This is a genomic window from Rhodococcus sp. NPDC056743 (genome assembly GCF_042790355.1).
GTDB lineage: Bacteria > Actinomycetota > Actinomycetes > Mycobacteriales > Mycobacteriaceae > Rhodococcus_F.
The window spans coordinates 550,906-598,225 of the sequence record NZ_JBHTZI010000003.1 but is presented as its reverse complement, the minus strand read 5'-3'; the positions used below and the strand labels follow the sequence as shown (position 1 = coordinate 598,225).

Below are 47,320 nucleotides of genomic sequence, written 5' to 3'. Positions count from 1 at the left end.
GTATGCAGGTGACTGGTACTAATAGGCCGAGGACTTACCACAAAGAAGCTACGCGTCCACTGTGCGGTATCTGAAACAACACACAGATACCTTGATTTCGATCATCCATCATTCACCAACAATTGTTGGTGGGTGTGTGGAGGATCTGGATCACAGGTAAAGTTACTGTGACAGTTTCATAGAGTTACGGCGGTCATAGCGAAGGGGAAACGCCCGGTCCCATTCCGAACCCGGAAGCTAAGCCCTTCAGCGCCGATGGTACTGCACTCGACAGGGTGTGGGAGAGTAGGACACCGCCGAACACCCGTTAACCGAAAGGGGACCCAACATACTGGGTCCCCTTTCGTGCGTTGTATGAAAGGAATGACTGTGTCGGAGAATGGCGACGAGCGTCGGTCCTTCCGTGGGGGAGGAGCGCCTCGTTCAGGTGGCCCCCGTCGTGACAACGACGGGCGTGGTCCCCGAAGCAGCGGTGGCGGCGATCGCCGCGGCGGCGGCGGAGGAGACAGAAGTGGCGGATCGCGTCGTGGCGGCGAGGGTGGATTTGCCCCTCGCGGACGCGACGGTGACCGCAATCAGCGTCAGGCAGCACGCCCTGACGAACCCGATCTACCCGACAACGTAGAACCGACAGAACTTGATCCTGCTGTTCGTCGTGATCTGCTGAGCTTGGACAAGGACAACGCCAACACAGTTGCGCGTCACCTCGTCATGGCCGGCAAGTTGGTCGACGACGATCCGGAGCTTGCACTGCTCCATGCCCGTGCTGCCCGTCAGCGCGCCGGCCGTATCGCGGTTGTTCGTGAAGCCGCCGGTATCACCGCGTATCACGCCGGCGAGTGGGCTGAGGCATTGTCGGAGCTGCGCGCAGCTCGTCGCATGGCCGGCGGTCCCGGACTCATTGCTGTGATGGCTGACTGCGAACGCGGATTGGGTCGCCCCGAGCGGGCGATCGAACTCGGTCGTAGCGACGAAGCGAAACTGCTGTCGGGTGATGAAGCGTCGGAGCTTCGCATGGTCGTGGCCGGCGCACGGATGGATCTCGGCCAGTTCGATCAGGCTGTTGTCACCTTGCAGACTGCTGATTTGGATGCAAAACGTACCGGTGCGTCCGCCGCCAGACTGTTCTACGCCTACGCCGACGCGCTTGTTGCGGCTGGTCGTGTCGAAGACGGTCTGAAGTGGTTCCTCAATGCTGCAGCAGCAGACCTCGAGGGTGACACGGATGCAGAAGAGCGGGTGGCGGAGCTGTCCGGAGAAGATCTGTGACGGTTCTTCGTAGCCAATACGACGTACTTCTGCTCGATCTCGACGGGACGCTTTACGCCGGGGCCCACGCGATTCCTGGTACCCAGAGTGCTCTGGGCCAGGGATCGCAAGAGCTCTATTACGTCACCAACAATGCGAGCCGGTCGCCGTCGGATGTGTCTGCGCATCTGACGGAACTCGGGTTCGATTCCGTCGACGATCGGGTTGTGACAAGTTCACAAACTGCTGCCCGTCTGCTTGCAGAGCGGGTAGCTCCCGGGTCGGCGGTCCTTGTGGTCGGAACGGAAGCACTTGCCGACGAGGTCACGCGCGTCGGACTGCGTCCGGTTCGAGAGTTCGCCGAATCACCGGTTGCCGTCGTACAGGGGCATTCGACCGCGACTGATTGGTCGATCCTTGCCGAGGCGTGCCTCGCAATTCGCGGAGGCGCACTGTGGGTGGCGGCCAATCTCGACACCACGCTGCCCTCCGAGCGTGGTTTGGTGCTCGGAAACGGCTCGATGGTGGCTGCGTTGCGTGCCGCTACCCGGGTAGAACCGTTGGTGGCCGGTAAGCCTGCAGCCCCGCTGATGAATGATGCATTGCTCCGTAGCGGTTGCACCAAGCCTCTTGTCGTCGGCGATCGTCTTGATACGGATATCGAAGGCGCACATGCCGTTTCGGTCGATTCTTTGCTCGTTCTGACCGGTGTCAGCACGCCCGCCGATGTTCTGCGGGCTCCGGCCGAGCAGCATCCCACCTACATTGCCGCCACGCTGGATTCGTTGAACCAGCCTGCCGCTTTGTCGCGGGTCGGCACAGACTCCAAGTGGACTATTTCCGTTTCCGGGTCGGCTTTGGTCGTAGACGGTCCGATGATGGGCGACGAGACGTCGCTGTTGCGCGCACTCGCTCCGGTGGCATGGGAGCATCCGTCGTTCGAAACCGTCGAGGCCTCGGACGCCGATGTGCAACGCGTCGTAGATTCGTGGCAGGTGTAAGTTCTCGCAAGAGTGTTCGACTCGCGGGGTGGGGATGTGTGCGCAACCAAAGGTCATGCACTAGCGTTGTGCGCGATGAGCACCCCGATATCGAACAATGAAAACACGAGTCCTGGCACCGGTGTGCCGGGGCCGTCGCGAGGTGTCGACCCGGATCGTATTCGCTCCGACGTCGACGCTTTGCTCGTGAGTCTCGGGCAACTCGATCAGGATCCGAACGATCAGCACGGAGCAGGCGTGATTCCACACAAGGCGCAATTACTGGAACAAGCACACGAGGTGCTGGTCCAAGCACTGGCGTCTGTGGACAGGGTCTGACATGGCACGTAGAGCACGAGTGGACGCCGAACTCGTCCGTCGTGGATTGGCACGTTCACGCGATCACGCACAAGAGTTGATCTCGGCCGGCCGGGTTCTCATCTCGGGAGCCGTTGCCACCAAACCGGCTACGGCTATCGAAGCAGGTACACCGCTGCGCGTGGTCGAGGTCGAGCAAGAGGTCTCCTGGGCCTCCCGCGGAGCACACAAACTGATCGGCGCTCTTGATGCTTTCGGCGAATCAGGGCTGAGCGTCGAGGGGCGTCGTTGCCTCGACGCCGGCGCGTCAACCGGTGGATTCACCGATGTCCTGTTGACCCGCGGCGCCAAGGAAGTAGTAGCCGTCGACGTCGGATACGGCCAGTTGGTGTGGCGATTGCAGTCCGACGAGCGGGTTCACGTCATCGACCGCACCAATGTCCGCGCCATCGACGCCGAGACCATCGGCGGGACCGTCGACATGGTTGTTGCCGACCTCTCGTTCATCTCCCTCAAACTTGTACTCCCGGCATTTGTCGCCTGCACCGCAGACGGCGCCGACCTGGTTCCGATGGTGAAGCCGCAGTTCGAGGTCGGCAAGGATCGCGTCGGCGCAGGTGGGGTTGTCCGTGATCCGGAGCTTCGGATCTCAGCTGTCCTCGAAGTGTCCGAAGCAGCAGCCAAGGTGGGATTGCGTACCGTTGGTGTTGTCGCGAGCCCGCTGCCCGGCCCGTCCGGAAACGTCGAGTACTTCTTGTGGCTTCGCAAGGAAAACGCGCCGCAGGAGCAGGCCGACGATGCGCCGTCCGTCGAGGATCTGATCCGTAGAGCTGTAGAGGAAGGTCCGCAGTGAATCCAACCGCCGGGGGTGAGTCACGCGAGATTCTTCTGGTGGCGCACCCGGGTCGCCGCGATATCACCGAAACCGCCAGACGCGTCGGAAAGATCTTCGAAAGCGCCGGCATCGGTTTGCGCGTGCTGGTCGATGAAGCTGACAGTTCCCGGATCGAGGCGATGACAGCGCCCGAGGGATTCTCGGCCCCGGATCTGGATGTGACAGTTGTTCATCCGGGCCCCGACGCGGCTGTCGGGTGCGAGATGGTTCTGGTTCTCGGCGGCGACGGAACATTTCTCCGTGCGGCGGAATTAGCTCAGGAAGCATCGATTCCGGTTCTCGGAATCAACCTCGGCCGCATCGGTTTCTTGGCGGAGACCGAAGCCGAGCATCTGGAAGAAGCACTGGCGCAGGTAGTCCGCAAGGAATACCGCGTCGAACACCGGATGACGTTGGACGTCGCGATCAGGGTTGACGACGAGATCATCGACCGGGGCTGGGCGCTCAACGAGGCCAGCATCGAAAATCGTTCTCGTCTGGGCGTTCTCGAAGTTGTTCTCGAAGTTGACGGACGGCCGGTGTCGGCGTTCGGCTGCGACGGTGTCCTGGTGTCCACGCCGACGGGGTCGACGGCCTATGCGTTTTCTGCCGGTGGTCCGGTGGTGTGGCCGGAACTCGAAGCGTTGCTTGTAGTTCCGAGCAACGCGCACGCACTGTTTGCGCGTCCACTCGTCACGAGTCCGGAATCGCTCATTGCAGTCGAGACCGTTGCCGGCAGTCATGACGGGTTGGTGTTCTGCGACGGACGCCGCACGCTGGAACTGCCCGCTGGCGGACGCGTCGAAGTTGTTCGGGGTGCGACGCCGGTCAAGTGGGTACGACTGGACTCGGCGCCGTTTGCCGATCGGATGGTTCGAAAGTTTGAATTGCCGGTGACCGGGTGGCGGGGAAGGAAGCCTTAAAACGTGCTCGCAGAGATCCGAATCGACAGCCTGGGTGTGATCTCCGAGGCGTCAGCGCAATTTCACGAGGGATTGACCGTACTCACCGGTGAGACCGGTGCCGGTAAGACGATGGTTGTCACCAGCCTGCACCTGCTCAGTGGTGCGCGGGCCGATGCCGGTCGGGTGCGTCTGGGCGCATCCCGCGCCGTTGTCGAGGGCAGGTTCGTCACGGATCTGTCGCCGACGTCGGAACGAGAGATCGCGCGGATCCTCGAGTCGTCCGGCGCCGAACGTGACGAGGACGGCAGCATCATCGCGGTCCGGACGGTGGGTAGTGACGGACGATCGCGTGCCCATCTGGGTGGTCGCAGCGTTCCGGCCGGTGTGCTCTCGGAGTTCACCGATCCGCTGTTGACTGTGCACGGGCAGAACGATCAGCTCCGCCTGCTCCGTCCCGACCAGCAGCGCAATGCTCTGGATCGCTTCGGCGACAAGACAATCGGAACGCTCCTGACGCGCTATCGGAAGCATCGCCGAGAGTGGCTTGATGCCCGTTCGGAACTGATCGAACGCACGTCGAAAGCTCGCGAGTTGGCGCAGGAAGCAGATCAGCTGACCTTTGCACTCAACGAAATCGACGGTGTTGCACCGGAACCGGGTGAGGACGCCACGATCGTTGCCGAGGTTCGGCGCCTGAGTGATTTGGATTCGCTGCGCTCGGCCGCGGAGGAAGCACATGCGGCGCTCGCCGGTAGTGACGACATGGCCAGCGCGGATGTCGGAGTGTCGCCGGCGTTGGATCTGATGTCGGAGGCCAGGGCGCGGATCGAGTCCGTCGTCGATGCCGATCTGGACGGTTTGGGTGCCAGGCTGGCCGATGCCATCGCCGTTGTCACCGATGTGGCCGGCGATCTCAATTCTTATCTTGCTGGTTTGCCGTCCGATCCGGGTGCGCTGAACACTTTGCTGTCGCGCCAATCCGAACTCAAGACACTGACGCGCAAGTACGCCGCGGACGTCGACGGAGTTCTGGAATGGGCGGACACCGCTCGAACTCGTCTTTCGAAACTCGACGTATCGTCCGATGCTCTCGGATTGTTGAGCAAGCAGGTCGAGGAAACCGCTGCACTGACGGCAGAGGCAGCCACCAAGCTCAGCGCGGCGCGGGTCAAGGCAGCGGCAAAACTGTCGAAGGCCGTCAGTGCGGAACTCGCCGGACTGGCAATGGGCCGGGCTGGTTTGGACGTGAGTGTGCGTCAGCAGGTTGCCAGCCCGCAGGATTCAGCTCCGCTGAGCGTCGGGGGAGTGGAAGTACATGCCGGTTCCGGTGGCGTGGACGAGGTGGAGTTCCGGTTGTCGGCGCACAGCGGCGCTCCGTCGTTGCCGATCAGTAAAAGTGCGTCCGGCGGTGAACTCTCTCGAGTGATGCTCGCGCTGGAAGTTGTTCTTGCTGGTAGCGACACCGGCGCGACAATGGTGTTCGACGAGGTCGACGCCGGAGTTGGTGGCCGCGCCGCTGTCGAGATCGGGCGCCGGTTGGCGAAACTCGCTCGGACACATCAGGTGATCGTGGTGACGCACCTTCCGCAGGTGGCGGCATTCGCTGATACGCACCTCGTGGTCGACAAGGTAGACGACAAGGGTGGCGTCGTCAGCAGTGGAGTTAGGACCCTCTCCGACAGCGATCGAGTCGTGGAATTGGCGCGGATGCTGGCCGGTTTGGACGATACTGAAACGGGTCGTGCACACGCCGAGGAACTGCTGGAAATTGCCAATGCGGCACGCGTCACAGATTGAACATTTCGTGGTGCAGTTGTGGTTGATGTGGTAGTTGGTTCGGCGCGCCTCCACCGATAGCGGCAGGTTCGGGTTCATCATCGAAGCCATGAAGATGCCCGCATTGCTCTCCCGTAACACCACGTCGTTGCCAGGGATCAGCGGCATCGCCAGGGTCGATCGGAATACGGCCAAGCTTTTACGCCGTGTCGGTCCCGGGGATATCGTCGTCCTGGACGAACTCGACATCGACAGGCGGACAGCCGACGCTCTGGTGAAAGCCGGAGTGCTCGCGGTTGTCAACGCGTCGCCGTCCATCTCCGGTAGATACCCGAACCTCGGCCCGGAGGTGATTGTCGCCAACGGGATCGTCCTGATCGATGCTCCGGACGGCGAGGTCTTCAAGTCCATCAAGGACGGCAGCAAGATTCGCCTGCACGAAGGCGAGATCTTCAACGGGACGAAGAGCCTCGTCACGGGTGAGGAACAGTCGGAGGCCGAGATCTCCGATCGGATGATCGAGGCAAAAACCGGACTGGTCGATCACCTCGAAGCGTTCTCCGGCAACACAATCGAGTTCATCCGAACCGAAAGTCCGCTCCTCATCGACGGCATCGGCGTGCCTGACATCGACATCAATCTCAAGGATCGCCATGTCGTGGTGGTGTCCGACGGGCCCGATCACGAAGCAGATCTGAAGAACCTGAAGCCGTTCATCAAGGAGTACTCGCCGATCATGATCGGCGTCGGCGCGGGTGCCGACGTGCTGAGCAAAGCCGGATACCGCCCCGACCTCATCGTGGGCGACCCGGAGGAAATCACCAGCGCCACTCTGAAGTCCGGTGCCGAGGTGGTTCTGCCCGCCGACCAGGACGGTCATGCTGCCGGCCTTTCGCGCATCCAGGATCTCGGAATCGGCGCCATGACCTTCCCGGCAACGGGTTCACCGACCGATCTGGCTTTGCTGCTCGCGGATCATCATGGTGCGTCGTTGATCGTCACCGTCGGCAACGTCGTCTCGCTCGACGAATTCTTCGATCGTGCTCGCCGCGAAAGTAATCCGTCGGCGTTCATGACCAGGCTCAAGGTCGGTCCGAAACTTGTCGACGCCAAAGCCGTCGCAACGCTGTATCGCAGTCGGGTATCCGGGGGAGCTATTGCCCTGCTGGTGCTCGCCGCACTGGTCGCGGTCATCGTCGCGCTGGTCGTATCCAATGCCGGTAGTGAAGTTCTCGACTGGGCAATCGCAACATGGAACAGCTTTGCGCTGTGGGTTCAGGGGCTCTTCAAGTGATTTCTATGCGTCAACACGCAATTTCGATTGCGGCTATTTTCTTGGCACTCGCCATTGGCGTTGTTCTCGGATCAGGAATGTTGTCGAGTGGGCTGCTCTCCGGTCTACGCGACGACAAGGCTGATCTGCAGAACGAGATCGAGAATCTCAACGAGCAGAGCAATCATCTCGAAGAGCAACTCAACTCCGCTGACGGTTTCGACTCGGCAGTGGGCGGACGCGTCGTGCGTGATTCCCTCGCCGGTCGCACCGTTGTGCTGGTGACAGCGCCGGACGCTGATCCGAGCGACCTGGACGGTGTCACGCGATTGATCGCGGCATCCGGCGGCGCCGTGACGGGTCGCGTGTCTCTGACGGATTCGTTTGTCGACGCCAGCGGTGGTGACCGTCTGCGGACGGTAGTGAACAACGTGATCCCCGCGGGCATCACGCTCAAGACCGGAGCGGTCGACCAGGGCAGCCTCGCCGGCGATCTGCTCGGATCGGTGCTTCTGCTCAACGGATCGACCAGTGAACCGCAGAGCACGTCGGACGAGTTGAATCTTGCTCTCGACACGTTGCGTAGTGCAGGTTTTGTCACGTACGACGGCGTCGTCAAGCCGGCTCAGCTCGCGGTGGTACTCACGGGCGACAACGCGTCGGACGACGGCGCTTCGGGTAACCGTGGCGCGGTGATCGCTCGCTTTGCCGGTGCGCTCGACGGGCGCGGTGCTGGAACAGTTCTGGCGGGTCGACCCGGCTCGGCCGATGGCAATGGTCCGATTGCGGTCGTGCGGGCCGATGCGGCGCTCTCAGCGGGGCTGACGACCATCGACAACGTCGATCGGGAGGCAGGCAAGATCACGACCCCGCTTGCTCTGCAAGAGCAGTTGAACGGCGGAGCGGGACGGTACGGAACCGGCCCGGGAGCCGAGGCGATCACCGTCGGTGCACCCGCGAGTTGATACCCCGGTCACATCATGGGGCGAAACTCGGCGCGTAGTAGGCGTCGGGGCCCCATTGGTGTTACCGTGAAATCCCGTGGGTCGGCAGGCCCCAGCATTGCTTCACCAGACCAAGCCCTGCACAGTCGTCACGGGAGCCCCTTTTGCCACAGTCACGCAACACCACGCGTACCGCCACCAAGCACATCTTCGTCAGCGGAGGTGTTGCTTCTTCGCTCGGTAAAGGTTTGACCGCCTCCAGTTTGGGACAGTTGCTTACCGCACGGGGCATGCGCGTGACCATGCAGAAACTCGATCCCTATCTCAATGTGGATCCGGGCACCATGAATCCGTTCCAGCACGGTGAAGTGTTTGTCACCGAAGACGGCGCGGAGACCGACCTCGACGTCGGACACTACGAACGCTTCCTCGATCGCGATCTGTCGGGTCAGGCCAATGTCACCACCGGCCAGGTGTATTCGACGGTTATCGCCAAGGAGCGTCGCGGCGAATACCTGGGCGACACCGTTCAGGTCATTCCGCACATCACCGACGAAATCAAGCGCCGCATCCTCGAGATGAGCGGCCCCGATCTGCAGGGTGTGCGTCCCGACGTCGTCATCACCGAAATCGGTGGAACCGTCGGCGACATCGAATCGCAGCCATTCCTCGAGGCTGCCCGCCAGGTCCGCCACGAAATCGGCCGCGACAACGTCTTCTTCCTCCACGTTTCCCTCGTGCCGTTCCTCGGCCCGTCCGGAGAACTCAAGACCAAGCCGACGCAGCACTCGGTCGCGTCGTTGCGCAGCATCGGTATTCAGCCGGACGCACTGATTCTCCGTTGCGATCGTGACGTCCCGATGGGCCTGAAGAACAAGATCGCCCTCATGTGCGACGTGGACGTCGACGCGTGCATCTCCACTCCCGACGCTCCGTCGATCTACGACATTCCGAAGGTTCTGCACCGCGAGGGCCTCGACGCGTACGTCGTGCGCCAGTTGGGTCTGCCCTTCCGTGACGTCGACTGGACGGTATGGGGCGATCTGCTCGATCGGGTTCACCAGCCGCGCGAGACCGTCCGAGTTGCGTTGGTCGGCAAGTACGTCGACCTGCCGGACGCATATCTTTCGGTGACCGAGGCACTGCGCGCCGGCGGCTTCGCCAACCGTTCCAAGGTCGAGATCTCGTGGGTCGCTTCCGACGAGTGCGAGACCGAAGCGGGCGCTCAGGCCGCACTCGGTGACGTCGACGCCATTCTGATTCCCGGTGGCTTCGGCATCCGCGGTATCGAAGGCAAGCTCGGCGCAATCCGGTACTCCCGCGCACGTAAGCTCCCGCTGCTCGGTATCTGCCTGGGTCTGCAGTGTGTTGTCATCGAAGCAGCACGCAGCGTCGGTCTGACGGACGCCAACTCGGCTGAGTTCGAACCCGACACCAAGTTCCCCGTCATCTCCACGATGGCCGATCAGGAAGACGTGATCGCCGGCGAGGCCGACCTCGGTGGCACGATGCGACTGGGTGCGTACCCGGCAGTGCTGACCAAGGGTTCGGTTGCGGCGCAGGCCTACGGAACCGAAAATGTTTCGGAGCGTCACCGTCACCGCTTCGAGGTCAACAACACCTACCGTGATCGTATTGCCAAGTCCGGCTTGAAGTTCAGCGGTACGTCTCCCGACGGTCATCTCGTCGAGTTCGTCGAGTACCCGCGCGAGCAGCACCCGTTCTTTGTCGCTACGCAGGCGCACCCGGAACTCAAGAGCCGCCCGACGCGTCCGCACCCGCTGTTCTCGGCGTTCATCGATGCGGCTCTGAAGTACAAGCTCGAAGAGCGTCTGCCCGTTGATGTTCACGCGGAGGAGACCATCGACACGGCAGCAACCGAGACCGAACTCGATGCCGTCACCGAATCGTCGGAAAAGGTCTGAGAAGCATATGAGCGACCCCGGTCGGCACGAATTCGACACCCTCGACTCCACCACGATCTACACCGGCGCGATCATCGCGTTGCGTAAGGATTCCGTGGTGATGCCAGGGGGTCAGCGTGCCGACCGGGAGGTCGTCGAACATCATGGCGCTGTTGCGGTGGTGGCGATCGACGCCGACGACAATGTTGTTCTGATTCACCAGTATCGGCATCCGCTCGGTCATCGGTTGTGGGAGATCCCGGCCGGTCTTCTCGACGCGCCTGGTGAGAGTCCGTTGGACGCCGCCGCGCGTGAGTTGGGCGAAGAAACCGGACTGGGCGCCGATCGTTGGTCGGTGCTTGTCGACGTTGCACTTTCGCCGGGATTCACCGACGAAGCTGTGCGCGTGTTCCTTGCCGAGGGACTGCACGACGTGGACCGCGAGGATCCCGAACACGAAGAGGCCGATCTACAGATTGCTCGGGTGCCGTTGGCTGAGGCTGTCGACATGGCGTTGCGCGGCGATCTGGTGAACGCCACTGCGGTGTCCGGCATCATGGCGCTGGCGGCAGCGCGTTCCGCGGGCACCGCGTTGCGGCCCGCCGACGCACCGTGGCCGGACCGTCCGACGGCTTTCGGAGAACGCAAGTCCAGGGTCTGAAATGCTTGCCCGACAGGTGGATTCGTTTCTCGACCACCTAGCAGTCGAGCGGGGATCGGCTCGCAACACCCTTCTCTCGTACCGGAGGGATCTGTACCGCTACGTCGAATATCTCAATGCCCGCGGCATCGACGACGTCTCGCGTGTAGCTGAAAACGACATCACGGAGTTCGTGACGAATCTGCGGCTGGGGGACAAGGACGCCGGAATCATCGCGTTGGCGCCGAGCTCTGCCGCGCGCACCCTGATCGCGGTCCGAGGTTTTCACAAGTTCTCCGCCGCCGAAGGGCTCACAACTGTCGACGTGGCCCGGGCGGTCAAACCGCCGACCCCCGGACGCAAACTCCCCAAAGCGCTCCCGCTCGATCAGATCATCGCGCTCCTCGAAGCATCCGGCGGTGGCGCTGCCGGCGACGGTCCACGGGATCTGAGGGATCGCGCACTCCTGGAACTGCTCTACTCCACCGGCGCGCGTATCTCGGAAGCCATCGACCTCGATGTCGACGACATCGACACGCAGTCGCGATCTGTCGTTCTCCAAGGCAAGGGCGGTAAGCAACGTGTGGTGCCGATCGGTCGGCCCGCGATCGAGGCCGTCGACGCATATCTTGTGCGCGGCCGGCCCGCACTGGCTACCCGGGGATTGCCTGCGCTGTTCCTGAACGCGCGCGGTGGCCGGTTGTCGCGGCAAAGTGCCTGGCAGATCCTTCAGGACTCGGCGGCATCGGCAGGGATCACCGCGGACGTCTCGCCCCACACACTGCGACATTCCTTTGCCACACACCTGCTCGACGGCGGTGCCGACGTTCGGGTTGTGCAAGAACTTCTGGGCCACGCGTCGGTCACGACAACCCAGATCTACACCTTGGTGACCGTCACAGCGCTGCGTGAAGTGTGGGCGCAAGCACACCCTCGGGCGCGCTAGCGGCTTGCGTGTAATGCGTGTTGCGTGAGAAATCGGAGAAATAAGCGGTAGCGTTCAAGACGCGCGAGCGACTCTTGTGAGTATTCGGCCTGTCGGAATTCGGTATTGCCGGGTATTCCACGGGTTGCCGGCGCCGAGAGCAACCGTCGAAAGAACAGGGGAGCATCGGACCGTGTCGACATCGCAGCGAGCAGCGGCGGAGTCAGCGCCGCCGTATGTCACAACCCAATATCTCGACCCTTCTACGGAACCTGCGCCAGCCGCCGAGTCCGAGGCGATCTTCGACCTACCGACAGCACCTGACACCGCATCTGCGGAAGAACTGGGACCAACCGGTAGACCGGTACGAGAAGTCCCGATGCCGACGCCGTTGCCCCACCACGGTCCCGCGATGATCATCGCAATGTGCAACCAGAAGGGTGGCGTCGGGAAGACGACGTCCACCATCAATCTGGGAGCGGCGCTGGCGGAATACGGCCGCCGCGTGTTGTTGGTCGATCTGGACCCGCAGGGCGCGCTGTCCGCAGGACTAGGTGTGCAGCACCACGATCTGGAACTGACCGTTCACAACCTGCTCGTCGAACCACGGGTGTCCATCGACGACGTGCTGATGCGCACCCGGATCGACGGACTGGATCTGCTGCCGAGCAATATCGATCTGTCGGCGGCCGAGATCCAGCTTGTCACCGAAGTGGGACGCGAACAGACATTGGGCCGCGTGCTGCATCCGGTTCTGGATCGATACGACTACGTCCTCATCGACTGCCAGCCGTCGCTGGGTCTGCTGACGGTCAACGCCTTGGCCTGCGCCGATTCCGTGATCATTCCGATGGAATGCGAGTACTTCAGCCTGCGCGGACTGGCTCTGCTCAACGACACCGTCGAGAAAGTCCACGACCGGCTCAATTCCAAACTCGAGCTGGCCGGTATCGTCGTCACGATGTTCGACTCGCGCACACTCCACGCCCGTGAGGTGATGGCGCGCGTCGTCGAGGTGTTCGGCGACGTCGTCTACGACACCGTCATCAACCGCACCGTTCGTTTCCCCGAAACCAGCGTGGCCGGCGAGCCGATAACCACGTGGGCACCCAAATCTGCGGGAGCCGAGGCGTATCGAGCGCTGGCCCGCGAAGTAATCCACCGGTCTGGTCGTTAGTGAAACTGATTCCACCGCAAGAAGATTCATCCTCGGCAGTTGCAGAGTTTCGCGTAACACTTCGAAATTTCGAAGGTCCGTTCGATCTGCTGCTTTCCCTGATCAACCAACGCCAACTCGATGTCACCGAGATAGCGCTGCACACCGTCACCGACGATTTCATCGCCTACACGAGGCAACTCGGCAGTGCGATGGGGCTCGATCAGACGACGGAGTTTCTTGTTGTCGCCGCGACACTTCTCGACCTGAAAGCAGCCAGGCTCCTGCCGGCGGGAGAGGTCGAGGACGCCGAAGATCTTGCTCTGCTCGAAGCGCGCGACCTACTTTTTGCCAGGCTCCTTCAATATCGCGCCTACAAACAAGTTGCCACGCTGTTCGGTGAACTCGAAGAGGCAGCGCTGCGGCGATACCCGCGTTCCGTTGCCGTCGAGGACCAGTTCGCCGGTCTCCTTCCGGAAGTGCTGCTCGGGGTGGATTCGTACAAGTTCGCGGAGATCGCGGCAACCGTCTTCGCTCCCCGGCCGGTGCCCACGGTGAGCATCGATCACCTGCATGTGTCCAATATCTCGATCCCCGAACAGGCAGATTTCATCCTCGAATTGCTGCGGGCTCGCGGCGCAGGCGAGTGGGTACCGTTTCCGGATCTGATCGAGGACTGCGACGAGGCCGCCCCGATTGTCGCGCGCTTCCTGGCGCTGCTCGAGCTGTACCGTCGGCGCACCATCGCCTTTGACCAACCCGAACCGCTCGGGCCACTGCTCGTTACCTGGACCGGCGAGGTATCAACCGCCGTCACCGAGGAGGACTACCGATGATGCTCGATCCGGCCGCGACGGAATCTGCGCAGGTAGAAGACTCTGGTGAGCGCGATTCCGCTCCGGACTTCGAGCTCGACGACCCGCAACTCGACGCCATTCTCGAGTCGCTGCTACTCGTCGTCGATTCACCAGCAGAGGTGGCTCAACTTGCCTCGGTGACCGGCACCGATCCAGCTCGCGTCGAGCAGCGACTGCAGGCGATGTCCGCCGCGCTCACCGCCCGCGCAAGTGGCATGGACCTGCGATACGCCGGAGACGGATGGCGTTTCTACACACGGCAAGAGTTCGCCCCCTACGTCGAACGGCTCTTGCTGGACGGCGCACGCACCAAACTGACCCGCGCAGCATTGGAAACTTTGGCGATAGTCGCATACCGTGGACCGTTGACTCGTGCGCGGATCAGTGCAGTACGAGGCGTCAACGTGGACGGGGTGGTACGCACACTCCTCGCCCGCGGACTGATCGCGGAAGCCGGGCCAGACCCGGACACCAACGCGACACGGTACTCCACAACCGAACTGTTCCTCGAACGGCTCGGATTGAGCTCGCTGAGCGATCTCCCGGAGTTGGCACCGCTTTTGCCTGATGTCGACCTCATCGAGGACATCAGCGAAAGCCTCGAATCCGATCCGCGATTTGCGAGAATGAACAAGGCCGACGTGCCCACCGCCGTGGTGGACACCGAAGTCGACGACGACTGACGGGTGCAATCCCGCCGTCGTCAGCAGAAAGAAAAGACCCGACCACAGTCGGGAAACAGCTGAAAACTGACAGGAAAAAAGTGAACAATCCCGCTCGCCGAGATGGCACACCGGACCGTAACAACTCCCGCGACACCCGCGGCGCACGCAACGATGCACCCCGTGGTGGTCGTAGCGACAGCCGCAGTGGTGGACGCAGTGACGCCCCCCGCGGCGCACGCAGCGAAGCACCCCGTGGTGGACGCAGCAACACTTCCCGCAGTACTTCCGGATACGACCGCAATGCCGGATCCGACCGCCCCCGCACGGACGACCGTCGCGGTGGATTCAATGACGATCGGCGCCCCCCGCGCAGTGACGACCGTCGTCCCCCGCGCAGCGACGACCGCCGTCCCGCTCGCACGGATGACCGTCGTGGTGGGTACAACGACGACCGTCGCCCCGCTCGCAGTGATGACCGTCGCGGTGGTTACAACGATGATCGGCGCGGCCCGCGCAGTGACGACCGCCGCGGCCCCCGCAGCGATGACCGTCGCACACCCCACGTTGATGCCCGTCGCGCACCGCGCGGTGGCGCAGACCGTCGCAGTGACGATCAGCGCGGCGCACGCCCCGAGGCTCCTCGCGGCACCGCCTGGGCAAACGCCCCGCGTGGATCCAAGTTCGACGGACCTCCGCGCAAGCGTCCGGCAGCCCCGACACCGCCGGCAACCAACAAGCGTGGCAAGCCGAAGACCGAGAAGCCGCAGCGCGTCGTCTCCCAGAACCCGTTGGTGTCCAACGCCAAGCCGGCGCGTCATCAGCACGCCGAGGTCACCAAGCACGACGGCCCGCCGAAGGGTGACGGCGTCCGCTTGCAGAAGGTGCTGGCTCAGGCCGGTGTTGCATCACGTCGTGCAGCAGAGGAACTGATCGAGCAAGGTCGCGTCGAGGTCGACGGCCGCATCGTGATCGAGCAGGGTCTGCGTGTCGACCCCGAGAACGCAGTGGTTCGCGTCGACGGCGTCCGCGTCGTCGTGCAGAAGGATCTCGTCTACCTCGCGATGAACAAGCCGCGTGGATGGCAGTGCACCATGTCCGACGACCTCGGTCGCCCGTGCGTCGGTGACATCGTCTCCGAGCGCGTTCAGTCCGGCCAGCGGCTCTTCCACGTCGGTCGTCTCGACGCCGACACCGAAGGCTTGCTCCTCTTCACCAACGACGGCGATCTGGCTCACCGTCTGATGCACCCGTCGTTCGAGGTTCCGAAGACGTACCTCGCAACGGTTCACGGCGTTGTCGAGCGCAGCACCGGCAAGCAACTGCGTGACGGTGTCACCCTCGACGACGGTCCGGCCAAGGTGGACGCGTTCACTGTGCTCGAGATCAACGAGGGCAAGACGCTCGTCAAGCTCGTTCTGCACGAAGGCCGTAAGCACATCGTGCGTCGCCTCCTCGATGCCGTCGGTCACCCCGTTGTCCGGCTGGTTCGCACCAACGTCGGCGTTGTTGCTCTCGGCGATCAGCGTCCGGGAACGCAGCGCGTCCTCGGTCGTAGCGAGGTCGGTGGACTGTACGAGGCGGTCGGCCTGTGACCGATTCGTCCATGCCGTTGGTAGTCGCGATGGACGGACCGTCCGGAACCGGCAAATCCAGCGTGTCCCGCGCGTTGGCGCAGCGTTTGGGCGCCCGCTACCTCGACACCGGAGCTATCTACCGGATCGCGACCCTGCACGTGCTGCGTCAGGGAATCGATCTGAATGACGCTGCGGCGATCACCGCTGCGGTTGCGGCATTGCCCTGGTCCATCGGTACCGACCCCGCCGGCGAGCAGGTTCAGCTCGACGGCGCGGACGTCAGCGAGGAGATTCGCGGCGACGCGGTCACCAAGGCTGTCTCCGCAGTGTCGGCCGTTCCCGAGGTCCGCGACCTGCTGGTCGCCACGCAGCGTGAGCTGGCGGCAGGCGCAGAGCGGATCGTCGTCGAAGGCCGCGATATCGGAACCGTCGTACTCCCTGATGCGGACGTCAAGATCTTCTTGACCGCGTCCGCGGAAACCCGTGCGGCACGGCGCAATACGCAGAACGTCGGCCAAGGCCGCGAAGACAATTACGAAGCGGTGCTGGCTGATGTGCAGCGCCGTGACCATCTCGATTCGACTCGGGCAGTGTCGCCGTTGCGCCCTGCCGAGGATTCCATCCTGGTGGATACGAGCGAATTGGGCATTGAAGATGTGATCGCCAAGCTGCTGTTGGTGGTCAGCGACAGAACTGGAGCAGTGCAGTGAGCGACGATCTGGTAACCGAATTTGCCGGCGACGGAACCTGGTCCGAGGAATCGGAGTGGGATTACGCCGATCTCGAAGCGGACGGCGAAGGCGAAGCGCACATTGCCGTCCCGACCTTGGCTGTTGTCGGTCGACCGAATGTCGGCAAGTCGACGCTCGTCAACCGCATCATCGGCCGTCGTGAAGCGGTGGTCGAGGACATCCCCGGTGTTACTCGCGACCGCGTCTCGTACGAGGCGAACTGGGCCGGCCGACGCTTCCTCGTCCAGGACACCGGCGGATGGGAGCCCGACGCAAAGGGCCTTCAGCAGGCCGTTGCTCGTCAGGCCGAGTTGGCCATGGGAACGGCTGACGCCATCCTCCTGGTCGTCGACGCTGTTGTCGGCGCGACCGCGACGGACGAAGCTGTGGCTCGCGTGCTGCGTCGTTCCAAGACTCCGGTCATCCTCGTTGCCAACAAGGTGGACGACGGACGCACCGAGTCCGAGGTCGCAGCACTGTGGTCCTTGGGCCTCGGTCAGCCGTACTCCGTGAGTGCGACGCACGGCCGCGGTACCGGCGACCTGCTCGACGAGGTTCTCGAGAAGCTGCCGGAAACACCGCGTGAAGGCATCCCCGGCGGCGGTCCGCGTCGTGTTGCGCTGGTCGGAAAGCCGAACGTCGGAAAGTCCAGCTTGCTCAACAAGCTGTCCGGTGACGAGCGCTCCGTCGTACACAACGTTGCCGGCACGACCGTGGACCCGGTCGACTCGATCGTCGAACTCGGCGGGCGCCCTTGGCGCTTCGTTGACACGGCTGGTCTGCGCAAGCGCGTCAGCCATGCCAGCGGCGCCGAGTTCTACGCGTCGCTGCGTACGAAGAGCGCGATCGAGGCCGCTGAGGTCGCGATCCTGCTGATCGACGCACACGAGCCGATCACCGAGCAGGACCTGCGTGTCCTGAGCATGGTGGCCGACACCGGCCGTGCACTGGTGATCGCTTTCAACAAGTGGGATCTCGTGGACGAGGACCGTCGACTCATGCTGGACAAGGAAGTGGACCGCGATCTGGTCCGCGTTCCGTGGGCTCAGCGGGTCAACATCTCCGCCCACACCGGTCGCGCCGTGCAGAAGCTCGTGCCGGCGCTCGACACGGCTCTGGAGTCCTGGGACAAGCGCATCCCCACGGGTCGCTTGAATACCTGGCTCAAGGAAGTTGTGGCAGCGACGCCGCCGCCGATGCGTGGTGGCCGTCTGCCTCGCATCATGTTCGCGACGCAGGCAAGCACACGTCCGCCGACGTTCGTTCTCTTCACCACAGGCTTCCTCGAGGCCGGCTACCGCCGCTTCATCGAGCGGCGTCTGCGTGAAGAGTTCAACTTCGACGGCAGCCCGGTCCGCGTTTCCGTGCGAGTGCGCGAGAAGCGCGACCGCAAGAGCCGCTAGTTACACCGCCAATTCGGTACTAAAACGGCTCTGACCAGCCGATTGGTACTTCAGCCCGTCTCTGATGTAATCTTTCCAAGCGCCCGAAACAAGGGCGCGGACGGGCTGTGGCGCAGCTTGGTAGCGCACTTGACTGGGGGTCAAGTGGTCGCAGGTTCAAATCCTGTCAGCCCGACCGAAGAAAAGCCTGGTGAGAGACATTCTCGCCAGGCTTTTCTTATGTTCTCGATAGACCCAATCGGTGGTCTAAAGTCGCAGGAAATTTGCGACAGAAGACAGCTGCTGGAGGCTGCTGGCGGGCAGCAGAAGTCCGGGCTCTGACATCTTCAATTCGGATGTCGAGCGGTCCAAAAACCCGACCGATGCTGCTGTTACGTCTGGTATATCTGGTTTGATACCCCCATGAAGAAGATATTTGTCGGGTATTGGGTGTTGAAGTGCTATTGCTGATGGGATGTAGCTCAGGCGAAGCCGATCCGATTCGTGCGGATTCAGCTACCGAAGCAGATCCCGATGACAGTTGCGCCGAAGCTGTTGCAGCCGGTGTCGCCCCACTGCGCGAAAGGGATCCCGGTTACCGATCAAGTTAACACCGCGACAACGACGGGGTTGCATGCGAAGTTGACACTTCGGTTGCGCCGTCGACGAGCAGTAAGGCACCGGAGTTCGACGCGGTGGAGTACTAGGCTCACTCGAGCAAGCACTCCTGGTTGGCGCGGGTCTCGAAATATTCACCACTGTATGCCCTGATATCTCGTGGCTGTTCACAATTAGTGATATTGAAGCGCGAAACTCGTCCATTATCGTCGTCACGCAACAGATGACAGAAGGTGACTAGGTGCTGGGCAGGTGGACGGCTATCGGCGTGAGAAGTTCATCAGCGAGCAGTTCCCCGAATTCGGATGGGTCCAGGTCAATAATGCGACGGGGACGGTCCTACCCGACGAGGACGGTCCTACCCGACGAGAGCATCTAGTGGTTAGCTTGGATCTGTAGAAATCCCAGGGCTACATTCGCGGTCACAATGTGATGCACTCGCTTGAGCGTCGGCAATTGTTGATCGATGCCAGGCCCGTCGGTGTGCGGCTCCCATCCCACTGGCGTGGCCTGCCAATCCTCCTAGGCACTACGCGACGGTCGACCGCCACGCCGGACAGTTCGCATTTCACAAATTGTATGTGTGGTTGAGTGTCCGCATGGATCTGAGCGAACCGCCCGCCTGGTCAAAAACCAAGATGAACAAGCTCGGCAAAGCACTATTGAGCGGTGGAGATGTCCCCGCAGGGTGTCCGACTTACGACGATGTCATGCTGTGGCATCACGAACTAGCTGCCGAGGTGGCTCGGATCATCCGAGGCACATCATGGGCGGAATACGCTCCGACGTTGCGAAACCTTGAGATCCGAGTGAGTTCCCGCGGTAAGACCGTCGACACACTCGTGCAGAAGCTTGAGCGCAGCGGGATTGGACTTGAAGCAATTCAGGACCTGGCCGGCGTTCGGGTTGACGGCAGGTTCACTCTCACGCAGCAGACCCAAATTGCAGACGCGATGGCGGAAGTATTTTCCGTCGACGAACGAGGTAAGCGAGATTTGCGAGAGAACCCACATAGCGGGTACCGCGCCTATCACCTATGGGTACGTTGCCCTGCTGGCCGCGTGGAGATTCAGATTCGGACAGAAGGGCAAAGCGAATGGGCCAATACCTATGAACGGCTTGGGGACATACTTGGTCGCGGCATCCGATACGACGAGCCTGCCGACAGCGAATTCGCACAGTCTGAAGAGGCCAAGGAGGTTGTCCAAACTGCCGTCGAGCAAATGCACAAGGTTTCGCACACTCTGCAAGTCTTCGAAAGTTACCTCGACTTCGCGGAGTCCACCGCGCATATGGGGCCTGACTATTTCGACTCACTGCTCGGAAAATCGAGTGATCCCAATGCAGATCATGAGCTCTACAGAATTCGGCAAAATGTGGCAACGGCCCAACGGAACCGCGACCAGATGACGCGCGCCTATCAGGAGTACATCGACGTCATGCGCGAGAACCGGCGTATGCTGGACAACTTGGAGGTGGTGTGACCATGCCGAATTTTGTCATTGAGTTCAACCGCAAGACGCGGGATCGACGAGTCACGCAGTTCGAAGGAACACGTGAAGCAATGTTGCATCGCCTGGAGTTGGAAGGCCAACGCACCGATGCAAACCTCGAAATTGTCGCACTGACCAGCGACTCACTTGAAGTGCTGATGCAGACACACTCGCGGTATTTCACCGGCAACGAACTCGTCGCCAGCTAGACAGAACGCGAACGCCCGCTGTGATCCAAGTATCGCAGCGGGGCGTTTTCCGTTACTGCTTGGTGTGCGCCGGTCGACCACTATGCCCGGCCGGTTCGCCTGCCACTCGTCGATCGGCTTCTCGGTCCACCCGGCGAGTGTTCCTCGGGGAAGTGACCCGCCCTCATGAACCGGACCGATCGTAACGTCTTTGTAGCAGGTTATGCCTGGTCAGCGTCGGATCCTTGGCGCCAATCCGCTCGGCGAACTGCTGCTTGATTGGAGGATTGACTTGGGTCAAGACCCCACCGTGGTGCGGATTTCGCTAGGTGTTCTGACTGTTGAAGCGCCGCTTGCTTGGCCGAAGTTCATATGGTTGTGGCTAACTCATCGCCGCGGCAGGATTCATGCGACTGATGCATTGCATGATGGGTTAGCGAAAGGCACATCAATGACACCTGAACTCGTCTCCCTAATTCTCAAACACTCTAGTCGCTACACCAAACGATTAACGGCGCGTTGATAGTGGTCTTGAGGTATGCCTGGGTTGAGGCCAAGAGATCGAGCTGCTGGGTGGACGCTCGCGTAGCTGATAGACCAGGCTGCACGATCACCATCTCCATCCGGCGGCTGACGGCGAGGGCTTTCTCCTGTATGGCACAGAGCGTCTTTAGATTACCTACTTCGAACGGGGTAACGCCGTCTCGGAGTTGTTTCTGACGGGCTCGGTTCTCCAGTGTCCGGAAGAAGGGAAGCAAGTCACTTCGACGCCACATGATAGATTTCTGAGTTTGACCGCACACTTCATACAAATCGGCTACACGTGCGCCGGGGGCGGCATTGTGCGAGTACTTGCAATGCACCAGACGGATGAGCAGGCCTTGGTCATCAAGGCGGATCGCGACAATGTCGGCGATCTCACCTGGGCCGTCGTCATCGAGAATGACGTCCCATGGATCTGTCGCGGCCATGAGGTCTGCGATGGCGCGAAATTGAATGGATTCCGGTAACTTGTTCTTTGTCTGGGATTCAACCGTGAGGGTGGTCCCAGTCCAGTCAAGGGGAATTAGTTGAGATTTGTCGAATGGCGGGCGATCCCAAGTTGGTTTATAAAGTAGGCTCCCTTCTATAATTCGGTCATTGTCGAGGATGAAAAGCAATTCGTTGTTGTTTAGCCATTCGCTGAGTAGATGTTCTGATCGGGGTCGAATGACCTTAATCTCTTCGCTCTCTGTGCACTGGTAATGAAGCCTGCCCTTTTCGAACGTTGCTTCGTAAGTGACTTCCCAGGCGCCACTCTTCACCGTGAAGCGAAGCGGCCCGGTTGTGGAGGAGGTGTCCGGTACGAGATCCGTGAACACCGCATCATGAATTTTATCTTTGTAGGAGAGGCGGATATTCCCCGTTTGTAAGATATGCAGTTGCCACGGCCACTCCACGGCCAGAAGAACACCATTTGGTCGTGCCGAGAGTTGTTCAGGAAGAATAAACTGGCCAATTACTTTGTCGATGCTGATGCTATCATCGAGAAGTTTTGTGCCGACGGAATCGCACCAGTCCCGCCAGTGCATCAGGCTAGTCGCTGCGGTGTGAGACCAGATCCGGCCTTTGAGCGACGCGCTGATGCTGACATGTTCGCCATTGCGATACCCGCCGCCGGAAATGTTAGTTTGCGATTTGGTTCCCGCTTCTGCTTGTGAAAAGCTGGCGGTGACATCTGAGCCGACATGCATCGAGAATCGCCTAAATTGGTCACGCGCGTCGATAACGCCGACGTTGGTCGGGACTAAGCGTTCGATGTCGGCCATGACGCGGTAGACAGTCGATCCGGTGCATCGTTCTGCTCCCGTTCCTAATACCGCGGTGGCAAGGTCTTCGAATACGCCGTCATTGGCCGAATTGTTGATGTAAAGCAGCTGATGGACGGGGTCGAAGTACAGTATGTAGAGCTGATAGGACACGTCCTCGATGGTCTTGAGATCGCCCCAGCGGACGTCAGTTCGGTGTTCTACGACGCACCATGCGACACCCGCGTCCGCGTTGAGGCCGATAGGGGCAGTCAGTAGGGTGTCCTCACCGAAGAAGTCGACAATGTTTTGGGGTTCCCACTCCGTTGAAGGCGCGCGGTAGACGACTGTGCTCATCTTTGGTAGGAGACTTCGAAGTGTGACTTCTTCCGGTAGACAGGTAAATCCCGCCTCGAAGTCGCTGACAGCTTGTTGTTCTTCGACGGCGGCTTCCGTTAGGTTTCGGAGAAGGAGGTTCCAGTCGGAGTCTTCTGAGTAAAGTTCACGTAGACGTTTGTCAGTCTCGACTTCCTTTCGCGCGACAAATATCGACGCTTCGCCGAATCCCCCTACTGACGAGGTGCGTGCGAATCGACCGATGAACTGAAGCGTAACGCCCAGGCTTTTGTGTGGTTCGTGTACTGCGGCGATCTTGAGAGCAGGTAAATCGAAACCTTCGCCTAGCATATTAACGCAGACAATGATTCTCGACCTGCGTTCACGTAAATCATCTAGGGATTTGCGCTGTTGACCTTTCGGCATTTGGCTATTGATGATGACGGGATTGAGATCGGCAGCTATAGAATCGTAGAGCGGCAAGATCGCCTTTGCTCGGTCGACTCCACGGACGCGAACCATAAGCACGTGATCGTGCCCCTCGGCAACATCAGCACGGAGTTTCGAGACACTTTGTTTTGCGAGTTCTTCGTCGACATCCTCAAGGCCGATGACAGCAGTGTAGTTTATACGTGAGAAGTATCCCTGGGCTTGAGCCTCGCGAAGAGGGAAAGAATAGATGTTGCGTCCTTGCAGGTGCTTGCCGTCCTCACGGAAGGGTGTCGCGGTGAATTGAACCACAGGCTTCTCGTTGAATGCATGCCGAATTTCCGTCCAAGTGCGGGCCGCAACGTGGTGAGCCTCGTCGATGAAAAGATGAGTGCACGTCGTCAGCAGTGCCACAAGGGCTTCCGCTGAGCAGGCTTTCAGAGACGACGGAGTGGCGACAATTACATTGCAGGATTCGGCAAATTTTATGGCCGTATCCGAGTCATTGAAACCGTGCATTACTCGTCCAACTACAGGCCGTAGGGCTGAGTCCGATACGATCCCGAGTTCTTGCAGAATGCCTAGAGTCTCGAACTTCGCAGCAACTTGCTGACGAAGTGAGTCCGATGGGACCAAAACGAGTAATCGCTCGATTCGGGCTCCCACGAGTAGGGCGAGCATGGTTTCTGTTTTGCCGGTACCGGTAGGCATAACGACAGTTGCCGGGGTCAACCGCTTTGTAGTCCAGTAACCCAGAACCGCGTGCAGTGCTCCGAGTTGCGGCGAACGCAGTCCGGGTAACTCTGCACTGCCCTCGCTGAATCCGATGGCGTTACGGTAGCTTTCTACTACCTCTGCTGGTGAGATTTGCGACATGTTCGCGGGGATTTCCCACGAGGCATGGCGGAGGCAGTCACCGCTACGCGAACTTAAGGGCAGTCGAACCCAGAGCACGTCACGTCCCAACGGTTGCTCAGGTGTGGCCGCCGGCCAGGCGCCAAAATTGTTCCGCACCTGGAGTTGGCCTTCGACGTCGATGACGTTTTGGAAGGTGCTCGCAGGAGCGACGAGCTGTTTCACTGGATTGTTGCCAAAGTCAACTGTTTGAGCCCACACGTTGGGCGCATGCCATCCCCGGCGCTTCTCATCGCTTTGATGGTCGATGTCTTTCATCCGCGAAGTATCTCACGCGCGTAATTTGTTTTCGGCAAATCGTGGCGTCATATGATTCTCATCTTAAATTCCGTGTCAAGAAACGAACAGGGAAGGATAATGAAGATATCTCATTGTGGATCCAAGGTGGACGCGGACACCCGCAGAAAAACGCGGTCGCAGACTCGAACTACGCATGCGCACATGTTGTTTGGTGAGTTGCTTCAGACTCACACATTCGATCTGGGAATCTCCGAAACTTTTTCACTTGGTGCTTCTGCAAGTTTGCCACGCGGGGTGCGGATGCCCTCGTTCGGGAACAGTTGCTAATTAACTCTAACTTCCCGCCTGAATAATTACAGTCAATCGCTTAAGATTTGGCAACAGCGTGGTTGGTCGACTCGACGTCCGAATCATCCATCAGCCGGCCTCGGTGAATGCAGTACCGCGCAAGACCAACATGGGCGTCAATCAACCGCGACCCCGCACATCAGGACGTCCTGACCTATGCAGAGCTGGCATTCGGCGCAAGGCCGACCCACGAGTGTGCTGCACAGCGCGGCTGACAACAGGCCGGGTGGGGAATTTAGAATCGACGAAAAGCGGCAGACCTCTCGTGGTTTATTACTGATCTTATTTAGGCGGGTGGGATTGGCTCGAACTCCCGCATATCGTCCCGCCCCGCACGAACGACACCCGCAGTAGATTCCGGCACCTCGTTCCATGCACCCGGAAGATCGCGGAGAGGCTCGGAAACAACGATTCGTGCTTCCTCGCCCAGGTCTTTCAGTTCTTCCACGTCTGGATGTAGTTTCCGCAGTGTGGAGATCTCGGTGGAATAGAAGAGTGACCTCGATCGGCTTTCGCTCGAATATCGGAAGATCCAGGTGGACGTTCCGTCCGTCGTCGCGACAGTCATTTGTACGGGATTCTCGATTCCTCGTGAGCGCGCTGCGTGCTCGACAAAACCCACCGCCCGCGCGACACCGCCGAACGGATCATCGGTCAATCCGAAGGTGAGCGCGAGAAAGAACAGCGTTTCCGAGTCCGTAGACCCTTGCAGATCGGGGTAGAGCGACGGATCGACGGCGGTTACCAGTTCCCGTTTGATCTCTTGGAATCCGTGCAGGGAGCCGTTGTGCATCCACAGCCACTGCCCGTGCCGAAATGGATGACAGTTGCTGCGCTGCACAGCAGTTCCCGTCGATGCGCGAACGTGGGCGAAGAACAGTGGAGTGCGCAGTTGGCTGGCGATCTCACGAAGGTTCGAATCGTTCCACGCGGGTTCGATGCTCTTGAACACAGCCGGCACGCTGCCCTCGCCGTACCAGCCGATTCCGAAGCCGTCGCCGTTGGTTGTCGTAGCACCGAGATGAGAATGCAGGCTCTGGTCGATCAACGAGTGTTCCGGTCGGAACAGTAAGTTCTGCGCGAGTAGTGGTTCGCCTGAATATGCCATCCACCTGCACATCTTTCCATTGAATCAGATTGAGGCAGTGATGACGATCCTCTATCAGAGGTGAGGGCTAAAGTCTAAAGTGCACCGGTCGTGCCGTCGGGACCAGTGGCCAGTAACTACGCGCCGACGGAGTGAGTAGACCGTCCGATGGGTGAAGGTGATTCGCTCGGCACTCAGCGTTATCCGCCGTCGCCGGCCGCGGAGCTGGGAGATGTCGGCTTCGATGATGCAGTGGAGATCGGCCAGGGTGGTTTCGGCGTTGTGTATCGCTGTGCCCAGGCAGAGTTGGATCGTACGGTTGCGGTGAAGGTGCTCACCGTCGATCTCGACGTGGAGAATCGCGCCCGCTTCTTTCGGGAACAGCAGGCGATGGGCCGGTTGACCGGTCACCCGAACATCGTCAATATCTTGCAGGTCGGTGCTACCGACAGTGGCCGTCCGTACATCGTGATGCCGTATCACCGGCAGGATTCCCTCGGCGCGCGGATCCGCCGCGACGGTCCACTGCCGTTGAATCAGGCGTTGCGCCTGGGGGTGAAGATGGCGGGGGCGGTGGAGTCGGCGCACCGGCTCGGGATCCTGCACCGGGACATCAAGCCCGCCAACATCTTGCTCACCGATTACGGCGAGCCCGAGTTGGCCGATTTCGGTATCGCGCACATCACCGGGGGTTTCGAGACCGCTACCGGAGTCGTTACCGGTTCACCGGCGTACACGGCGCCCGAAGTGTTGGCCGGCGATCCGCCGACTCCCGCCGCCGACGTCTATGGACTTGGCGCTGTCCTGTTCAGCGCTCTCACCGGTCATGCCGCGTTCGAGCGTCGTAGCGGTGAGCAGGTTGTCGCGCAGTTTCTGCGGATCACCGAGCAAGCGGTGCCTGATCTGCGTGAGCGCGGGATCCCCGACGACGTCTCGGAGGTAATCTCCCGCGCGATGTCGCGGACGCCCGGTGCGCGTCAGGTCACCGCCGCAGAGTTCGGCGAGGAACTGCGGGAACTGCAACGGCAGCACGATTTTCCGGTCGACGATGTGCCTCTACGAGCTGAACCAGACACGCAGGGCAACGACCGACGACCCAGTCAAGAAAGCAGGCCGCGACGCTCGGGTGCCTTTACCCCGAGCACGACGGGGGAGCTTCCTCTGGAACTGACCAGCTTTATCGGTCGCCGACGCGAGCTGACCGAGGCGAAGAACCTGCTCACCGGGGGCCCGTTGGTGACGTTGACGGGGATCGGAGGTGTCGGTAAGACGCGGCTGGCACTGCGCCTCGCGGCCTCGGTGCAACGGGAGTACGACGACGGTGTGCGGCTCGTCGAGTTAGGTGAGCTGCGTGACGCGTCGTTGCTGGTCGAGACAGTGGCCGGTGTGCTGGGTCTGCGGGACCAGTCGGCGCGACCGTTACGGGACATCCTGATCGAGTTTCTCGAGCCACGGGAATTGCTGTTGGTTCTCGACAATTGTGAACAACTGGTCGACGCCGTCGCGGAATTGGCTGCGACCCTGATCCGCGTCTGTCCGTCGCTTCGGATTCTGGTCACAAGCCGCGAACCTCTCGATATCGGCGGGGAGGCGGTGTTGCGGGTTCCGCCGTTGGGCGTACCCGATCCGGAGCGGAAACCGTCGCTCCGGTCGTTGTCCAAATACGATGCGGTGTCGTTGTTCTTCGAGCGTGCGGCGATGGCCGTTCCGGGTTTTGTACCCACCGAGGACAACGCTGAGGCGGTGGCTGCGATCTGCCGAAGCCTCGACGGGTTGCCGTTGCCGATCGAGTTGGCGGCGGCGCGGTTGCGGGCGATGTCGCTCGAGCAGATCCTGGGGCGTCTGACTGATCGATATACGCTGCTGACCCGCGGCAGCCGGGGTGCGCCATCGCGGCAGCAGACGCTACGGTTGTGTATCGACTGGAGTTTCGAGTTGTGTACTGTGCGTGAGCAACTGGTGTGGGCTCGGTTGGCGGTGTTCGCGGGAAGTTTCGAACTCGATGCTGCGGAGCTGGTGTGCAGCGCGGGACTGGAGTTGGGTGAGCTTCTGGACACATTGACGTCGTTGGTGGACAAGTCGATTCTGATTAGGGAGGAGCATGCGTCGGTAGTTCGGTTCCGGATGCTCGAGACGTTGCGTGAGTACGGGTACGAGAAGCTCGAGCAAGCCGGCGACGTTCTGCAACTGCGACGCAGACACCGGGACTGGTGCGAGCGGTTTGCGCTCGATGCGGAGGCCGAGTGGATCAGCGTCCGTCAACTCGACTGGATCGTCCGACTGAAGCGGGAGCAGTCGAACCTGCGAGAGGCACTCGAATTCAGCGTTGTCGACAATCCCGTCGCCGGCCTACGGACCGCAGTTGCATTGTCCTTCTTCTGGAGCTCGCAGGGCCTCTACAACGAGTGCCGGCATTGGATCACCCAGTTGCTTGCCAGTCAGAGCGGCGCACCTTCCCTCGATTGGGTCAAGGGTCTCTACTTCGCCACTCTGATGGCGAGTGTGCAGGGCGATCTCGCGACCGGGGCAGAGCTCGTTGACGAGGCGCGGCGTCTCACCGCTCACACACATGACCCGATGATGCGCATACTCGTCACCCTCGCCGATGGAATGCATGCTCTTTACAGTGGTGACCCCGCACGTGCCTCCGCGCTGCTCGAAACCGCCGTCGCCGGATTCAGCGGGCGTGGGGAGACCGCGCACGAGATAGGAGCCTTGTATCCGTTGGGGTTGGCCTATGGGCTGCGTGGCTCGACGGACCAGGCGATCGAATGCCACGAGCGTGCGATTTCGATCACGGAAGCGCGCGGAGAGGCGATGGCTCGGTCGTATTCATTGTGGGCTCTGGGAATTGAGGTGTGGCGACAGGGTGACAGCGATCGTGCGATGCGGCTACTCCAGCAGTCGCTGAAACTGTCGCAGCAAACGCGCAGCCCTCGCGTTGCAACAGCCTGCCTCGAGACGATGGCGTGGGTCGAGTGTGGGCGGCGCGACGGAGCTAGGGCCGCTGTGCTGATGGGAGCGGCGGAGGGGTTGGCGCACTCGATGGGCAGTACCGCGATTATTCACTCCAATTTACTTGTCTACCAACAGGAATGCGATCAGAAGGCGCGTCGGATGCTCGGCGAAAAGGCATTCGCGACAGCTTTCCGAAAGGGTCAAGGTTTCGGATTCGATGCGGCAATTTCCTACGCACTCCGTGAACAGCCTTCTGACGATTCCAGATCCGATACCGGTGCCGCCTCGACGCGACTGACCAAGAGGGAACGCCAAGTGGCTGACCTCATCGCGGAGGGCCTGACCAACCAGGCCATCGCCGACCGCCTGGTTATCTCACCCCGCACTGCTCAAGGGCATGTCGAGCACATCCTGACCAAATTGGGGTTCACCTCGCGGGCACAGGTTGCGGCCTGGGTCGTGGAGCGAAACCGCGATCCGCACTGACACGATCAGCCTCTCGAGGCCGGTCACGAATTATCGGTCGGCAAGCGAATCTTCGTCGCGGATATCCTCGGCATGTGGAACCCACTGAATACCGAGGCGCGCTGAGAGCTGTCCTCGACACGGCATCGGCGGCCGCGGCCGCTCGGCTCGCAGCGATCCGCAATGCCGCGACGGCGCGAACCGATGGCGTGATCATCGACGTTTTTGTCGACCAGGACGGGCACGGCACTTTCGATGTGTGGGCGCGATTCGAAGGTCCTGACGCGTTCACTTTGGACCGGCAGCTCGGTGACGAGCGGGCACTGTTCGGTGTGATCTGGGGGACGGACGGCTGGGATCCGGACGTTCCGGTCCGGCCGCGCGCATGGACGCGAATGGAGCTCACGGACGCCATCATCGACGTAGTCGCCGAGTGGGTCGACCCTCTTATCGCGGTCGGGACGGACACCTTGTACTGGGAGGTTGGCACGCCCGACGGTGATGTCGACCCGCGCACTGTGGGAGCGAATCGTGAGTGAGTCGATCGGCACGGGGGACAGTTGGATCCGGCTGCCGATGACGGTGCCGCTGGCCCATATCGAAGTTGAGTCGGATCAAGTGGCAGCTGCGGAAGGTTGCGTTCCTGGCCGGATAAGGGCTCGGCGAACGTGCGCACTGGGGGTCATGAGGTTGGGTGCGCTAGTGCGATGCGGTCGAAGGTCTGGTGCGACCTTTGCGTGCACCTACTCCGAGTGCGTTGATGATTCGGAATGGCTGATGTCCCCGAAGTTCGCGTCCGCGACAATCTTGTTTCCGTCGGCTTCGATGTGGTTGAGAACGGAGTCGAAAGCGTCGATAAGCCATTCATCGGTGGCTTCGGCGAGTAATTCGTCTGAGAGACCGCCGATTCGCGTTTGGAAGAAACGAACCAACCACGAGCCAGCGTCATGGGTTTCGTCCGACAGACCCAGCGGGGTGTTGGTGGCCAGAACGTAGCGGTTGTACTCGAGATCGACACGGATGGCGTAGCCGCCGGCGAGGTTGACGACATTCGCCGGACGCTGGGTTGCAGCGGCCAGTGCGATTAATGCGTCGTTGTATGTTTCTGAGTGCTTCGACGTGAGAGGAATGATTGACCTACCTGTTCGAGGTGGCCGATGCAGGGCAGCACGGCACGGGAAATGACCGTCCGTTGCCGTTGCTTGACGAAGAACTGAAAAAGATACTATCCCAGCTGACCGGATAGTTTGTCGTCGGTTGCCAGATAACCAAGTCCCGCCGACGAATCCCCGTCAGTCGAGAGTAGATCGATGCTGGACGATGACGTTGCGAGCGAGATCTGCGACCTTGACATTCATGTTTTGTGAAGTCGTCTGAAGAATCTGGAATGCAGCGTCGCTTGATACCCCGTGTAGGGCCATCAGCAAACCGACAGCCTGACCGATTTCACGGCTACCCGTCAGACCTCGTCGCAGCGATTCGGCATCCTCGCCGCGGGACAATGCGGTGACTGCCACGGACGCGAAGGAGACCAGGATAATTGCCAGGTCGGCTATGTCCTCGGAGAATGCTCCGGGTGTATCGGAGAACAGGTTGAGAGCACCGACTTTGCGCCGGTCGACGAGTAAGCGGAACCCCATGCTTCCACGAATCGGTGTCTTCGAGAGAGCTTCCCGCGCGAATTCGGGCCATTGGTTCGGAGTTCGAAGATCGGACTCGAGCTGTGGTGTTTCTGTTTCGAGAGCGTCGAGACACGGGCCTTCTCCGGTGGCGCGCTCCAGATCATCAGCGAAAGAGGCTATCTCGTCACTTGCAGCGACCGTAACGGTGGTGCTTGCACGACGCAGCATCAAACTGGCGTGATCGCAGCCGGGAATCAACTCGACCGCTGCCGAACAGATCGCGTTGTACACGTCGGCATCGTCTGTCGCGGAGTAGAGGATCTCGGCCAACGCCGCGAAAACTGCTGCTGGTTCTGTCAGGGCTCTGTCCGGCCAAGACATCGTTTTCGCACCTCGGAGTCTGCTGTTAATTGCTACCTACCTAGAACGGTACTAGATCCTACTTTCTCGTCGTCAACAGCTTTTTTGCGGCTCGATGATTCCCGAATCTCGACAGTTAGGCAAGGCGGACAGACTCATGCTTACTTCTCGTGTACATCTCGCGGAATGTACCGTGAGGTACAGGTCGCGATGTGAGCACGGATCCCAGTCGTCGTGTGTCGTGCACGTTGCCTGCCTCACGAAATCTATGGCTGCGGAGCTAGATTGAATGGCTGGGATGTTAAGGTTGCGCGGTCACCGACGACGCCTAGGAGGTATGCAGTGACGTCAGATGCTCAGGCGCGCACGCTGCGTGGCGTTTACGGAATCTCGGTGACGTCTGAACTCTCCGGAGTCGGGCCACAGACGTTGAGGTTGTACGAGCGACGAGGGTTGTTGACGCCGACTCGCACCGGAGGCGGAACCCGCAGGTACAGCGAATCGGATCTGGAGACATTAGCCCGTATCACAGCACTGATCGATGACGGCGTCAACTTGGTCGGAGTGCGGCTGATACTTTCACTCGAAGCCGAGAATGCAATTCTTACGGCGAGGCTCGCGCAGTTGAGCGAATCAGCTGACTCCCAAGTGTGATCTTTCGGTTGCTTCCGGTGGTCGATTGACGCAGCGGTGGTGAAAGTCGGGGTTGCTGAAAGCTACTGCGATTTCAGGGTATTGAGTTTTCGGCAGTGCGCCGCCGCAGAAGGCAGAGCCTTGCTCCCCGCTCGGCAGTCGGCATTTCAGCCGGTAGGACGGCGAACCTACTGAGTCGAGCGTGAACGAAACGATACTGCGATACTGGATGAGTCGGTATGAAGGACAGTGAAGGGTTTGGTCGATGTCTGAACAACCCGGTATTGCCGTCGGATCGGTCAGTGAAATCCGTAAGCGGACAATAACTTACGGAGCCTCGATCATCCTGACTGTGATCGTGATGGTTGTGGCAATTGTGTTGCTGGGTTCGCGGCGGGGCGAGTGTTTCGGTGCCGACATGCTGGTCTGCTCACGTAAGGATCGACGTCTTTTGGTCTTCTTGCCGACCGTGACGCTTGCAGTGGGTGCCGCAGGGGCATTCCTGCGAGCTTCGCCGCGATGGCATCGCCGACGCAGACTGGTCATCAGATCGTATGTCGGATGGATTCTCGTAGGGCTGGCCGTAGCCTACGGCGTGGCATCGTTTTCCTTCTTGTTCTGAACTGACGATTATTTCGCGCACTCGGTTAACGCGAACGCCAGTATCTGGCGATCGTCGAACTGTATTTCCATGCCGTCGTAGTTCATCATGTGGTCGTTCCCGCGTCCGGCAACGACTACTATGTCGCCTGCTTGTGCCAAGCTCACCGCGGTCTCAATAGCGTCGCATCGATCCGGAATTACAAGCACCGCTGCATGATTCGCTTGGCGTGCTCCCGTAGCCACATCATTTCTGAGGCGTGCTGCATCATCGCGATACGGTCCTTCGTCGGTCACGACAAGAACGTCGGCATGACTGCCGGCAGTTCGACCCAGGGGTCCGCGTTTGCCCGGATCCCTGCCGCCAGTTGCGCCGATGACGACAATGATCTTGCCTTTCGACAACGAGCGTAGATAAGGAAACAAGCGGCGCTGTGCACCTGCGTTGTGAACGTAGTCGACGAACGCCAGAAAATCCTGTCCTACGTCAACGCTCTCCAATCTTCCTGGGATGGTGTCGAGGGTTTCGATACCGTCGAGCGCGGCCGCGATATCGACTCCACCGAGACGAAGAGCGGCAATTGCGGTCAAAGCGTTGTCGACTTGGTGGCACCCCAGTAGGCGTAGGTGGATCCTCTTTCGCCAACTCCCGTGGTGCGCGACAAAAGATGTTCCCGTTTGGTCGGCCTCGATGTCAGTGGCGGTTACATCGGCGGAGGCCCCATGCGATGAGAAGGTCAATCGGGGAATGGTGACGTGTTCAGCGAGGGCCCTGCCGTACAGGTCGTCGACGCTGATCACCGCGCCGGCGCAACGTTCTGGTAGGAAAAGCTGGGCCTTTGCCTCGAAATATGCCGTCATAGTTTTGTGGAAGTCCAGATGATCACGCGAAAGGTTCGTGAAGGCCGCAACCCGGAAGAACGTGCCGTTGATTCGGTGTAGCGCAAGGCCATGACTCGACGCTTCCATAGCGACGGCGTCGACGCGATTGTCGACGAATGACGCCAACGTACGTTGCAGTGTGCAGGCTTCAGGTGTTGTTCGCTCCGAACCCGATACGCCGGTTGGCCCCCGAACGCAGATTCCGCTGATGATGCCGGTTCTCATTCCGGCTGCGGCCAAACCAGCTTCGAGCATGAAGGCAGTGCTGGTCTTACCGTTGGTGCCGGTGACGCCATACACATCGAGCGACGTGGAGGGATCACCGTAGAACCAGGCAGCCAAAGGGCCGAGAACCTTTCGGGGGTTCGCCACGACAAACGCCGGTAATATTTCGGTGGGGCGATCGCTGACTACAGCCACCGCGCCCTTCCTCGCTGCCTCCGCTATGAATTCTCCACCGTGGTGCTCGATGCCTGGCAGTGCCGCGTAGATATCGCCCGGGCGGACCTGGCGGGAGTCCTGGCAGACGCCGGTGACGATCCGGGTTCCTTGCTCACCCGATAACTCGCTGTCCGCGCCAAGGAATTCGGCCACCGCGTGGAGCGGCCATTTCGGTTGACTGCAGGGCTTATTCGACACTGTGCGCCTGTCGGATCACGGTGTTCGTCCCCTGGTCGGCATACCTAGGGGTTGACAGTAGTACTGTGCGCCAAACACGTCACGACGCTGCGCTGCACTGACCGAACGCGTGGATAGCCGCCGAGTTCGCTCGCCGAATGTGTGCACGCGCGATTGATCAGGCCTGCGGGCGCACAATCGTCGCGCGGTGATTGCTGGGTGATCTGTAACTTCTGAATCCCTCCGGAACGATGTACCCGATGTCGGGTTCGGCTGCGGAATAGTTGCTCGATGGCAGAACAAGAATATTTCCTCGGTCCGATAGTGCCGATTTATGCGATTGTGCTGGTATTTTGACTGGATTGACAAGATTGCCGGAGCGTAGGTGAGGATAGCGGGAATGAGAAGATTTGGTACCGCAGGTGCAGGCGCAGCGATCTTTGCCGCCGCGGCCCTGATCACTACTGCGCTGCCCGGAGTGGCCGGCGCCGTGCCCATCTCTTTGACGCAGGCGTGCGTTCCCGCGATCAATGACAACTCGATGTCTCTCGATCCAGCAGTGATCGACGGCTGGTACGACGTCACTGACGGTGTACCCGGTACGAAGATCAACGCCATCGAGTCCTGGCGCACCGTCCCAGGCGACACTCTCGAGTTTCGAGCCGCGGTCACCATCCGCGCGCACGGCAGCCCGGTCAGCGGCACCGTGCGGATCGATGGAGCAGGACTCACCGGAGACGCCGAACTTCGATCACGTATGACACTGACGCAGGACCTGGGGATGTCAGGAACGAAAGTCACTCAAGCCGACGACGGACGAGTGATTCCTGTTCGAGCCACCCTCGCCTTCGATGTGTCGACTCCGAACCTGGTGGCGCAGAACCAATCCGTGGACCTTTCGGCAGTCAAGATCGTATTGACCGGTGATACAACCGATCCGGGGACCGACTGCCCAGGCGGCGGCGGAAATGGCGGCAACCAAGGTGGGAACGGCGGTGGTGGAAACGGTGGCGGCGGAAACGGCGGGAATCAAGGCGGCAACCAAAACGATGAACTGCCCGGGCGAGATGTAGCCAATCGAGTTCCTATTTCCCACGTTCCGTCCGGGCCGATCTCGCGGTGACGGAATCGGCCGGCCGGACGCTTCGGCGGCTGAGTGGGGCAGCATTACTAACGGTGTTGTTGTGCGTGGGTGGGTGCTCGGCAGAGCATGACGAACCTGTTCGGGTTCTCGCGACCGGGCAGGAGAATCTGCCGGCCGCAGTGCAGGCGTCTGTCGATGATCCTGCGACGCCGACTGAACTGCGCATCGGCAACGAGGCGGCTGTAGTTCTTGCGATCAAGACGACATCGGACGGTTCGCTGATTCCTCCGGAGGACGTGAGCAAAGTCGGCTGGTGGGCGGACTCTGCATTTCCGGGTTCGGGTTCGGGAACTGTCGTGATCACCGGCCACATCGATGACGTGTACGCCGGTGACGGTTTCGGAAAGAAATTCTCGTCGTTGACTCCGGGATCAATTGTTGTGTTGACCGGGGCAGATGGCCACGAGTGGTCGTATCGGATCGATACGGTTGACCAGTACCGCAAAGACGGGGAACTGCCGGTCGAGCGGTTGAACCGGATGGACGGGCCGGAGACGCTCGCGTTGATCACGTGTGGTGGAGAGTTCGTGGGTCCACCGCTCGGTTACGAGGACAACGACATAGCCTGGGCGACACGGATTCCCGATTTGTCGTAGTTGCCCGCCTTGTCGCGAATATCGATATCGTTGGCCGCACTACCGTCTTCGTAGCACTGGTAACAGTGCCCAATTGAAGGACACGAGTTGAGTGCACTGACAGAGACCGCGACCGCTGCGTATTTCTACTACTACCCGCTCGTGGAGAACCTCCGACAGGTGGAGCGTTACGTCACGACCGGCATCGGCTCCAATCCGGCGGCACCGTTCAACAGTTTTTCGCACGCCCGCAAACTTGCAGGCCCAGAGGACACGTTTGTCACGATCAACAACGACACCGTCTATTCGATGGCGCAGCTTGACCTTTCGGGTGGACCACTGCGACTGGACGTGCCCGCAACCGGGGACCGCTACTACGTACTCCAGTTTGTCGACGCCTGGACGAACAACATCGCGTACGTCGGCACCCGGGCAACGGGAAACGGCGCCGGCAGTTTTCTGATCGCCCCGCCAGGCTGGACCGGGGAATCGGAGTTTCCGGTAGTCCGAGCGTCGACCGACATCGTGTCGATCGTCGGCCGATTTGCCTGCACCGGCCACGACGACCTTTCCGCGGTGACGGCGCTGCAGAATTCCCTGGTGCTCGAGCCACTCGACCCGACTGCCGCGGTGAACGGTCTACCCGCGGTGGACGCGAACCTTTCCGACGGACTGCTGTTCTGGCAGCAGGCACGCAACTGGTCGCAGGCGTTCCCCGCACCGTCTGCGGAATCTGCCCTGATCGAGCGGTTTTCCGGACTGTTCTCTCCGGACGTCGACAGTGACGACCTTGCTGCCTGGTACGACGACGGCGTCGCCAAGCTCGAGGACGCCACCAAACACGGCGAAGCTCCCGTCTTCAACGGATGGACAGTAGGCCTTCACCTTTTCGACTACAACGTCTACAACCTCAGCCTCGGAACAATCGACGACGATCGGTGGAAAATCCGCGACGAGAAGGTGCGCCTTGCCGAAAGGGCGATCGCGTGCCGTCTCGGGTTGTGGGGAAACCACGCCTACGAGGCGGTGTATGCGCAAGCGTTCACCGACGTGACCGGAGCGCCTCTGCTCGGCGAGAACACCTATCGCATCAACTTCCCGGAAAAGCCTCCCGTCGGCGCATTCTGGTCGATCACGCTCTACGACATTCCCCGCTACTACTTGGTCGACAACCCGATCGGCCGGTACTCGATCGGTGACCGCACCGCCGGAATCCGATACGAAGCGGACGGATCGCTGATCCTCACCATCTCGAAGGACGAGCCGACCAGCGCTACTGCGCGATCGAACTGGTTGCCGGCGCCCGATGCCGCGTTCAGGCTGGTTTTCCGGCTTTACGTGCCCGGCGAGTCGATTCTCGATGAAACCTACTCGTACCCTCCGGTAGAGCTGGTGAGCAACCAGGGCGAGTAGTCGCGGAGAGGCGCCGGGGTCGGCGTTGATAAACTTCGACCTCCGGCGTTCGCGGGTATCCGCGGATGGCGCCCCAGCCTCAAAAGGAGTTTGTACCGTGGTTGACCTTGCCTATGTCATCGCCGGATCCGAATCCACCGGTGGTGCCGGCTTACAGGTCGACCTCAAGACCTTCCAGGCCCGCGGCGTCTACGGAATCGCCACCACCACGTGCATCGTGTCCTTCGACCCGAAGAACAACTGGGGCCACCGTTTTGTCCCCATCGCGCCTGACGTGATCGCAGACCAGATCGAGGCAGCAACGTCGGCGCACGATCTCGACGTCGTGAAGATCGGCATGCTCGGAACTCCGGCCACCATCGAGGTTGTTGCCGAGGGTCTCCGTCGTCAGTCGTGGCGGCACGTGGTTCTCGATCCGGTCCTGATCTGCAAGGGTCAGGAACCCGGAGCAGCGCTCGATACCGATACGGCACTTCGCGATTCGATCCTGCCCCTCGCAACGGTTGTCACACCCAACCTCTTCGAGGCGCGCACCCTCGCCGGTATGGACGCAATTTCGAGCGTCGACGAACTGATCGAGGCTGCGCGTCGCATCCACGATCTCGGACCGAAGTACGTTCTGGCCAAGGGCGGCGTGGAACTGGCCGGCGACGACGCTGTCGACGTGCTCTTCGACGGAACCGACGTGACGGTTCTTTCTGCTCCCAAGGTGGGCCAGGAACGAGTCTCCGGTGCCGGGTGCACCCTTGCTGCCGCAGTGACCGCTGAGCTCGCAAAGGGCGCTGACGTGGGAGAAGCTGTGGCACTGGCAAAGAAGTTTGTCACCGCGGGTATCGAAGCCCGGGTTTCGGCCCACACGCCGTTCGACACCGTGTGGCAGGGCGCTTTCACGGGATAGGGACCTGTTGCCCGCCCGGCCTGGCAGGATCAGACGGGTGAGCACAGCAAATCTGAACCGAAGCGAAGTCACTCTCCGATCGTCTGCCGTATCGGTCACCGGTTATCGGGTGGAGTTGGACCTCCGCTCTGCGGTCGACCCTGCTGTGTCGACGTTCCGGACCGTCACCACGGTCGAGATGACGTCGACCGTGGATTCGACGTGGCTCGATTTCATCGGCAGCGCGGTGGAATCGGTCGAGGTGAACGGCCGTCGCATTGCTGTTGCGTACGACGGGGCGCGGATCGCGCTGACCGGGCTGGCGGATGTGAACGTCGTCCAGGTTACGGCGCTCGCGGAGTACAGCCGCTCCGGTGAAGGTCTGCACAGATTTGTCGACGACGCCGACGGGCAGACTTATCTGTACACGCAGTACGAACCGGCGGATGCCCGTCGAGTGTTTGCGTGCTTCGAGCAGCCGGACATGAAGGCGCCGTTCACTTTTGTGGTGACGGCACCACAGTCCTGGGAAGTGCTGTCGAACCAGGTTCCCCTGCAGACGGATTCGAATGCCGCCGGTAGCAAGACCGTCACTTTTGCTTCGACACTGCCGATTTCGACGTACATCACGGCAGTCGCGGCCGGCCCATACCATCGCGTGAGTTCGGTGTGGAGTCGCGGCGAACTCACCGTCGAGCTGGGTGTTCTGTGCCGAGCGTCGCTGGCGCAGTATCTCGATGCCGACGACGTGTTCGACGTGACCGGGCAAGGCCTCGACTTCTACGCCGACGCCTTCGACTATCCCTACCCGTTCGGCAAGTACGACCAAATTCTTGTTCCCGAATACAACCTCGGCGCAATGGAAAATCCGGGGCTCGTCACCTTCACGGAGTCCTATGTGTTCCGCGGCAAAGCCACCGCCGAGCAGTACCAGCGCCGCGCGAACACGATCTTGCACGAGATGGCGCACATGTGGTTCGGCGACCTCGTGACCATGGTGTGGTGGGATGATCTGTGGCTCAAGGAATCGTTCGCCGATTTCATGGGATCGCTGGTCAGCGTCGAGGCAACCCGGTTCACCGACGCCTGGGTGGCGTTTGCGATCAAGCGGAAAGCCTGGGCGTACCTGCAAGATCAGTTGCCGACCACGCACCCGATCGTCGCCGACATCGTCGATCTGGAAGCGGCGAAGCTGAACTTCGACGGCATCACATACGCCAAGGGCGCGAGCGTCCTCAAACAACTGGTCGCCTTCGTCGGACGTGACGCGTTCTTCGAGGCGTCCCGGAAGTACTTCCGGGCGAACGCTTTCGGCAACACTCGGCTCGTCGATTTCCTCGACGCGTTGAGTGCGACGTCAGGGCGAGACATGCGCGATTGGTCACGGGCCTGGCTCGAGACAACGGGAGTGTCGACGTTGACGTTGGAGGCAGGGGAGTTGGTGCAGACCGATCCCCGACCTCATCGACTGGCAGTCGGTGTCTACGACTACGGCGATACCGGCGACCTGGTTCGCACTGCGCGCGTCGAGGTCGACATTTCGGCGGAGCGCACACCGATCGACGTTCCGGCGGGATCGCTGATCCTGCTCAACGACGACGACCTGACCTACGCAAAGATTCGACTCGACGCCGCGTCGCTCGCCACTGTCGAATCGTCGCTCGATCGTATTGTCGATCCACTCGCGCGTGGGTTGATTCTGTCCTCGCTGTGGAATTCCGTGCGTGACGGGGAACTGTCGGTATTCCGGTACCTTGCCGTGGCCGAACAATTCGGCCCCTCGGAAACTGACCTGGCGATTCTCAGTTCGATCACCGCCGACGCGCATTTCGCGATCCAGCATTACGTCCCACTCGAACTGCGCGCCAGCGCGGCGACCGGGTGGTTGGCGACGGCGTGGAAGGCGATGTTCGAGAGCGAACCGGAATCGGGCCGTCAGCTCGCCTGGGCCCGCGCGTGTGCTGCCGCGGCTGCGATCGACGACTCCCGGGCCGACGCGCTGCGTGCGATTCTGCTGGGCGAGAGCCCCGGACCGATCGGGCTCGCTCTCGATCCCGACCTGCGGTGGTCGATGTGGATTGCCCTGGCTGCCACAGGCTTTGCCGAACCGGCTGACCTCGACCGCGAGCTACGCAACGACGAGACGTCGGCCGGCAGGACTGCACACGCGCGGGCTCTCGCGTCGTTGCCCACGGCAGCGACCAAGGAACGCGTCTGGAGCGCTGCAACCACCGACCTGACCCTGTCGAACGATCACCTCGATGCCATGATCGGCGGTTTCAAAGCCGGCGTCGACGCCACCCTGATCGAGGGCTACGCGGCAAACTACTTCGCTTCGTTGCGCACGTGGTGGTCAGGCCGCAGCATCGAGATCGCGCGGCGCCTGGTGAACGGGCTGTTCCCCGCGTCCGACGACGTGACTGCGGTCGATCAGTGGCTCGACGCCAATGCCGATGCGCCGGCGTCGTTGCGTCGGTTGGTGCTCGAGAAGCGCGACAACCTGGCGCGGGATCTACGCGTCCAGGCATTCAATTCCGCACTCTGAATTACTTCGCCGCTGGTCGTCCGACGATCAGCGGATGGACACGTCCGCTAGCACCCGCTTCGGATCCGAGGCCCTGGGGATCGGCGGCACCGGCCAGGCGGATGTCCAGTTCGCCGGTCCATTCGCGGGTCAGTTGAGTGTTCATGGCGTCGAGGCGTTCGAGGAGGGGGGCATGTTGATCCGCCGGGCACGCTGTCAGCAAGGTGGTGAACACGGCGCGCAGTCGGCGCTGCACCTGAGCAGAATTGGTACTGAAGTGCCGAATTTCGTCCGTCGCGATGGACACGTAGTCCGTCCACGTTCTTTCCTGCCCACGGATCCGGGTCAACGTGGACGTCGCGGAGTCGGCATGCACCCGCGGTGCCAACAGAACGAGCAGATCCTCGATGTGGTCGAGAGCTTGGACCGCGCGGCCCGGATCGTTGATGGCCGGCGACAATGCCTTGAGCGCAATATCGACAATGGACTGTATTGCCGCCGCAGGACCGACGACGGGACTGTGAGTGTCGCCGAAGATCAGGCACGACATCAGAGAATCCGGGCGGATGGCCATCGACGTGCCACGCACTTCGAACAGCGGCGCGTTCTGGGCCACAAATTCTCCGATACCTGGCACCACTTCGACACTGACGCCCCACTTCGACGCCAATCGCTCGAGCCGCGGCAGGTTGATCGCCAGAAGTATGCGCCCGTTGGGGGAGAGGTGTCGCAGTCGAACAACCAGGAGGTCCGCTGAATCCTCGACGGTTGGAGGAGGATCGGTGACACGGGGTGCGGCGGCGGGGAGTGCGTCTCGAGCCAATTCGTCGTACTGCGGGTATGAGCGAACGATTGCGCTTCGTCCCTCGGCCGCGATCCACCGAAGAAGTCGACTCGAATTGAGAATCGAGCCGACCTTGGACACCAGGGCGATGAACAGAATCGCGCTGATGATCGCGAGGAACAACGCCGTGTACGTGGATATCTGGGGAGCTGAATGCTGGGTGTTGAGAGCAAGATCAAGTGCAACGATGATCGAGTACACGAATGTCGCGAGAAACATCCCGATGGACCATCGCATGACTCGCTGCTGAGCCAGCATGGGCACAACCCGCACCGATATCTGCGAAGCACCGAATTGCATGGCAAGTGTGATCGCGGTGAACACAAGACCGGTGAGGGTGATCATTCCGCCGGCGATAACACTCAGGAGCGTTGCCGTAGCTCCCGGATCCACCGCGTATTCCAGCGAATCAGAACCGAAGCCGTCGAATACGGAACTGTCGACGTCGATAAGTGTGTCGGCCAGGAAGAACGCCGCGACGACAAGCAGAACGGGTAGCCGCCATACGGGTACGGTGCGAAGTCGTCTGCGGGTACGACGCCATCGCAATGCGTCGGATATCCGCCACTTCGGCGTCGCAGGCGGCGACTCGGGGGTCGACGCTGTAGTGGGTTCAGCTGCCGGACTGGGAATGGCTTCCGGTACCCCGAAACTTCCCGAGACGCTTTCCTGGAATCGAATCTTGGCTTTGATCAGCGGTTCTCTGACGCGTTGCTCACGAGCGACCGCGCGCGAGAGCTTCACCGGCTTGTCGCGGTACCGGGACCTGGCCCACGGCGCACCCGGTCGGCTCAGGCGGATTGCACCGACAATCAGAAGTGGCGGAAAGAACAGTCCGATCAAACCGGTCCACAACTTGCCTTTGAGAAGTGTGATCATCGCGAGCGCCAATTGGAGTATCAGCGCGACGACTATCGCGATCAGAGTGGCGATACTGCGATCTTCCTCGTACGGATCGAACTCGCCGGCAAACCCGATCGGATGGACGCCGAACAAGAAAAGAAAAGAAATGGCGATCGCCACGAATACCGCATCTATCGACGACCGACCCTCTTCGGCCCAATAGACATCCCGTAAGTGCAGGACCAAGGCGTACTCGTCGAGAACCAACGCGCTACCGATCCCGAACACCGACGCGAGTACACAATTGGCGACCGGAGTGTGAAAATCCGCCAACGCGATGAAGGCGAAGCCGGAGACGAGCATCATCATGAGCCCGAAAACCATGTGATGGATATGCATACCGCCAGGGGTGACATTGCCCGGCCACCAGGACACTTCCGCGCGAATCATGCGCACACTGAATCTGATGAACAAAAACGTAAGCAGGAACGCGACCAGCAGGAAGAACAACGGCAGCCGTCCGGTATCGACGACTGTGTGCTCGAACCATGCTTTCACTACGTCAGCATGACAGGACTTTCCGCCGGTATTCTCGCAAAACGCTCAAACGGAAACTGGCCTGTGTCTGAATCTCACGGGGACCGCGCTACTGTCGAGCAATGGTGAACGTGGATTTACTGGATCGGGCCCATGTCGAATCAGCCTTTTCGACCTTCGAACCACGATCCGTCGAGCTCGACGGGCGCAGGCTGGCTTCGGTGGTCTTTGCCCTGATGCGAGATGCCGACGGCACGTCGGTGTTCCCGCTGACCAAGCGGCCGAGCAAGATGCGCGCGCACCCCGGTCAATTCGCCCTGCCCGGCGGGAGCGTCGACGCCGGTGAGACGCCGGAGGAAGGTGCGGTGCGGGAACTCTCCGAAGAACTGGGGCTGACCGCAGCGACGTCCGACATCATCGGACGCCTCGACGATTACGTCACACGCTCTGGCTTCGTGATCCGCCCGTTTGTGGTGTGGTCGGGCGCCGATATCGACAAATTGGTCCCTAACCCGGACGAAGTCGCGTCGTTGTATGCGGTCACGTCCGCCGAACTCGATGTCGACCCGCGTTTCGTGTCGATCGAGGAGTCGCCGAATCCGGTGGTGCAGTGGCCGTTTCGCACCAGCCTCGTCCATGCTCCGACCGGGGCGGTCGTCTACCAGTTGCGGGAAGTCCTGAGTGGGCGGCACACCCGGATCGACAACCTCGAACAACCCGTCTTCGCCTGGCGGTAGCACCACCCACACTTCGCGCGAGCAGCCTTGGGCTCGCGCGAGGGGGCGACCATGAGCAAAATGTCGCAAGTGCTGTGGAAAGCTGGCACCACGGCGTCGCGACCGCGGCCAGTTCGATGCGGAGTGCGGAACAATACGAGGTGTGTGCAGTGACATCAGGTGAACAGGAACTTGCCGTGACGGATCGAGTTCTGACAGTTCCCAACATTCTCAGCATGGCGCGTCTGCTGCTGCTCCCGGTGTTTGCGTACCTGCTTCTGGTGACGCATGCGGACGGGTGGGCGCTGGCACTGCTGATGCTCACCGGATTCACGGACTGGCTCGACGGCAAATTGGCACGGATCCTTGATCAGAGTTCGAAGTTGGGGGCTCTGCTCGATCCGCTGGTCGATCGCTTGTACGTCGTGACGACGCTCGTGACGTTCGTGGCTCGTGACTTCATTCCCTGGTGGGTCGCGGCGATCCTGATCGGCCGGGATCTGATCCTTGCACTCACTCTTCCGATCTACCGCAGGCGCGGCCTCCCACCGCCCGAGGTCATCTATCTCGGTAAAGCCGCGACATTCCTGCTCATGTTTGCGTTGCCGCTGGTATTGGCCGGTTACGGAGATTGGGCGATCGCCGGATTCACCCACGCGTTCGGTTTTGCCTTCCTGATCTGGGGAACGGTTCTGTACGTGTGGACTGCCGTGATCTACGTCCTCAAAGCGGCTCGGATCGCGCGGTCCTACGAGGTTGTACCTCGATGAAAAGGACGGGGGAGGACGTGCGCCGCAACCCGGTGCCGTCACTACTCCGGTCGCTGATGACCGAACACCTCGATCCCGGATACGAGGCGGCAGCACTCGAGCGAGAACACGATCACAGTAAGAACACTGTGCCGCGCACCGGCCCATGGCTGGCTCTGGGCGGGCTCCTTCTCGGGTTTGTCCTGACCGTCTCAGCGGTCGCGGCAGCCGGGCAGGTGTCCGGAACCGAAGACCTCCGCGCCGATCTTGTTGCGAAGGTGAGGGCGACCGAAGATCAGATCGACGACCTGGACGCGACCCGGCGCTCCCTCGCCGCGGCAGTCGACGCCGCCCGCGCCACCGCCTTGGCCGGCGACACCGAAGGCAACGAAATTCTCGGGCAACTGCGCCGCATCGAAAGTGAAGCGGGCGCCGAAGCCGTGCACGGAGAAGGCATCACCGTCACCCTCACCGACCCGGCCGGACGCCCCAATCTTTCCGACGCATCGCAACGCAGCGTCGGTGGAAAGAGTGTTGTCCTCGACCGGGACATACAGAGTGTGGTCAACGCACTGTGGGCAGGTGGCGCCGAGGCTGTTGCCGTTGGCGGCGTCCGCATCGGCCCGACGGTAACGATCCGTCAGGCCGGTGGCGCGATGCTGGTCGACAATCAGCCCGTCTTCTCGCCCTACGTCGTCGAGGCAATCGGTGACAGTCGCGCAGTGCAGCGCGAATTTGTCGTCAGCGATGCCTATTTGCGGATGTCCAGCATCGCGCAGTTGTACGGCGTCGGGTTTGCTGTGGCCGAGGATAATTCGATGAGCCTTCCGCCTGCCGCGACGCGTCCGGTGCGCGTTGCGACCGAACCGATAGGACCGAAATAGATGGAGCGAGTTCGATGAAGGCCGGTTCCGCGCTGTACGGACTCGCCGCGTTGGTGGTCGGGATCGTGCTGGGTGTTGTCTTCAGCCCGCAGGTGCCCGACGCGTTCGCGCCGTACCTCCCGATTGCCGTTGTCGCTGCCCTTGACGCAGTGTTCGGTGGCTTGCGGGCGTACCTGGACGAGATCTTCGACGCCAAGGTATTTGTCGTCTCCTTCGTCTTCAACGTTCTTGTTGCCGCTCTGATCGTCTGGCTCGGTGATCAGCTCGGAGTCGGCACCCAACTCTCGACGGCAATCGTGGTGGTGTTGGGGATTCGAATCTTCGGCAACGCTGCGGCACTGCGTCGCCGGCTGTTCGGAGCGTGAGGCATGGCTGAAGCAGCAGTCAGGAAGCACGACGAGGGCCGTCACGAGTTGCGGCCGGTCGACAAGCATCGCACCAACGTCGTGTTCGCGATTCTTGCGACCGTCCTGCTCGGTGTTCTGGGTGTGGCGATCGCAACTCAGGTGCGCAGTACCGTTGCGGGGGACTCGCTCGATTCTGCGCGTCCCGCCGATCTGCTTGTTGTTCTCGACAACCTGAACCGACGTGAAGCGGCGCTGCGGCAGGAAGTCTCGGAGCTCGAGGATTCTTTGGCGACATTGCGGCGCAGCGGAAGTACCGACGCGGCCCTCGGCGAAGCGCAGGCCCGATTGAATGCCCTCTCCATCCAGGTGGGGACGGCGCCGGCGACTGGTCCTGGCGTCACCATGACGTTGACGGATCCGTCCGGCGGCGTCGGGCCCGAGGTCGTTCTCGATCTGATCCAGGAACTACGTGCCGCCGGAGCCGAGGCGATTCAGATTGCCGGAGCCACAGGCGAACCGATCCGGATCGGCGTGAACTCGTGGGTCGGCGGCCGCAGTGGCGACATCGACGTGGACGGAACGAAGATCGCAGCGCCGTACACTGTGAGCGCGATCGGCGATCCGCCGACTTTGGCAGCGGCATTGAACATTCCGGGCGGAGTGTTCGACAACGTGTCACGGGGCGGAGGAAGTTCCACCGTCGAGCAATCACAGCAGGTCACGATCTCCGCCTTGCGACAATTGAATCCGCGCCAATACGCTCAACCCGGAAATTGAATTTTTGCGTCCGGAACTTTCGGGCGGCATGTGAAAGGAAGCCACTGTGAGTGAGCTCGATACACCTACCGATCTGCGTTACACCGCGGAACACGAGTGGGTGAAGCGAACCGGCCCGACATCTGTTCGAGTCGGCATTACCGACTTCGCTCAGTCACAGCTCGGAGATGTGGTGTTCGTTCAGCTCCCCGCCGCGGGAGAAGACGTCACTGCAGGCGAATCGCTCGGTGAGGTCGAATCGACCAAGAGCGTGTCAGACATCTTTGCTCCGTTCACCGCGAAAGTTATTGCGGCCAACGGCGAATTGGACGGCGCTCCCGAACTCGTGAACACCGATCCGTACAACAACGGTTGGCTCGTCGATCTCGAGGTTGCCGACGAAGCCACCTTGGACAGTGCGATTTCGGAGACTTTGGACGCTGCGGGATACACAGCCCTGACATCCAGCTAGGGCTCGAGTGCCGACCTGCCCAGTCGCGGCCTGTCTCGCTGCACACAAGGGTGTGCGCAGGGTACGGTCGTGGGGTACGCATGTGCCAAGTCGGGGTGCAGGTCGTATCTGTAAGTGACTGTGAAAGATGCTCGAGATAAAAGTGCACTGCGTAGTCCAGTGATTTCTGATCTGGACGATTGATCGAGGAGGAGAAACAGTGAGCGAGAACGGTAACGACGCGGGCTACGGGGAGACGCCGGCGGAGACCACATCGGTATTCCGTGCGGATTTCCTCAACGAGCTCGATAACTCCTCAGCAGCACCGGCCGCCGAGCAGCCGGTGTCAGGTGTCGAAGGTCTACCGGCCGGCGCCGCTCTGCTCGTCGTCAAACGAGGACCCAACGCGGGATCGCGTTTCTTGCTGGATCAGCCGACCACGTCGGCAGGTCGCCACCCGGATAGTGACATCTTCCTCGACGACGTGACGGTCAGCCGCCGCCACGCGGAGTTCCGTCAGGAAGAAGCCGAATTCCACGTCGTCGACGTCGGGAGCCTCAACGGCACCTACGTCAACCGTGAGCCTGTCGATTCGGCAGTGCTGGCGAACGGCGACGAGGTGCAGATCGGTAAGTTCCGTCTGGTTTTCCTCACCGGCCCGCGTTCCGGCGGTTCGCAGGTGGGCGAGGCGTCAGCAGGTGCTGGTAGCTAATGACGGCATTGCGGCAGCAGAGCCAGCCGGGGATGTCTATCGGCTCCGTGCTGGATCGGTTGCGTCCAGATTTTCCCGACGTGACGATTTCGAAGATTCGTTTCCTCGAGTCCGAGGGCTTGATCAGCCCCCAACGGACGCCGTCGGGATACCGCAGGTTCTCCATCGAGGACTGCGAGCGTCTTCGCTACGTACTGACCGCTCAACGTGATCAGTA

General features: G+C 61.1%; 42 protein-coding genes, 1 tRNA gene and 1 rRNA gene (1 of these 44 cut by a window edge). 38 read left to right on the top strand and 6 right to left on the bottom strand.

Annotated features, from left to right (window positions below):
- The first annotated feature begins 185 nt into the window (after positions 1 to 185).
- The 21 genes from rrf to ACFRFQ_RS09915 all read left to right on the top strand — a co-directional run bounded on the left by rrf (position 186) and on the right by ACFRFQ_RS09915 (position 20,472).
- Positions 186 to 302: ribosomal RNA gene (gene rrf / locus ACFRFQ_RS10015) — 5S ribosomal RNA — on the top strand.
- A 61-nt stretch (positions 303 to 363) separates the two neighbouring features.
- Positions 364 to 1,269, top strand: a complete 906-nt coding sequence (locus ACFRFQ_RS10010; RefSeq protein ID WP_138873233.1) for a hypothetical protein — start codon at positions 364 to 366, stop codon at positions 1,267 to 1,269.
- The gene (locus ACFRFQ_RS10005) at positions 1,266 to 2,249 is read left to right on the top strand and encodes an HAD-IIA family hydrolase (RefSeq protein ID WP_378656280.1); all 984 of its coding nucleotides are present in this window, start codon (positions 1,266 to 1,268) and stop codon (positions 2,247 to 2,249) included. Before ACFRFQ_RS10010 ends, ACFRFQ_RS10005 begins: the two co-directional genes overlap by 4 nt.
- A gap of 75 nt (positions 2,250 to 2,324) precedes the next feature.
- Positions 2,325 to 2,567 carry a hypothetical protein gene (locus ACFRFQ_RS10000; protein WP_378656278.1) on the top strand — a complete coding sequence of 81 codons (243 nt, stop codon included), beginning with the start codon at positions 2,325 to 2,327 and terminating at the stop codon, positions 2,565 to 2,567.
- Position 2,568: 1 nt separating this feature from the next.
- Positions 2,569 to 3,399, top strand: a complete 831-nt coding sequence (locus ACFRFQ_RS09995) for a TlyA family RNA methyltransferase (protein ID WP_378656276.1) — start codon at positions 2,569 to 2,571, stop codon at positions 3,397 to 3,399.
- Positions 3,396 to 4,343 (top strand): NAD kinase, encoded by a 948-nt coding sequence (locus ACFRFQ_RS09990; protein ID WP_378656273.1) that lies wholly within the window; start codon positions 3,396 to 3,398, stop codon positions 4,341 to 4,343. The genes ACFRFQ_RS09995 and ACFRFQ_RS09990 overlap by 4 nt, the downstream gene beginning before the upstream one ends.
- Positions 4,344 to 4,346: 3 nt before the next feature.
- Positions 4,347 to 6,122: a DNA repair protein RecN gene (gene recN, locus ACFRFQ_RS09985; protein ID WP_378656271.1), complete on the top strand. Its 1,776-nt coding sequence runs from the start codon at positions 4,347 to 4,349 to the stop codon at positions 6,120 to 6,122.
- 88 nt (positions 6,123 to 6,210) lie between these two features.
- The gene (gene steA, locus ACFRFQ_RS09980) at positions 6,211 to 7,395 is read left to right on the top strand and encodes a putative cytokinetic ring protein SteA (RefSeq protein WP_378656268.1); all 1,185 of its coding nucleotides are present in this window, start codon (positions 6,211 to 6,213) and stop codon (positions 7,393 to 7,395) included.
- Positions 7,392 to 8,339, top strand: coding sequence for a copper transporter (locus ACFRFQ_RS09975; RefSeq protein WP_378656265.1), 948 nt, complete (start codon positions 7,392 to 7,394; stop codon positions 8,337 to 8,339). Before steA ends, ACFRFQ_RS09975 begins: the two co-directional genes overlap by 4 nt.
- 143 nt (positions 8,340 to 8,482) lie before the next feature.
- Complete coding sequence (locus ACFRFQ_RS09970) at positions 8,483 to 10,243, top strand: CTP synthase (RefSeq protein ID WP_378656263.1); 1,761 nt, start codon at positions 8,483 to 8,485, stop codon at positions 10,241 to 10,243.
- A 7-nt stretch (positions 10,244 to 10,250) separates the two neighbouring features.
- Positions 10,251 to 10,883: an NUDIX domain-containing protein gene (locus tag ACFRFQ_RS09965; RefSeq protein WP_378656260.1), complete on the top strand. Its 633-nt coding sequence runs from the start codon at positions 10,251 to 10,253 to the stop codon at positions 10,881 to 10,883.
- Position 10,884: 1 nt separating this feature from the next.
- On the top strand, positions 10,885 to 11,808 hold the full coding sequence (gene xerD / locus ACFRFQ_RS09960; protein ID WP_378656258.1) for a site-specific tyrosine recombinase XerD: 924 nt from the start codon (positions 10,885 to 10,887) through the stop codon (positions 11,806 to 11,808).
- A 172-nt stretch (positions 11,809 to 11,980) separates the two neighbouring features.
- Positions 11,981 to 12,964: a ParA family protein gene (locus ACFRFQ_RS09955; RefSeq protein WP_378656255.1), complete on the top strand. Its 984-nt coding sequence runs from the start codon at positions 11,981 to 11,983 to the stop codon at positions 12,962 to 12,964.
- Positions 12,964 to 13,779, top strand: coding sequence for a segregation and condensation protein A (locus tag ACFRFQ_RS09950; RefSeq protein WP_378656252.1), 816 nt, complete (start codon positions 12,964 to 12,966; stop codon positions 13,777 to 13,779). The genes ACFRFQ_RS09955 and ACFRFQ_RS09950 overlap by 1 nt, the downstream gene beginning before the upstream one ends.
- The gene (scpB, locus tag ACFRFQ_RS09945) at positions 13,776 to 14,483 is read left to right on the top strand and encodes an SMC-Scp complex subunit ScpB (RefSeq protein ID WP_378656250.1); all 708 of its coding nucleotides are present in this window, start codon (positions 13,776 to 13,778) and stop codon (positions 14,481 to 14,483) included. The genes ACFRFQ_RS09950 and scpB overlap by 4 nt, the downstream gene beginning before the upstream one ends.
- Positions 14,484 to 14,563: 80 nt before the next feature.
- Positions 14,564 to 16,057 carry a pseudouridine synthase gene (locus tag ACFRFQ_RS09940; protein WP_378656247.1) on the top strand — a complete coding sequence of 498 codons (1,494 nt, stop codon included), beginning with the start codon at positions 14,564 to 14,566 and terminating at the stop codon, positions 16,055 to 16,057.
- Between the two features lie 11 nt (positions 16,058 to 16,068).
- The gene (gene cmk, locus ACFRFQ_RS09935) at positions 16,069 to 16,749 is read left to right on the top strand and encodes a (d)CMP kinase (protein WP_378656340.1); all 681 of its coding nucleotides are present in this window, start codon (positions 16,069 to 16,071) and stop codon (positions 16,747 to 16,749) included.
- Positions 16,746 to 18,173, top strand: a complete 1,428-nt coding sequence (der, locus tag ACFRFQ_RS09930; RefSeq protein WP_378656244.1) for a ribosome biogenesis GTPase Der — start codon at positions 16,746 to 16,748, stop codon at positions 18,171 to 18,173. Before cmk ends, der begins: the two co-directional genes overlap by 4 nt.
- 101 nt (positions 18,174 to 18,274) lie before the next feature.
- Positions 18,275 to 18,348: transfer RNA gene (locus ACFRFQ_RS09925), tRNA-Pro, on the top strand.
- Positions 18,349 to 19,369: 1,021 nt separating this feature from the next.
- On the top strand, positions 19,370 to 20,254 hold the full coding sequence (locus tag ACFRFQ_RS09920) for a GTP pyrophosphokinase family protein (RefSeq protein WP_378656241.1): 885 nt from the start codon (positions 19,370 to 19,372) through the stop codon (positions 20,252 to 20,254).
- Between the two features lie 2 nt (positions 20,255 to 20,256).
- The gene (locus ACFRFQ_RS09915; RefSeq protein ID WP_378656338.1) at positions 20,257 to 20,472 is read left to right on the top strand and encodes a hypothetical protein; all 216 of its coding nucleotides are present in this window, start codon (positions 20,257 to 20,259) and stop codon (positions 20,470 to 20,472) included.
- Between the two features lie 467 nt (positions 20,473 to 20,939).
- Here the strand turns inward: ACFRFQ_RS09915 and ACFRFQ_RS09910 are convergent, their stop codons facing one another.
- Together ACFRFQ_RS09910 and ACFRFQ_RS09905 are read right to left on the bottom strand one after the other, a co-directional pair.
- Entirely contained in the window at positions 20,940 to 24,176 is a 3,237-nt protein-coding gene (locus ACFRFQ_RS09910; RefSeq protein ID WP_378656239.1) for a DEAD/DEAH box helicase, read from the bottom strand.
- 616 nt (positions 24,177 to 24,792) lie between these two features.
- Positions 24,793 to 25,614: a class II glutamine amidotransferase gene (locus ACFRFQ_RS09905; RefSeq protein ID WP_378656236.1), complete on the bottom strand. Its 822-nt coding sequence runs from the start codon at positions 25,612 to 25,614 to the stop codon at positions 24,793 to 24,795.
- A gap of 147 nt (positions 25,615 to 25,761) precedes the next feature.
- Between ACFRFQ_RS09905 and ACFRFQ_RS09900 the strand changes: the two genes are divergently transcribed.
- Together ACFRFQ_RS09900 and ACFRFQ_RS09895 are read left to right on the top strand one after the other, a co-directional pair.
- Positions 25,762 to 29,037 (top strand): protein kinase, encoded by a 3,276-nt coding sequence (locus tag ACFRFQ_RS09900; RefSeq protein ID WP_378656233.1) that lies wholly within the window; start codon positions 25,762 to 25,764, stop codon positions 29,035 to 29,037.
- A gap of 74 nt (positions 29,038 to 29,111) precedes the next feature.
- Complete coding sequence (locus ACFRFQ_RS09895; protein ID WP_378656230.1) at positions 29,112 to 29,555, top strand: DUF6389 family protein; 444 nt, start codon at positions 29,112 to 29,114, stop codon at positions 29,553 to 29,555.
- A 204-nt stretch (positions 29,556 to 29,759) separates the two neighbouring features.
- Here the strand turns inward: ACFRFQ_RS09895 and ACFRFQ_RS09890 are convergent, their stop codons facing one another.
- Both ACFRFQ_RS09890 and ACFRFQ_RS09885 read right to left on the bottom strand, forming a co-directional pair.
- A complete protein-coding gene (locus tag ACFRFQ_RS09890; RefSeq protein WP_378656335.1) occupies positions 29,760 to 30,146 on the bottom strand; it encodes a hypothetical protein in 387 nt (128 codons plus the stop codon).
- 162 nt (positions 30,147 to 30,308) lie between these two features.
- A complete protein-coding gene (locus tag ACFRFQ_RS09885; protein ID WP_378656228.1) occupies positions 30,309 to 31,019 on the bottom strand; it encodes a GAF and ANTAR domain-containing protein in 711 nt (236 codons plus the stop codon).
- Between the two features lie 321 nt (positions 31,020 to 31,340).
- Here ACFRFQ_RS09885 and ACFRFQ_RS09880 point away from each other — a divergent pair, with 321 nt between their 5' ends.
- Both ACFRFQ_RS09880 and ACFRFQ_RS09875 read left to right on the top strand, forming a co-directional pair.
- A complete protein-coding gene (locus ACFRFQ_RS09880) occupies positions 31,341 to 31,652 on the top strand; it encodes a MerR family transcriptional regulator (RefSeq protein ID WP_378656226.1) in 312 nt (103 codons plus the stop codon).
- 244 nt (positions 31,653 to 31,896) lie between these two features.
- Positions 31,897 to 32,253, top strand: a complete 357-nt coding sequence (locus ACFRFQ_RS09875) for a hypothetical protein (RefSeq protein ID WP_378656224.1) — start codon at positions 31,897 to 31,899, stop codon at positions 32,251 to 32,253.
- An 8-nt stretch (positions 32,254 to 32,261) separates the two neighbouring features.
- Here ACFRFQ_RS09875 and ACFRFQ_RS09870 read toward each other — a convergent pair whose 3' ends face one another.
- Entirely contained in the window at positions 32,262 to 33,707 is a 1,446-nt protein-coding gene (locus tag ACFRFQ_RS09870; protein ID WP_378656222.1) for a UDP-N-acetylmuramoyl-L-alanyl-D-glutamate--2,6-diaminopimelate ligase, read from the bottom strand.
- A 424-nt stretch (positions 33,708 to 34,131) separates the two neighbouring features.
- Here ACFRFQ_RS09870 and ACFRFQ_RS09865 point away from each other — a divergent pair, with 424 nt between their 5' ends.
- The 5 genes from ACFRFQ_RS09865 (at position 34,132) to pepN (ending at position 40,285) form a co-directional block, all read left to right on the top strand.
- Entirely contained in the window at positions 34,132 to 34,854 is a 723-nt protein-coding gene (locus ACFRFQ_RS09865; protein WP_378656220.1) for a hypothetical protein, read from the top strand.
- 53 nt (positions 34,855 to 34,907) lie between these two features.
- Entirely contained in the window at positions 34,908 to 35,471 is a 564-nt protein-coding gene (locus ACFRFQ_RS09860) for a class F sortase (protein ID WP_378656217.1), read from the top strand.
- Positions 35,472 to 35,558: 87 nt separating this feature from the next.
- Complete coding sequence (locus ACFRFQ_RS09855; RefSeq protein WP_378656215.1) at positions 35,559 to 36,863, top strand: DUF1254 domain-containing protein; 1,305 nt, start codon at positions 35,559 to 35,561, stop codon at positions 36,861 to 36,863.
- Positions 36,864 to 36,960: 97 nt separating this feature from the next.
- A complete protein-coding gene (gene thiD / locus ACFRFQ_RS09850) occupies positions 36,961 to 37,761 on the top strand; it encodes a bifunctional hydroxymethylpyrimidine kinase/phosphomethylpyrimidine kinase (protein WP_138868834.1) in 801 nt (266 codons plus the stop codon).
- Between the two features lie 37 nt (positions 37,762 to 37,798).
- A complete protein-coding gene (pepN, locus tag ACFRFQ_RS09845) occupies positions 37,799 to 40,285 on the top strand; it encodes an aminopeptidase N (protein ID WP_378656212.1) in 2,487 nt (828 codons plus the stop codon).
- A 1-nt stretch (position 40,286) separates the two neighbouring features.
- On the opposite strand, the gene ACFRFQ_RS09840 is transcribed toward pepN, so the two are convergent.
- Positions 40,287 to 42,509, bottom strand: coding sequence for a DUF2254 domain-containing protein (locus ACFRFQ_RS09840; protein ID WP_378656209.1), 2,223 nt, complete (start codon positions 42,507 to 42,509; stop codon positions 40,287 to 40,289).
- Positions 42,510 to 42,610: 101 nt separating this feature from the next.
- Here ACFRFQ_RS09840 and ACFRFQ_RS09835 point away from each other — a divergent pair, with 101 nt between their 5' ends.
- The 8 genes from ACFRFQ_RS09835 to ACFRFQ_RS09800 form a co-directional block, all read left to right on the top strand.
- A complete protein-coding gene (locus ACFRFQ_RS09835) occupies positions 42,611 to 43,225 on the top strand; it encodes an NUDIX hydrolase (RefSeq protein ID WP_378656206.1) in 615 nt (204 codons plus the stop codon).
- A 149-nt stretch (positions 43,226 to 43,374) separates the two neighbouring features.
- On the top strand, positions 43,375 to 43,974 hold the full coding sequence (locus ACFRFQ_RS09830; protein ID WP_378656204.1) for a CDP-alcohol phosphatidyltransferase family protein: 600 nt from the start codon (positions 43,375 to 43,377) through the stop codon (positions 43,972 to 43,974).
- A complete protein-coding gene (locus ACFRFQ_RS09825; protein WP_378656201.1) occupies positions 43,971 to 44,837 on the top strand; it encodes a DUF881 domain-containing protein in 867 nt (288 codons plus the stop codon). Before ACFRFQ_RS09830 ends, ACFRFQ_RS09825 begins: the two co-directional genes overlap by 4 nt.
- Before the next feature lie 14 nt (positions 44,838 to 44,851).
- On the top strand, positions 44,852 to 45,202 hold the full coding sequence (locus ACFRFQ_RS09820; RefSeq protein ID WP_138868829.1) for a small basic family protein: 351 nt from the start codon (positions 44,852 to 44,854) through the stop codon (positions 45,200 to 45,202).
- Between the two features lie 3 nt (positions 45,203 to 45,205).
- Positions 45,206 to 45,961 carry a DUF881 domain-containing protein gene (locus ACFRFQ_RS09815; protein ID WP_378656198.1) on the top strand — a complete coding sequence of 252 codons (756 nt, stop codon included), beginning with the start codon at positions 45,206 to 45,208 and terminating at the stop codon, positions 45,959 to 45,961.
- A 46-nt stretch (positions 45,962 to 46,007) separates the two neighbouring features.
- Positions 46,008 to 46,412, top strand: coding sequence for a glycine cleavage system protein GcvH (gene gcvH, locus ACFRFQ_RS09810; protein ID WP_092807693.1), 405 nt, complete (start codon positions 46,008 to 46,010; stop codon positions 46,410 to 46,412).
- Between the two features lie 199 nt (positions 46,413 to 46,611).
- Positions 46,612 to 47,103: a glycogen accumulation regulator GarA gene (garA, locus tag ACFRFQ_RS09805; protein ID WP_033231912.1), complete on the top strand. Its 492-nt coding sequence runs from the start codon at positions 46,612 to 46,614 to the stop codon at positions 47,101 to 47,103.
- Positions 47,103 to 47,320: the 5' end (the start) of a MerR family transcriptional regulator gene (locus ACFRFQ_RS09800; RefSeq protein WP_033231913.1), read on the top strand. Its footprint extends 520 nt past the window's final position; the window shows 218 of its 738 coding nt (coding positions 1-218); its start codon is at positions 47,103 to 47,105; its stop codon lies beyond the right edge, outside the window. Before garA ends, ACFRFQ_RS09800 begins: the two co-directional genes overlap by 1 nt.

Bases quoted from the DNA above. Each gene is read 5' to 3' on its own strand.
- ACFRFQ_RS10010 (WP_138873233.1), top strand. From the start codon at position 364: ATGACTGTGTCGGAGAATGGCGACGAGCGTCGGTCCTTCCGTGGGGGA.
- ACFRFQ_RS10000 (WP_378656278.1), top strand. From the start codon at position 2,325: ATGAGCACCCCGATATCGAACAATGAAAACACGAGTCCTGGCACCGGT.
- ACFRFQ_RS09995 (WP_378656276.1), top strand. From the start codon at position 2,569: ATGGCACGTAGAGCACGAGTGGACGCCGAACTCGTCCGTCGTGGATTG.
- steA (WP_378656268.1), top strand. From the start codon at position 6,211: ATGAAGATGCCCGCATTGCTCTCCCGTAACACCACGTCGTTGCCAGGG.
- ACFRFQ_RS09965 (WP_378656260.1), top strand. From the start codon at position 10,251: ATGAGCGACCCCGGTCGGCACGAATTCGACACCCTCGACTCCACCACG.
- xerD (WP_378656258.1), top strand. From the start codon at position 10,885: ATGCTTGCCCGACAGGTGGATTCGTTTCTCGACCACCTAGCAGTCGAG.
- scpB (WP_378656250.1), top strand. From the start codon at position 13,776: ATGATGCTCGATCCGGCCGCGACGGAATCTGCGCAGGTAGAAGACTCT.
- cmk (WP_378656340.1), top strand. From the start codon at position 16,069: ATGCCGTTGGTAGTCGCGATGGACGGACCGTCCGGAACCGGCAAATCC.
- ACFRFQ_RS09920 (WP_378656241.1), top strand. From the start codon at position 19,370: ATGGATCTGAGCGAACCGCCCGCCTGGTCAAAAACCAAGATGAACAAG.
- ACFRFQ_RS09915 (WP_378656338.1), top strand. From the start codon at position 20,257: ATGCCGAATTTTGTCATTGAGTTCAACCGCAAGACGCGGGATCGACGA.
- ACFRFQ_RS09910 (WP_378656239.1), bottom strand. From the start codon at position 24,176: ATGAAAGACATCGACCATCAAAGCGATGAGAAGCGCCGGGGATGGCAT.
- ACFRFQ_RS09905 (WP_378656236.1), bottom strand. From the start codon at position 25,614: ATGGCATATTCAGGCGAACCACTACTCGCGCAGAACTTACTGTTCCGA.
- ACFRFQ_RS09900 (WP_378656233.1), top strand. From the start codon at position 25,762: ATGGGTGAAGGTGATTCGCTCGGCACTCAGCGTTATCCGCCGTCGCCG.
- ACFRFQ_RS09885 (WP_378656228.1), bottom strand. From the start codon at position 31,019: ATGTCTTGGCCGGACAGAGCCCTGACAGAACCAGCAGCAGTTTTCGCG.
- ACFRFQ_RS09875 (WP_378656224.1), top strand. From the start codon at position 31,897: ATGTCTGAACAACCCGGTATTGCCGTCGGATCGGTCAGTGAAATCCGT.
- ACFRFQ_RS09865 (WP_378656220.1), top strand. From the start codon at position 34,132: ATGAGAAGATTTGGTACCGCAGGTGCAGGCGCAGCGATCTTTGCCGCC.
- ACFRFQ_RS09835 (WP_378656206.1), top strand. From the start codon at position 42,611: ATGGTGAACGTGGATTTACTGGATCGGGCCCATGTCGAATCAGCCTTT.
- ACFRFQ_RS09825 (WP_378656201.1), top strand. From the start codon at position 43,971: ATGAAAAGGACGGGGGAGGACGTGCGCCGCAACCCGGTGCCGTCACTA.
- ACFRFQ_RS09820 (WP_138868829.1), top strand. From the start codon at position 44,852: ATGAAGGCCGGTTCCGCGCTGTACGGACTCGCCGCGTTGGTGGTCGGG.
- ACFRFQ_RS09815 (WP_378656198.1), top strand. From the start codon at position 45,206: ATGGCTGAAGCAGCAGTCAGGAAGCACGACGAGGGCCGTCACGAGTTG.